Here is a 57,508-nt window from a genome sequence, read left to right as displayed (position 1 = left end):
ATAAATAAAAAGTGATAAGTTACGTACAACCAATAATTTAACAGTTTTTAACAATAATATTTTGATTGTTATTTTGACAAAAGAGTCTAAAAACTTTACATTTATAAAAAAATAACTCATGACAACCAATTTAACCAAAGCGACTTTTTTAGAAAAAGTATTCAATTTTGAGGAACATCAAGAATGGAAATTCGAGGGAAATAAACCTGCAATCATCGATTTTTATGCAGATTGGTGTGGACCTTGCAAAATGTTGTCACCCATTTTAGAGCAGCTTTTAGAAGAATATAAAGGAACCATAGATATTTATAAAATTGATACTGAAGTTGAGCAAGAATTGGCTGCTGCATTCGGAATTAGAAGTATACCAACCATGTTATTTTGCCCAATGAATGAGGCGCCTCAAATGGCAAGTGGTGCTTTACCAAAAGCAGAATTAGAGCGCGTTATTGCAGATGTTTTAAAAACCGAAAAGCCTCTTTAACTCTTATTAAACCTGCAAAATATCAAAAGATTCTGCAGGTTTTTTATTTTTTAACTTCAATTACTTTTTTGAAGAATTGAAACTTACAAGGTTTTTGAGACCTTGGAGTAAAACAATACATAAGATTTTTATACATAAGAAATTTATGTATATATTTGTTTTTGAAAATTCATTCAAAAATGGGAAATCAGAAATTATATAAAGGCTCTTTACAAACCATTATTTTGCAATTATTGGCAAGTAATGAAAAAATGTATGGCTATGAAATTACGCAAAAAGTAAAAGAATTGACCAAAGGTGAATTGAATATTACTGAAGGCGCTTTGTATCCTGCATTGCATAAATTAGAAGCTGATGGTTTACTAGATGTAGAGGTTGCAAATGTGGGAAATAGACTCAGAAAATACTACAAATTGACAGAACGTGGAACCAAAGAAACTGTCAGTAAATTAGAAGAAATGCAAGATTTTTTAAAAACGATGCAACAATTGGTTAACCCAAAATTTAGTTTGGAATAAAATTGAAAACTATAGAACTTTCAAAAGAACAAATACAATCCATCGAAAATCGTTTAGAAAAAAACGGATTGAAATACTGGGATATCAGAATTGAAATTCTTGATCATTTGGTTTCGGACATTGAAAGTCGACTGGAAAATGGGGAATCTTATAAAAGTGCTTTGAATAATGGTTTTTTTCCGTTGCATTTATATGGAAATTTAGAGGCTTTGAACCGAAGTAAACTTTTAGCAATTAATAAAATAGTTAGAAAACAATATTTTAAAAGAGTACAACAAATGTTAACTAATCCAAGTGATTTATTGGTGATTTGTTTGTCTTTTTTTGGTTATTTTTTGCTGTATAAATTTTCTAGCCTTCTAGTTTTTAAAACCACTACAATGCTAATTTTACTTATTCCTTTAATTATTGGTTTGGTTTTGTATTTCAAAGAGTTTTTGCAAAAGAAAAAATCAGGATATTTAGTTTACAGTAGCTTTTACATCTTTTTCTCTTTTTTAATGCTAAACTCATTTTTACAGTTTGTAAGACCTGATGGAATCATTCCTGTTTCCAAAGAAACTCAGCTATTTATTTGGTTTTTAATTACTTGTGTAAATAGTATTTTTACTTTTGCAGGAATTTTAATTCACCTGAAAACCGTAAAAAAGTTAAAAATTATAAAAAGAAAATTATTGCTAGAATGAAAATCACCCAAAATCAAATAGACGAATTATACCAATTTACACGCAAACATTTTGTGTATCATTATGATGTGCAAACAGAATTAGTAGATCATTTAGCCAATGATATTGAGGCAATTTGGATTGAAAATCCGCAGTTGTCTTTTGAACAAGCTAGAGATCAATCCTTTAAAAAATTTGGAATTTTTGGTTTTATGGATGTCATTGAAGCCAAACAAAAACAGATGAATAAACGTTATTCAAAAATTTACTGGCGTTTTTTTAAAGAATGGTTTACAATTCCTAAAATTGTTTTAACAGTATCTTTATTTGCAGCTTTTATATTCATTTTAAAAAACACCATTGGAATTTATATTGCTCTAGGAATTTGTTTCATTTATATTATTTATGATATTTTCTTTTTAGCAAGAGCTAGAAAAAGAAATCAAAAGAAAATAGAAAATCAAGAAAAAGTTTTTTTATTAGAAGCAATGATTAGAGATTCAAGATCTAATTTTACGGGAATAAATCTCTTAAATCTTTTAAATATGACGTTTATTTTTAGACGTCATTTCAATGATTTAGCTTTTCATTGGATTTTGTTATTGGCGCTTTTTTTTACAATTGCAGTAATTTCAATTTACATCAACAATAAGGTAATTCCCAAAAAAGCAGAAGAACTTCTCCAAGAAACCTATCCTGAATATAAAATGGTAAAAAGTTTGTAACAAATTCCACAATAAAACTACTTATCAATCAACTAACTAAATTTTTTACAATGATTGCACACTTTTTAAAGTTAGAATGGAAACAATATTTTCGTTCTTCTTATTGGCAAAAAAGTATTTTCCTAAATATTTTGTTGGCATTTTTTGCTTTGTATTTCATGGCAAGTTTCCTAATTATTGGAATTGGAGGGTATTTTATTTTAAAAGAACAATTTCCTGATCAAGATCCTTTATTTTTAGTAAATGGCTTTTTATTGTATTTTATTATTGGCGATTTAATTTTCAGATATATCATGCAAAAATTGCCTGTAATGAACATTAAACCCTTGCTATTATTGCCAATTCCAAAAAACACAATTGTACATTTTATTTTGGTAAAATCGTCATTTTCGTTTTTTAATATTTTTTCACTTTTTTTCTTTATTCCTTTTTCAGTGGTTTTAATCAAAGAAGGATATGGTACTTCTGGTGTTTTAGGATGGTTATTCAGCATGATTTTACTTACACAAATGGCCAATTATTTCAACTTTCTAATCAATAAAAACAACCAAGTTTTAGTAGGATTGATTGTATTGCTTTTTGCAGGATATTTAATTCATTATTTTGATGTTTTCAATTTGGCTGGTTTTGTGGGTGAAGGTTTTGATGCAGTCTATCAAAATCCAATTTATGTACTTATTTTCTTGGTTTTATTGCTGTTTTTATATCAGTTAAACTACAAACAATTGCGCAATGAAGTGTATTTAGATGCGCTTATTTCTGCAAAAGTAAAAGAAGCAAGTTCTGTTGATTTATCTTTTACAAATAGATTTGGAGATATTGCGCCTTTTATTAAAAACGATTTGCGCTTGATGATGCGAAACAAACGAACAAAATCATCACTATGGATGCTGTTAATGGGCTTATTTTATGGATTGATTTTTTACACTCAACCTATATATCTTAAAATGGAATTCATGTTTGTATTTGTAGGAATTTTTTCAACAGGAATTTTCTTAATGAATTTTGGGCAATTTATTCCTGCTTGGGACAGCAGTTATTACAAAATGTTGATGAGCCAAAATATCAAATACGAACGTTATTTAAAATCCAAATTTATGATTATGACCATTAGTGTAGTGATTCTTTTCGTACTTGGAATTCCGTATGTATATTTTGGGTGGAAAATTTTAGCAGTTCATTTTGCAGCCATGATTTATAATATTGGTGTAAATACACACGTCATTATGTTTGGAGGATCTTTCAACCGAAAAAAAATAAATTTAGATGAAAAAGCGGCTTTCAATTATCAAGGCACAGGAGCTGTACAGTGGTTGATTGGCATTCCATTAATGATTTTTCCAATGGCACTTTTTGGTTTGATGAATTGGTTAATCAATTTTGAGTCTGCTGTAATTACCTTGCTTATTTTAGGTTTTGCAGGCATTGCTTTTCATCAGCAAATAATGAATTTTATTACTAAAAAATACCAAGAATCAAAATACAAAATGATTCATGCTTTTAATCAAGAAAACTAAAAAACAATGATACAAACTACACAATTATCAAAAAAATACGGACCAACAGAAGTTTTAAATATCCATTCTTTAGAAATTCCAACAGGACAAAGTTTTGGTTTAGTAGGCAATAATGGCGCAGGAAAAACGACTTTTTTCAATATTTTATTAGATTTAGTGAGGCCTACAACAGGCGCCATCATAAATCACGATTTACAAGTGAACACAAGTGAAGATTGGAAAAATTTTACAGGATCATTTATTGATGAATCTTTTTTAATTGGATATTTAACTCCTGAAGAATATTTCGAATTTGTTGGCGATTTACGTGGAATGAACAAAGCTGATGTAGATAGTTTCATTGTAAAATTCGACGAATTTTTCAACGGTGAAATTATTGGAAGAAAAAAATATTTGCGCGATTTAAGCAAAGGAAATCAGAAAAAAGTGGGCATTATTGCAGCAATGATGGGAAATCCTAAAGTAATTATTTTAGATGAACCTTTTGCAAATTTAGATCCAACAACGCAAATCCGATTGAAAAAAATCATAAAAGAATTGTCCGAAAACAACCAAATAACAGTATTAATTTCCAGTCACGATTTAACGCATATCACAGAAGTTTGCGAAAGAATTGTAGTTCTAGAAAAAGGAAATTTGGTAAAAGATATCCAAACTTCTGCAGAAACTTTGCAAGAGTTAGAAAGCTATTTTGCGGTTTAAGTAGAGAATTCTCATTTTATTACTATTTTTACGCTCTTATTGATACTATTTTGCAATAAAAATAGTTATCAGTAAGAGTTTTTGATTTAAAAATAGAACTTTATCTCTTTGAAAAACGAAAAAAAAATACTTGTTTTTACTTTCTTTTTGGTACTTGCAATCGCTTGCGGAACCAAGAAAAACACTTTTGTTAGTAGAAACTATCAAGCATTAACAACCAAATACAATGTGTTGTTTAATGGTCATGAAGCGTTAAACGCAGGTATTCAAGAAATTAATACAAATTACAAAGACGATTGGTTTCAAAGATTGCCAATTGAACCAATCGAATTCGAAGAAAAACGAGCAGATATTACTGAGTTTGGTTTAGGAGCAGGTTTTGATTCTAAAGAAGATGATACCAAAAAAACACTCACAACTTTTGATAAGGCCGAAGAAAAAGCCGTAAAAGCTATTCAAGTTCATAAAATGAATATTGATGGTCTGGAACGAAATAGACAAATTGATGATGCGTATTTGTTGCTTGGAAAATCACGCTATTATCAACAACGATTTATTCCTGCTATTGAAGCTTTCAACTATGTAATTGCGAATTATCCTGATGCAAATTTAATTGCCGATACTAAAATTTGGCGCGCAAAATCAGAAATTAGAGTTGATAATGAAGAGAGAGCAATTGAAACACTGAAACTTTTATTAGTTGTAAGAGACACTTTAGAAGCAAATTTGCCTGATGAAACCAAAGAAAATGGGTACACAACCTTGGCAATGGCTTATATTAAAAGCGATAGCATTCAAAAAGCCAAAGAATCTTTGTTATTAGCAACAAGAACCTTAAAAAACAAAGATCAAGCAGCAAGAAATCTTTTTATTTTAGGACAATTATTTGCTGAAGAAAACAAAAAAGATTCAGCTGCAATGCAATTTAAAAAGCTCATCAATTTTAACAATGCTCCTGAAAGATATAAAATTCATGCAGAAATAGAATTGGCAAAAAATGCGATCAACGATTCTATGGCTGCAATTTCTTTTGAAAGAATACAAAAACTCATCAAAAACCGAGATAATAGGCCATATTTGGATGCGTTGTATTATCAAAAAGGAGTTTTAAATGAACAAAAAGACAGTACTCAGTTAGCAATTTCAGATTATAATAGCTCTTTGAGAGCGCCAAATGGCGATGAAAAACAACGCACTTTCACCTATGAAAAATTAGGAAATTTACACTTCAAAAACTCAGAATATCAATATGCAAGCGCTTATTTTGATAGTGTTTTACAAATTTCAAAAGACACGTTAGATTTGCGCATTAGACGTATCAAAAGAAAACAAAAAAGTTTGGTTTCGTTGATTCAATACGAAAATTTGGTAACAAATAGCGACAGTATTTTGCGATTAGCAGCGTTATCAAAAGATGATCAAAAGGCATTTTTTGAAAAGTATATAGAAAAAATTAAAAAAGATGATGAAGCAGCTGCACAATTGCGTTTAAATCAATTGGCTTTTGGTAATAATAACACTTCTTTAGCATCTGCTAATCAAGGAAAATGGTATTTTTACAACACGCAATCAACTAGTTTTGGCGCAACAGAATTCAGAAAAATTTGGGGAAATAGAAAGTTAGAAGATGATTGGAGATGGGCTGAAAAATCAAAAAATGCCATTCAAGAAAAAGAAATTACCCAAGTAAATCAGAAAAACGAACGCTATGATTTGGATTCCTATATCAATAAAATTCCAACCGAAAAAGTGGTTATTGATAGTTTGTTTTTTGATAGAAACCAAGCGTTGTATGAATTGGGATTGATTTATAAAGAACAGTTCAACAACCCAACTTTAGCAAAATCAAGATTAGAAAGAGTGGCTTCTTTGAATCCAAATGAAGAGTTGGTTTTACCCATCAATTGGCATTTGTATCAACTAGAAACAACGTTGCAAAATCCAGAAAAAGCTGCAGTATATAAAAACGTTATCATTTCTAAATTTCCTGACACAAAATTTGCACAATTGTTGTTAAATCCTGATGCAAAAATTCAGGATGAAGTTGCTGAAAATGAAGTGGAAACAAAATATAAAGAAGTGTATTACGCTTACAAAGAATCAAAATATGATGAAGTAATTTCAGCTATTGACGTGATATTACCTACAATTTCAAATGCTGATTTGTTACCAAAATTCGAATTGTTGAAAGCCTATGCAATTGGAAAATCTAAAGATAAAGAAACCTACAAAAAAGCGTTGGAATTTGTTTCCGTAAATTATGGAACAACAGATGAAGGAAAAAAAGCACAAGCTGTTCTAAATCAATTAGAAAAGAAATTGAAAGATTAAAAATTCAACGAAAAAACAGACTTCAAAAAGTATGGAAAGAAACGTTATTGCAAAAAGCACAACAATTATTGGTGACATAAAAGCAATTGGAGATTTTAGAATTGACGGAATTTTAGAGGGTTCTTTAAAAACAAACGGAAGAGTAATTATTGCTGCTGAAGCCATTGTAAAAGGAGATGTTGAAGCATCTAATGCTGATATTGAAGGCGAATTTTCAGGAAATTTAAAAGTAGAAAAAATTTTAACCGTCAAAACAATCGCAAAGATTTCTGGTGATGTTGTTGTTGGAAAATTATCTATTGAACCTGGTGCAACATTTAATGCATCTTGTATCATGACAGGTACTGCAAAAGTTCAAAAAAAGGAGAATGAAAAAACAAAATTACTCAAAAAAACCTTTAAATAAAGCACTACAACTTTCTGGAGCAGGACTTCAAATGGGATTGACCATTTACTTGGGGTTTTTACTAGGAAAATGGCTAGATGATAAATTTCAACTTACTTTTTTAACAGAAACAATTACTCTTTTAGCCATTTTTTTAGCGATGTTTTCACTTATCAAACAAGCCAATAAAATCAATGATTAAGCAACTTTTTTTTCAATTTTTGATTTTTTTAGCACTGTTTTTACTAGGATTTCATTTGCATGAATTCATCCTTGAAAAGCTTCATCTACAAACGGCTTTTTCACTTAAAAAAGTCTACCTATTTCACCTAGGGTTTTCATTACTAATTTGTATCAATTTTATTATTTTTTCAACTGTTGATAAAATTTTTCAACAACTTGGTTTTATCTACTTAGTGGCAATTTTTTTAAAAATAGTTGTATTTTGTATTATCTTCTACAACCCTATATTTAATAAGGAAAATTTAGATTTTGCATCTAGAATTTCGTTGTTTATACCAATGATTATTTTTTTATTAACAGAGGCTTTTTTTGTAGCTAAAATTTTGAATAAAAAAGGATAGTCAATAAATGTAAAAAAAAGGTTTGTTTTTTTGAATTATTACTTACCTTTGCGCCGAATTTAGAAAGCGTATTTTTACAATGAAGATTGCACAAAAATCAATCAAATTTCTTTTTATAGCTATTATAGCTCTTTTTACATCAACAGGTTTTGCAACTGTTTCTGATAAAAAGCACGATGATCAAAACGATGGAGGTCGTGTAAATACGAAAGAAGAAGTAGAGGCATATATTTTGCACCACATTAAAGATTCTCACGATTTTTCATTGTTCTCATATACGAATGATGCAGGAGAAAGAAAACATATTGGTTTTCCTTTACCAATAATTTTATGGACAAGTGAAGGTTTGGTTACTTTTATGTCATCAGAGTTTCATCACAATGATGATGGACATGTAATTGTTGAAAAAGGTGGATTGAAATTTGCGAAAATTCACTCAAAAATTTACGAATTAGAAAAAGGAGCTTCTTCAGTAACTTTTGATGAAACGCATCACGCAACAAATGCACACAAAGTGTTGGATTTTTCAATCACTAAAAGTGTTGTAGGTGTTTTATTAATTGGATTTTTATTATTGTTTTGGTTTTCAAGTTTGGCAAGACAATACAAAACTCAAAAAATTCCAACAGGTTTTGCAAGAGTTTTAGAGCCTTTAGTAATTTATGTTCGTGATGAGATTGCTAGACCAAATATTGGTGAAAAACATTACAGAAGATTCACAGGTTATTTGTTAACAGTTTTCTTTTTCATTTGGTTTTTAAATTTGGCAGGTTTAACTCCTTTAGGATTTAACGTAACTGGTCAATTGGCAGTTACAGCTTGTTTGGCAATTTTTACATTGATTATTTACTCTGTAAGCGGAACAAAAGGGTACTGGATGCACATGATTTGGATGCCAGGAGTTCCTGTTTTAATTCGTCCAGTATTGGCAATTATTGAATTGGCAGGTGCATTGTTAATCAAACCATTTTCATTATTAGTGCGTTTATTCGCAAATATTTCAGCAGGTCACATTGTGGTAATGAGCTTAATTGCAATTATGTTCACTTTAAAAGAATCTTTAGGGGTTGTTGGTGCAACAGGATTGTCGTTAGTATTATCATTTTTTATAACATTAATTGAGGTTTTAGTAGCGTTTTTACAAGCGTATATCTTTACAATGCTTTCAGCATTATTTATTGGTATGGCTGTAGAAGATCATGCTGAGCATCATTAATACAAGTTTGTTTAATTTCATATAAATACATTTATTATGTACAATTTAATTGGAGCAGGATTAATCGTAATCGGAGCAGGTATTGGTTTAGGTCAAATTGGTGGTAAAGCAATGGAAGGTATTGCTCGTCAACCAGAAGCAACTGGAAAAATCCAAACAGCAATGATTATTATCGCTGCATTATTAGAAGGTTTAGCATTTGGTGCATTATTCTTAGGAAAATAATCCAACTCAAAACAAAAAATAGCGTTCTGTAACGGTTGGTTACAGAACCTGTTTTTAAAATTAAACACAAAAAATTAAAAAAATAAAAAGTTTATAAAATGGAAACTTTATTAAACGATTTTTCACCAGGATTATTTGCAGTAGTAACTATTTTGTTATTGGCTTTAATTGCTTTGATGGTAAAATTTGCATGGAAACCAATTTTAAATTCTTTGGAAGAAAGAGAATCAGGAATTGAAAATGCCTTAGCAGCTGCAGAAAATGCGCGTAAGGAAATGCAAAACCTGCAAGCAGATAATGAGAAATTAATCAAAGAAGCAAGAGCAGAAAGAGATGCAATGATGAAAGAAGCAAGAGACATCAGAGATAAAATGATTGCTGATGCTAAAGAAGATGCAAAACTAGTAACTGCTGGTTTAATTGAAAAAGCTCAAGCTTCTATAGAACATGAAAAGCAATCAGCGTTGGCTGAAATCAAAAAAAATGTTGCTGAATTATCTATCGGAATTGCAGAATCTATTCTTAAAAAAGAATTGTCTTCTAAAAAAGATCAACTTGAATTAGTTGAAGGATTGTTAAAAGACGTTACGCTAAACTAATTAGAGCATGAAAGATTCTAGAGCAGCATTACGTTATGCAAAAGCAATATTAGATTTAGCGAAAGATTCAAAAATTGAATCAAAAGTAAATGAAGATATGCTTTTAGTTGCTTCAACAATTGTTGAAAATCACGATTTAGAAGTAATGCTAAAAAGCCCTATTATCAAGGCAAAAGCAAAACAAAATGTGTTAAACACACTATTTGAAAATAAAGTAAATGAACTTACTTTAGGTGTTTTTCATTTGTTGGTAGATAACAAACGTTTAGATATTTTGTATCCTGTTGCAAAACAATACACGATTATTTATGATTATCTAAAAAGTATAGAAATTGCAAAAGTTACAACTGCAGTGCCTATTTCAAAAGAATTGGAAGACCAAGTATTGGCTAAGATTTTAAAACTTACAGGACATGAAGCTTCTATAGAAAATCATGTAAATCCAGCTATTTTAGGAGGATTTATATTACGTGTTGGAGATTTACAATACGATGCAAGTATTTCAAATCATTTAAATAAATTAAAAAAGGAATTTGACAATAGTCATTATATTCCAAAAATATAAGTAAAGTTAAAAGGTAAATGTTAAAAGCAAAAGGTAATTTTACTTTAAACTTTTAATTTCTAATATCTAATATTAAAATAGATGGCAAGTATTAAACCAGCTGAAGTATCAGCAATTTTAAAAGAACAACTAACAAACTTTAAAGTGCAAGCTTCTTTAAATGAAGTTGGATCTGTTTTACAAGTAGGAGATGGTATTGCTCGTGTTTACGGGCTTTCAAATGTTCAATATGGAGAACTTGTTGAGTTCGAAAACGGATTGGAAGGAATCGTTTTAAACCTTGAAGAAGACAATGCAGGTGTCGTTTTATTAGGAGCTTCAACATCTATTAAAGAAGGTTCTATTGTAAAACGTACTGAAAGAATCGCATCTTTAAAAGTTGGTGAAGGAATTGTTGGAAGAGTTGTAGATACTTTAGGAAATCCAATTGATGGTAAAGGACCTATTTCAGGAAAAACCTACGAAATGCCTTTAGAAAGAAGAGCTCCTGGAGTTATCTTTAGAGAACCAGTAACTGAACCTTTACAAACAGGAATCAAGTCTATTGATGCTATGATTCCAGTAGGAAGAGGTCAACGTGAGTTGATTATTGGTGACCGTCAAACAGGAAAATCTACTGTAGCTATTGATACAATTTTAAATCAAAAAGAATTTTTTGATGCTGGAAAACCAGTATATTGTATCTATGTTGCCATTGGTCAAAAAGCATCAACAGTTGCTGCTATTGCAAATATGTTAGAAGAAAAAGGTGCTTTAGCTTATACTACAATTGTAGCTGCAAATGCATCAGATCCTGCAGCAATGCAAGTATATGCGCCATTTGCTGGAGCTGCTATTGGAGAATATTTCAGAGATTCAGGAAGACCAGCTTTAATCATTTATGATGATTTATCAAAACAAGCTGTTGCTTACCGTGAAATTTCATTATTGTTAAGAAGACCACCAGGGCGTGAGGCATATCCTGGTGACGTATTCTACTTACACTCAAGATTATTAGAACGTGCTGCAAAAATTATCAATGATGATAAAATTGCTGCTGATATGAATGATTTACCAGAATCTATCAAAGGAATCGTAAAAGGTGGAGGTTCATTAACAGCTTTACCAATCATCGAAACTCAAGCAGGTGACGTATCAGCATACATCCCAACAAACGTAATTTCGATTACTGACGGACAGATTTTCTTAGATGGTGATTTATTCAACTCAGGAGTTCGTCCTGCAATTAACGTAGGTATTTCTGTATCGCGTGTTGGAGGAAATGCACAGATTAAATCTATGAAAAAAGTATCAGGAACATTAAAATTAGACCAAGCTCAATATCGTGAATTAGAAGCGTTTGCAAAATTTGGTTCTGATTTAGATGCTGCTACAATGAGTGTGATTTCAAAAGGACAACGTAATGTGGAAATTTTAAAACAAGCTCAAAACGATCCGTATGCAGTTGAAGATCAAATTGCAATTATTTATGCAGGATCAAAAAACTTGTTGAAAGATGTACCAGTAAATAAAGTGAAAAAGTTTGAAAGAGATTATATTGATTATTTAAATGCAAAACATAGAGATGTGTTAGATGTTTTAAAATCAGGAAATTTATCAAACGAAGCAATTGCAACTTTAGAAGCTGCTGCAAAAGAAATTTCAAAACATTTTGCATAAAATAGACGTTAGCTTTCAGCTTTTGGACAGTAGTGCTAAAAACTAAAAACTAATAACTAACAACTTAGAAATGGCAAATTTAAAAGAAATACGTAACAGAATTACCTCTATCAAATCTACTATGCAGATTACATCTGCCATGAAGATGGTTTCTGCTGCAAAGTTAAAAAAGGCGCAAGATGCAATTGTTGCGATGAGACCATATTCATCGAAATTAACAGAACTATTGCAAAATTTAAGCGCAACTTTAGATGGCGATTCAGGAGGTGCTTTTGCTTCTCAAAGAGAAGTTTCTAAAGTGCTATTAGTAGTAGTTACATCAAACAGAGGTTTGTGTGGAGGTTTTAATTCATCTATCACTAAAGAAACCGTTAAAACAATCAAAGAAAAATATAACAATGTTTCTGTTGATTTGTTAACTATCGGAAAAAAAGGGGGAGATGTTTTAGGAAAATCATACAATATCATTGAAAGAAGAAATGATATTTTTGATGATTTAACGTTCAGCAATGTTGCAATCATTGCTGAAAAGTTGATGGAACTGTATGTTGATGGTAGTTATGACAAAATTGAATTGGTGTACAATCAATTTAAAAATGCAGCTACACAAATTCCTCAAGTTGAACAATATTTGCCGATAAAACCAGTAGAAGTTTCAGCAACTACAACTTCAAATTCTGATTATATTTTTGAACCATCAAAAGAAGAAATCGTTGAAGCGTTGATTCCGAAAGCGTTAAAAACACAATTATACAAAGCATTGAGAGATAGTTTTGCTTCTGAACACGGAGCAAGAATGACAGCAATGCACAAAGCAACAGACAACGCTAAAGACTTGCGTGATGAATTGTTGTTAACGTATAACAAAGCAAGACAAGCTGCCATTACAAACGAAATTTTAGAAATTGTTGGTGGTGCAGAAGCATTGAACAGCTAATCATACAAAAACAATACGAAAAGCGAACCAATTTGGTTCGCTTTTTTTTTGGCATACAATTTGAAACTTATGTTTTATAACCTTAAATAATTGGCTTATGAGAACTTTAAAACTACTTTTTGTATTTGTTAGCGCAAGTTTGTTTTTTAATGCCTGTACAACGTATTATCAAGATTCTTTTGATAATTATCAGCCAAGTTTAGAGGAAGTTGTTTCTAACTTCGATGTTTGGTACGTAGATATTCATAGGACTTCTGGAAATGGAGACATTCCATTTGTTTCAAGAGCATTTACTTTGTCGTTTTTAAACGGAGTGATGTATGCTAATAACAATATTGTAAACATTGGCAGAACTGGAAATGGACTAGGAATTAGAGTCGGAAATTACAACACTTTTAATGGACTTTTAGAGACTTTTCACACCATAGATGGTTACAATGATTTTGAAGTTTTTGTTCGTTCCAATAACGAAATTCAATTGTATAATCGCAGAGAAAATGTTACTTATTTTTTAGTTGGATATTTGATTAATAATTTTGATTATGATAAATTATTCTATGAAAACATCGAATATTTTTTACAAGAATATAAAGCTTGGGAAAAAATAAATACAACTGGAGGAACTCCAAATGCTTTTGATAATGAAAATTATCTGCAATTTACTCCAGAAAATATAACAACATTTTATAGTTCTCAAGATTCATTTGGCACAAATATTGACAATGTATTATGGGATTTTGAAGGAAGTTATCAAGTATTTGATGTTGCAGGTTTTCAAAACCTGAAAATTTTAACATTAAATTATGGAGGTGGAGATATTGAAGAGTTCGAATTAACCGTTACAAATGATAGTAACATTCGTCTTTTTCATATCGATTCAAATACAAGATACGATTTCAAAGGCAGAGGATTTACACAATATCTAAAAAGTGAAAAATCTGTTAAAGATGCTCCAGAAACTGTAAGAAATGATGACAGAAAACGAACAAAAGTAAACAGAGAAATAAAAGAAAGAAGATTTTTAAAATAAAGTTTGGTTAGTTGATTTTTGGTTGGCTATTGCTCAAATAGCCAATTGAAAGAGAAACCGTTCAGTAATGAACGGTTTTTTCTTTGTTAATAATTGATGAAAAAATCAATCGTAAAAAATCAATTCTTAATTGCTAGTTTTTATACTTTTAGAATACTAATATAAAGCAAGCAATTTAATGAAAACAGCACTTATTACAGGAGCAACATCAGGCATTGGAAAAGCAACAGCAGAGTTATTTGCAAAAAATAAAATCAGACTGATACTTTGCGGAAGAAGAGGAAAAAGATTGGCACAACTAAAAGAATTTTTAAGCGATTTTACAGAAGTAATCACCTTAAAATTTGATGTTTCTAAAAGAAAAGAAGTTGCTGAAGCCATACAATCATTGCCAGAAAATTTTAAGAAAATCGATATTCTCATCAATAATGCAGGCAATGCTCATGGTTTGGCAACAATTCAAGATGGTGAGATAGATGATTGGGATGCCATGTTAGATATCAATGTAAAAGGATTGCTGTATGTAACCAAAGCAATTATTCCACAAATGATTGCTCAAAATGACGGTTTTATTGTAAATATTGGATCAACTGCAGGAAAAGAAGTTTATAAAAACGGAAACGTATATTGTGCTTCAAAATTTGCGGTAAATGCCATCAACAAATCAATGCGTTTGGATTTGAATGATTATAACATTCGTGTTTCTGCCATTCATCCTGGGTTGGTTGAAACCGAATTTTCTGAAGTTCGTTTTAAAGGCGATACAGAAAGAGCAAAAAATGTTTATGCGGGTTTTAAACCGTTACAAGCCACAGATATTGCAGATATTATTCATTTTGTTATTTCAAGACCTTATCATGTAAATATTGAAGATTTGGTTGTTTTTCCAACTGCACAAGCGAGTGCAACAATGATACATAAAGAGAATTTTTAATTTTTTTTTATTTCTATTATTTATTATGGCGCATTTTAAATCATTTGAAAATTTACAGGTATATAAAGAGGCTGTTGTATTTTGTGATGAAATTTGGAAAGTTATAATAAATACTTCGTTATCTAAAGATTATAAACTTAGAGAGCAAATAAATGGTTCTTCAGGTTCAATCATGGATAATATAGCTGAAGGATTTGGAAGAGGAGGAAATAAGGAGTTTATTATGTTTTTAAGCTATGTAAGAGGCTCTTGCTGTGAAAGTAAAGCACAACTTTTGAGAGCGTTTAATAGAAATCATATCTCAAAAGATCTTTTTATGAAGCTAGATTTAGATGCAAATAATTTGATTGACCAATTGTCTAAGTTTATAAATTATCTAAAAACCTCTGAAAAAAAAGGATCAAAATATGATTAACCAATCCTTAAATAATACTAATAAAAAATAATCAATCCTCAAGTGATTAATAAACGCCTTTTAATCAAAAATCTAATTGCTCACAATGATGAGAATAGTTTTTATGATAAAAAGGAAAAATTATCGTTAGAAAATAAAGAGGGAAAAGCAAAGTTTTTAAAGCACATTTGCGCGTTATCAAACTCTAATCCAGAGAATAATTCGTTTATTGTTGTGGGTGTTTCTGATGCTGAAAATACGATTGTTGGCGTAGATTTTTTTGATGATAGCAAAATCCAAAATCTGGTGAATGCTTATTTGGTAAATCCCCCAAAAATTCAATATGAAAACGTACCTTTTCCAAGATTGCAAAGACATAAAGTGGTTGGTTTAGTTACAATTCATCCCAATAATCAAGTTACTTCATTACTAAAAAATGCTTGGAAATATCAAAAAGGAACCATTTTTTACAGAAGAGGAAGCAATTCCATGCCTTTTTCAGGAACTACTTTTGAACTGAAAAATACTAACAAAGATATAGTTGCAGCTATTGAAAAAAGTGCGACAAATAATATTGAATTGACTTTAAATGGCGTGTTTGATTTCATCAATAATCATAAGCCAGAATATCATCCACAATACAAAGTTTTTAATGAACAGTTTGTGTTGTGTTGGGCAGGTGAACGAAAAAAAATCAACGGAAAAGAATATTTTTCAAGAGTAGATATTGAGCTGATTAATGAACAAGTTCGTTTGTTTTTTTCTGCCTTGGATGAAGTTCAAATTAGTTATAACAATCGTTCATTTATCATCACTGAATATATTTTATTAGGCATCAATAAAAAAGAAGCGCATTTTCCTTTAGAAAAAACCATCATCAATTTTAAAGACAATGGAAAACACGATATTGTCACCGAATTTTTATTTGAAGTTCCAAAATATGATGAAGTCATTATCAAACACATTTATGATAATTGCAATGCAATTATTCAAAAAATTGAACATCAAAAACCCTTGTCTGTGTTAGATCATGAAGATGTTTTGCGATTGCCAACCAATTATTTATTGTGCTATTTGAATGGTTTTTTAGATGCAGCATCACAACTAAAAAAAGCAAAAGAGTACATTAAAAATATTGATGATAAAACGACTTATATCAAGTTTAAAGAGGCTATGAGAGTAATTCGTAAAGTGAAATACAATTAGATAAAATCTAAAGAATTGAATTTTTGTTGTAAAATTTGTTCATCATTTACAGCTAACCAATTTTGTAAAATACTGGCATAAATCGTTCTAAAATCGACAGTATATTTCAAATCTCCATTCGAATCTAAATCAGACAAACTTGCCAATTCATTGTAAAAACCTTGTTTTTTTAATTGATTTCCAATGATAAAAATATTGCTTGCAGCTCCATGATCTGTTCCATTTCCAGCATTTTCTTTTACACGTCTTCCAAATTCGGAAAAAGTAACAATCAACGTATCATTGAAAGTTCCCTGTTTTTTTAAGTCATTTACAAAAGCTTCTATACTTGTTGCATAAATATCCAACAATCTTTTTTGTGAATTTAATTGATTTGCGTGTGTATCAAATCCGCCAAGAGAAGAGAAAAATACGCGAGTTTCCAAGCCAGAATTGATCAATTTTGCCGTTGTTTTTAGTTGATTTGCAAATTGATTACTTGGATAATCTGCGTTGTTTGAAGCAATTTTATTTTTCTCAAAAATGTATTTTGAGGATGATTTTGCATCAATCATGGTTTTGTATAAATAGCCCAAATTATGCTCACTCAAATGTTCGTCATTGTAATGATTCAAAACATTTTTAAAATATGGGTCTTCTGATAATTTGAATAAATTCGTTGGATTTTGAGTTGCAATTCCGTTAATATTTTCACCTTTCATCAACAAAGACAAGCTATCATCAATTTCAATGGCATTGTAAGCATTTGATCCATAAGTATCCAAATACCTTCCAACCCAACCAGTTTGCCAATATTGATTGGAATTACTGGCTGTTTGCCAAATATCTGTAGCTCTAAAATGTGAACGATCAGGATTTGGATACCCAACATTGTTGATAACAGTTAAGTTTCCTTGATCGTATAACTTTTTTAACGGTAATAAACTGGAATGAAATCCTAAAGAATCAGAAACTTCAATCAAATCGTTTTTTTGTAAGGCTATTTTAGGTCTGCTTCTGTAATAATCGTCATTTGTAAAAGGAACAATAGTATTTAATCCATCATTTCCTCCTGCTAATTGTATCATTACCAATCGCTTATAGCCAAAATTATTTGGATTAGAATTTTCAAAAGCTTTTAAAAATCCAGGAATAAAAAATAAGCTACTTGCGAGCGCAGATTGCTTTAAAAAATCTCTTCTTTTCATATGTGCAAATTATATTTTTTATCGGTCACATATGCAATCGACTTTTTATTTAATGGTGTTTGCTTGCGCAAACTTTTTTTTATTGTCGATTTCATATTAACAAATTTGATATTCTGGGATTGACATTAATTGAATGCAAAATTCTTTTTTAGAACTTTTTATAAGATGACTCAAATAGGTTTCTGTGCCTTCATTGGGAGCAGTGATTAAAAAAAGTGATTTCATCTCATCAAAAGAGGTATTTTTAAAACTTTCTTCAAAAAAATCCCAGTCAACAGTTACTTTCGCAAAGTCTTTTTGATTTTTGTTTGATTCGTGATATTTTTCAAATGAATCCTCAAATTCACCTTTTTCTTTGATTGAAATTTCGGCATTTGAAAGTAAGATTGAAGGCAATTTCAACCGTAAAATGATGGTATTGCTGTCAATCCAATTTTTTCCACCTTTCCAACCTGCAACATTTGGAGGATCTAAAAGCACTTGCCCTAGTAAACGTTGAATTTTTTGAACATCTTTTGTAATCTGAAACGAAAAAGGAACCAATTTTTGCATTCCTACCAAAAGTTCAATGGGCGATTTAATTTTAGTTCCAATATGTTCTTCATCATAAAACCAATCTTTTAAAAATAAGAATTTCATCAGTTTTTGGATGTTGTAATCTTTGTAAAAAACATTAGTTAATTCGTCCAAATGCTTTTCATTTACTTGGTCATTTACAAAATAACGATATATTTTTTCGCAAACAAAACGAGCACACTTTTTTTGTTTTAAAATAATATCAATAATATCATCTCCTGAAAAATTCCCAGTTTCGCCAAAAAATGTTTTTAAATCATCATCATGATGATATTTTGTTATTACAAATTCACCGTTAAATTTGTAATTATAACCTGTAAAAGCTCTGGCACTTTCTTTCACATCTTTTTCTGAATAATTTCCAACACCCAATGTAAAAAGTTCCATGAGTTCTCTTGCAAAATTTTCATTCGGTTGTTTTTTTCTATTTTGTCTAGAGTTTAGGTAATTCAACATGGCAGGTTCTTTAGAAATTTCTTTTACAAAATCGCCAAAATTGCCAAGTGCATTTTTTCTAAGTGTGTTGTTATATTGCTGTACAAAAAAGATATTTTGATTTTTACACACAAAATGATTTGCCCAAAAAAGGGTCATTTTTTCTCTTAAAAGTAACTCAGAATTTGCCAAGCGTTCCATCCAAAGCTTGTTATAATCTCTGATTTTTTGGTTGCTTTTTCGTTGAAATTCCATTGAATTAGCTCTGTCTTTCATGTATTCTTGAGTGTAAATTGAAAGATCAGAAAGGTCTATTTCTAAAGGAAGAAAACTGTTCGTAGTAAATAAAAATTCAACAACTTTTTTTCTATTTTTTTTTGATAAATCATTGGCAAGTTGAGGAGTAATTCCAAATCCTGCTCGTAAAAATAAATGCTGAAGTTGTTTTGTTTTCATGTTGCTTAGACTATAAAAACGGTAAAACGTTTAAATCATCCATAAAAGTATGGATGATTTAATTTTTTATACAAAGCAACGCAGTTATAAATCAAATTTTATTCCTTGTGCTAAAGGTAATTCAGTTGTATAATTGATGGTATTTGTTTGTCTTCTCATGTACACTTTCCATGCATCAGAGCCAGATTCACGACCTCCACCAGTTTCCTTTTCACCTCCAAAAGCACCACCAATTTCAGCCCCAGAAGTTCCAATATTTACATTTGCAATACCACAATCTGAACCATTTACTGATAAAAATGCCTCAGCTTCACGTAAATTATTGGTCATAATTGCAGATGATAAACCTTGTGCAACTCCATTTTGAATATGAATTGCGTTCATTACATCTCCTGAATATTTTATCAAATATAAAATTGGTGCAAACGTTTCATGTTGCACAATGGCAAATGAATTGTTAGCTATTGCAATTGCAGGTTTTACATAGCAACCACTTTTATAACCATTTCCTGATAAAACACCACCTTCAACAACCAATTTTCCTCCTTCTTCCACTACTTTTTGAAGTGCATTTTCATACATTTTTACAGCATGAATATCAATTAAAGGGCCTACATGATTTTTTTCATCCAACGGATTTCCAATACGCAATTGTTGATATGCTTTTGTCAAGGCTTCTGTGACTTTGTCAAAAATGGATTCATGAATAATTAACCTTCTAGTTGATGTACAACGTTGACCAGCTGTTCCTACAGCCCCAAAAACAGCTCCAATAACTGTCATTTTGATGTCAGCATCAGGTGTAACAATGATGGCATTATTTCCCCCTAATTCTAACAATGATTTTCCTAAACGTCCTGCAACTTCTTTTGCAACAATTTTTCCCATTCTGGTACTTCCTGTAGCAGAAATCAACGGAATTCTAGCATCTTTTGTCAAGAATTCACCAACTTTATAATCTCCATTAATCAAACATGAAATTCCCTCAGGCAAATTGTTTTCGGCTAAAACTTCTGCAATGATTTGTTGACAAGCAATACCACACAAAGGTGTTTTTTCTGATGGTTTCCAAACACAAACATCTCCACAAATCCATGCCAATGCTGTGTTCCAAGCCCAAACAGCCACAGGAAAATTGAAAGCAGAAATGATTCCAACAACTCCTAAAGGATGATATTGTTCATACATTCTATGTCCTGGACGTTCAGAATGCATGGTAAGTCCATGCAATTGTCGCGATAAACCAACTGCAAAGTCACAGATATCAATCATTTCTTGCACTTCTCCCAAACCTTCTTGATACGATTTTCCCATTTCATAAGAAACTAATTTTCCTAAAGCTTCTTTTTTTACTCGTAATTTTTGTCCGAATTGACGCACAATTTCTCCTCTAAATGGTGCAGGTTTGTTTCTCCAAAATGCAAAAGCTTCAGAAGCTGTCATCATTACTTTTTCATAACCTTCTTTGGTAGTAATGCTTACTTTTCCAATCAATAAACCATCAACTGGAGAATAACTTTCAATAGTTTCATTACTAGCAAAAGAATTTTTACCTGTTGATGTTCCATTATTGATTGCTTTTAAGCCAAGTTCTTGTAGCATTTCTGTTAAGTCAAAATCTGTCATTTTGTGTTTCAATTTATGTTGATTACTTTTAAGTCCGAAATTACAAAAACTTTTACAGATAAATAAATTTAACAAAAACAATAATTATTGTTTAAAAACAAACATAAAAATGAAAAATTCAATTTTTTTAATTCTTTTTAGTCTTTTTTTAATGAGCTGTAGCTCTACTTCTAAAGAAGAAAAAATCAATGATTTTGCAATTATCATTCATGGTGGTGCAGGCACTATTTTGAAAAAAAACATGACTGATGAAAAAGAAGCTGCTTACAAAGCAAAATTGGAAGAAGCTATCAAAGTGGGTTACAACATCCTAAAAAACGGAGGAACTTCTACAGAAGCTGTATTAAAAACCATTCAAGTGATGGAAGAATCACCATTATTCAATGCAGGAAAAGGAGCTGTTTTTACAAATGCAGGAACCAATGAATTGGACGCTTCTTTTATGGATGGAAAAACCTTAAATGCAGGAGCTGTTGCTGGTGTAAAAGACGTAAAAAGTCCGATTGAATTGGCAATTAAAATCATGACAGATTCCGAACACGTAATGCTTTCAGGAGAAGGAGCATCAGCATTTGCCAAAGAGAAGGGATTGGAAATTGTTGATCCAAGTTATTTTTACACAGAAAATCGTTATCAATCGTTGCAAAAAATTATCAATCAAGAAAAAACACAACTAGATCATGACGCTAAAAAAGCCTCTTTTTACGATCCAAATATCAAAGACAGCAAATTTGGAACAGTTGGTTGTGTTGCCCTAGATAAAAATGGAAATATTGCTGCAGGAACATCTACTGGTGGAATGACCAATAAACGTTGGGGACGAATTGGAGACGCACCAATTATTGGTTCAGGAACTTATGCAAATAATAATACTTGTGGAGTTTCTTCTACAGGTTGGGGCGAATATTTTATTCGAAGTCAAGTTGCATATGATATTTCTGCACAAATGGAATATCAGAAAAAATCGTTGAAAGAAGCCACCAAAGATGTGATACAAAATAAACTCACAAAATTGGGTGGAACAGGAGGAATTGTAGCTTTAGATAAAAACGGAAATATGTCTTTTGAATTCAATACTGAAGGAATGTATAGGGCTTCTATGGATGAAAAAGGCAAATTGATTATCAAAATTTACAAGGAATAATCCAACCAATTTTCAGGTAAATACGATAAATTCACTTCAACAATTTCTGATTTTATTTTTTTGTGAATTCCGAATCGTGATATTTTTGGAACGGACAACTGAATATTATTTTTACGATTTATCAATTCTAGAACTTCAGGAATGGTTCTTTTTGCGCATAAAACCAAACTATTCATCATAGAGTTTGATTCTACAGATAAATCATATAAATCCACAAAAAATGTAGGTTCATTATTCTGATAAATAACAAATTGCGATTCTTTTTTATCAATAATTTCATACACTTTTTTCTCACCTAGTAAAGTTCTATATGTGTTTAAATGCAGTTTCAAGTCGTTATAAATTTTCAAGTTATAAATATTTTGGTTTCAATTATGTACGTAATTTTTAATAAGAAGGTTTTAATTTGACGTTGCATTTTTAAACGTTTCAATTTCAATCTATTTTTAAAAATTTTAAAATTGAAGAAATCACAAAAATATTTGTAAAATTTATTAAAAATATAATAAAATTATGGTTAACTAAGAATATAATAAAAAATTAAAATTTATCAGAATGTAAAGTTTATGAAAACCCTATATTTTTAATACTTATTTTTGTAAATTATGACCAAAGGTTTGTTTGATATAAAATCTGAAGCGCAGTTTAAAACTGCCGCATTTGAAGTTTTTAAACATCAGTTTGAAAACAATAAAACCTATCGTTCATTTTGTGATTTGTTAAATATTCATCCTGCAGATATTCAGTCAATTGAACAAATTCCGTTTTTGCCAATTCAGTTTTTTAAAAGTCGTAAAATACTTTCCTCTAAAGATGAAATTCAAGAAATTTTTACAAGTTCTGGAACTACAGGAAGTATAACAAGCCAGCATTTTGTTACGGATATCAAATTGTATCATGAAAGTTATTTGAAAGGTTTTGCTCACTTTTATGGAGACATCAAAGACTATGTTGTGTTGGCATTGTTACCCAATTATTTAGAAAGAAATGGTTCTTCTTTGGTATTTATGGTGAATGATTTAATTGAAAAATCGAATCAATCTGAAAGTGGATTTTACTTACATAATTTAGATGATTTAGCCCAAAAAATCAATTCATTAGATGCAAAAGGACAAAAAATTTTGTTGATTGGCGTTTCATTTGCTTTGTTAGATTTGATAGAAAAACATCAATTTTCACTGAAAAATACTATTGTCATGGAAACAGGAGGAATGAAAGGAAGAAGAAAAGAATTGGTGAGAGCTGAACTTCACGAGGTGTTAAAAAAAGGGTTTGGTGTTTCTGAAATTCACTCTGAATATGGTATGACAGAATTGTTAAGTCAAGCATATTCTAAAGGAAATGGAATATTTAAAGCACCACCTTGGATGAAAATTCTGATACGTGATACCGAAGATGCTTTAACGATTTTACCAAATCAAAAAACAGGAGGAATCAACGTTATTGACTTGGCGAATTACAATTCGTGTTCTTTTATTGCTACTCAAGATTTAGGAAAAATCTATGAAAATGGCACATTTGAAATTATTGGACGTTTTGACAATGCTGATATAAGAGGATGTAATTTGATGGTTTTGTAATTTGTTTAAAATTATTTCGACAAAAGATTCAAATTCTATCGTATGAAATATTTTTATTTCCTTTTTTTCTTTTCAATTTCAATCAGTCTTTTTTCTCAAAATTATAACTTAAAAAATGGATTAATCGCAGAAGGTTATGATGTAGTTGCTTATTTTGAAAATAAAGCTATAAGAGGAAATAAACTATTTACAACCGATTTTGATGGCGTAAAGCTTCAATTTTCCACCAAAGAAAACCTAGCTATTTTTAAGAAAAATCCAACAAAATACATTCCTCAATATGGTGGATTTTGCGCTTATGCAATTGGTAAAAACGGAGAAAAAGTAAGTATCAATCCAAAAACTTTTGAAATTAGAGAAGGAAAATTATACTTGTTTTACAACTCTTGGGGAACAAATACACTAGAAATGTGGCAAAAAGAAGACCCAAATAAACTACAGCAAAAAGCAGATGAAAATTGGAAAAAGATTGTTAAAAATTAGTTGTAAAAACTACTATTTCTCAAATTCCGTTTTCATCAATCTGTCCCAAAACGTAAAATACAATCCATAATTATAGTTGAATTTTCTGTGATGATTGTCATGATGAGTGGCTCCTATAAACCATTTCTGAAACCATTTTCCGAATTTTCCTGAAGGATAAATTTCAACTCCTGCATGATTGATGGTGGCTGAAATTGTCATGATTAAAAGCACAAATAGAAACGCATAAATATGTATTGGCAAAATGACAATTATAATGGGTAAAAATGCCGCTTGAAAAATTGTTTCTAAAGGATGAAATGAAAATGAAGTAAGCACAGAAGTATGAATGCTTTTATGATGAATTAAATGCATGTATTTATACACTTTTGGTAAATGCATCCATCTGTGAAACCAATAATAATAAGCGTCTTGTAAAAACAAAAACAAAAAAATGCTGAATGGAATGTAAAAAAAAGAAGCTGTTGAAAAATCAGTATAAATCGCTGTAAAACCATTGATATAAAGAAAATACATCAACAAACCTGTAGCAGCAAAAATAAGTCCGCTAATAAAAGACCAAAATATTTCTTTTTGTAATTGTGATTTTTTTAGCGATTTTTTATGCAAAAATCGATCTTGGAATGCCTTTTTTAAAAACTTAAAAAACATTAAGTGATATAATCCAGAAACAACCAAATAACGCACAAAAATTATCACTGTAAGTGTTACAAAAAGTGAACTTACCGTCTGAAAATTTGTAAAATCAATATTTGGCAGTTGTTTTTCCACTATTCAAAACGTATCAAAAAATAGCTTTTTTTACCTCTTTGCAACAACACGTATTTTTCTGCAATTAAATCAGAAGTTGTAATCATAAAATCTTCAGCAACTTTTTCTTTATTCACAGCAATGCCATTTTCTTTTAAGGCTCTTTTTGCTTCGCCATTTGATGCTAAAAAATTTGTTTTCCCTGATAAAGCATCCACCATTGTAAGTCCGTCTTTTAAGATTTCTGATGAAATTACAGCTTGTGGAATTCCGTCAAAAACATCCAAAAATGTTTGTTCATCCAAAGATTTTAATGCTGTTGCAGTTGAGTTTCCAAATAAAATTTCGGAAGCAGCAATGGCATTTTCATAAGCTTCTTTTCCATGAACTAAGAGAGTAACTTCTTCTCCCAAACGTTTTTGTAAAATTCTTGTATGAGGCGCTTTTGCATGTTCAATAATTAAATCTTCAATCGTTTTTTGATCTAAAAACGTAAATATTTTGATGTATTTTTCAGCATCTTCATCAGAAGTATTCAACCAATATTGGTAAAATTTGTAAGGAGACGTTCTTTTTGCATCCAACCAAACATTGCCTCCCTCTGATTTTCCAAATTTTGAACCATCAGATTTTGTGATTAAAGGACAAGTAATTGCATAACCTTTTCCACCTCCAATTCTACGAATCAATTCAGTTCCTGTAGTAATATTTCCCCATTGATCAGAACCACCCATTTGAAGTGTAGTTTGATTTTTTTGAAATAAATGTAAAAAATCATAGCCCTGTACCAATTGATAGGTAAATTCGGTAAAAGACATACCTTCTTTAGATTCTGAACTAATTCTATTTTTTACAGAATCTTTAGACATCATGTAATTTACAGTGATGTGTTTGCCAACATCGCGAATAAAATCTAGGAATGAAAATTCTTTCATCCAATCGTAATTATTCACCAAAATTGCGGCATTTTTTGCGTCGCTTGTAAAATCTAAAAAGTGTGATAATTGATTTTTCACACATTCTTGATTGTGTCTTAGTGTTTTTTCATCTAGTAAATTTCGCTCAGAAGATTTTCCTGAAGGATCACCAATCATACCTGTTGCACCACCAACCAAAGCAATCGGTCTGTGTCCACAACGTTGATAATGAGCAAGTAACATAATTGGAACCAAGTTTCCAATGTGTAAAGAATCCGCAGTTGGATCAAAACCAACATATGCACTTCTCATTTCTTCTAATAAATGTTCTTCAGTTCCAGGCATGCTATCATGCAACATTCCACGCCATTGCAATTCCTCAATAAAATTCTTCATGATGTTCAATTTATCAAGTTGCAAATATACCTTTATCAGCTAAAATATACTAAATTCGTATCATGATTTTAGTTACAGGAGGCACAGGTTTGGTAGGATCGCATTTGTTGTATCATTTGAGTTTACAAAATGAATCAATAAGAGCGATTTATAGATCCGCATCGTCAATTGAAAAGGTAAAAAATGTGTTTTTATCTTATACAAATGATGCTACTTTTTTTGAAAAAATTGAATGGTTTCAGGCTGATATTACAGATGTCCCTTCCATGATTCCTGCATTTTTTGGTGTAAAACACGTGTATCATTGTGCTGCTTTTATTTCTTTCAATCCGAAAGATTATATAGAAATGCGCAAAATAAATATTCATGGTACTGCAATCATGGTAAACTTGGCGATTGATGCAAAAGTTGAAAAATTTTGTTTTGTGAGTTCTATTGCAGCAGTTGGAGAATCGATCACAAACGATTTGATAACTGAAGAAAATGAATGGAATAAAGAGTTGGATAACAGTGGATATTCTATTACCAAATTTGGTGCAGAAATGGAAGTTTGGCGCGCAAGTCAAGAAGGTGTAAAAGTAGTTATTGTAAATCCTGGAGTTATTTTAGGAAATGGTTTTTGGGATTCAGGATCAGGAAAATTATTTCATCAAGTTTACAACGGATTTGATTTTTATACAGAAGGAATCACAGGTTTTGTTGCCGTAAAAGATGTTGTAAAAGTCATGATTTTATTGATGAAATCGGATGTTAGCAATGAACGATTTATTTTGGTTTCTGAAAACAAATCGTTCAAAGAAATTTTGTTTGCAATTGCAGCAGCTTTTGGCAAAAAAAGACTCTCAAAAAAAGTAACTTCTTGGCAAACTGAAATTTTTTGGAGATTGGCTTGGCTGATTTCAAAAATTACGGGAAAAGAACCTTTGTTGAGCAAATATTCAGCTAGATCAGCACATTCAATTTCAAGATATTCTTCAGAAAAAATTCAGAATATTCTGAATTATGAGTTTGAAAGTATTGAAAAAACGATTCAAGAAATTACAACAAAATATCCAAAAAAGTAAACGTTATTGAATTGGCGCTAACTCCAATTTTTTAACACTATCCATCAACTTTGCATTGGTTTTTATCTTTTTGATAGAATCTTTTCTGATGGAATCTAAACGTGTTTTTTGAGCAGCATACAAGGCTTTTTTAGCCTCTAAACTTTGGGTGGCTTTTTCTATAATTTTTTGATAATCATCTATTTTAGAAATGTAATACAAGTTGCTTCTTTGAAAACGAAGACTGTCAATTTTAAAACGCTCATAAACCAACGCCATATAGTTTACTTCATTTTCTTGAAACTTGTTTTTGATAAATTTTGATGAAGAAGCAATCATCATTTCTTCAATCAACAAACTCATTGTATCCTTAGGAATTAAGTCTTTTGGCTTTTCTAAAATGGTGTTACTTGTGCAAGAAACTAAAAAAAACAGTGTTAATAAATAATAGAAATTCTTCATTTTATCGATTAAAAGTAAGACGTTTTCCACGAATATTTTCGTTGAATTTTCCGTTTTCGTAAACCAAATTTCCATTTACAAATGTATGAGTTATGGTATGTGAAAATGTAGTTCCTTCAAAAGGAGACCAGCCACATTTGTATAAGATGTTATCTTTTGAAACGGTTTGTGGTTTGTTTGGATCAATCAAAACGATATCCGCAAAATAGCCTTCTTTGATAAAACCGCGTTTTTCTATTTGAAATAATTTTGCTGGATTATGACTCATTTTTTCAACCGCTTTTTCAATTGAAATGACACCATCTTTCACTTTTTCTAAAATTGCCATTACAGCATGTTGCACTAAAGGACCACCACTTGGCGCTTTAGAATACACATTATTTTTTTCTTCTAAAGTGTGTGGAGCGTGGTCTGTTGCTAACACATCAATTCTGTCATCCAACAAAGCTTTCCACAAACCTTGCCTGTCTTTTTCTGTTTTTACAGCAGGATTCCATTTGATAAAAGTACCTTTTTCATCATAATCAGCATCATTAAACCACAAATGATGAATGCAAACTTCGGCTGTAATTTGCTTTTCTTCTAACGGAATATCATTTCTAAAAAGGTGCGTTTCTTTTTCAGTTGAAACATGAAAAATATGCAAACGTGCCCCTGTTTTTTTTGCCAATTCAATGGCTTTTGACGAAGAAATATAACAAGATTCTTCGCTTCTAATAATTGGATGATATTTTATAGGAATATTTTCTCCAAATTTTTCTGTATAGATTGCCGTATTTTTTCTGATGGTTGCTTCATCTTCACAATGAACAGAGATAATCATTTTGGTAGATGAAAAGATTTTTTCTAAAACTTCAACATTATCTACCAACATATTTCCTGTAGATGAACCTAAAAATAATTTGATTCCTGCAACTTTTTTTGGATCAGTTTTTAGTAATTCTTCCAAATTATCATTGGTTCCACCAAACATAAATGAATAATTTACGTATGATGTTTTCGATGCGATTTCAAATTTATCCTCTAATAATTTTTGAGTGGTTGCATTCGGAACTGTATTTGGTTGCTCAATAAAAGTGGTAATTCCTCCTGCAGCAGCAGCTCTACTTTCGGTTGCAATGGTTGCTTTATGAGTTAGTCCTGGCTCTCTAAAATGCACTTGGTCATCAATAAATCCAGGAATTAAATAACTTCCTTTAGCGTCAATAATTTGAGTGTTTTTATCACTTTCAATATTGGATGCAATTTGCTTTATAAGCTCGTTTTCAATTAAAACATCACCTAAAAAAGTGTTGTTTTCGTTAACAATGGTAGCGTTTTTAATTAAAATTGTAGTCATTTTAAAATCTTATTTTGGCAATCCTCTTAATCGCATTTTTAAAACTCCAAATAGCGCTTCATACACAATATTTCCACTCATTTTTGAAGTTCCTAAAGTGCGGTCTGTAAAAATAACAGATACTTCTTTAATAGAAAATCGGTGCTTCCAAGCAATAAATTTCATTTCTATTTGAAAGGCATATCCTATAAACTTAATTTTATCTAATTGTATGGTTTCTAGTACTTTTCTTTTCCAACAAACAAAACCTGCAGTGGTATCATGTATGGGAATTCCTGTAATAAAACGCACATATTTTGAGGCTAAATACGACAACAAAACTCGTTTCATTGGCCAATTTACCACATTTACACCTTGCGAATATCTAGAGCCGATAGCAACATCAGCACCATCGTTATAACACGCTTTGTATAGCCTATTTAAATCTTTTGGATCGTGAGAAAAATCAGCATCCATTTCAATAATGTAGTCATATTTGCGTGCAATTGCCCATTTAAATCCATGAATGTATGCAGTTCCTAAACCATTTTTTTTCATACGGACTTCTAAAAAAAGTCGGTTTGAAAAATCATTCATTAAATTTTTTACAATTTCAGCAGTTCCATCAGGTGAATTATCATCCACAATCAAAATATCAAACGCTTTTTTTTGACTGAAAACAGCTTTAACTATCGCTTCAATATTTTCTTTTTCGTTGTAAGTTGGAATGATTACAAGGGCATCTGACATAAATAAATTTTCATGTGAAAAGTGAACAAATATACATTATTTAATTACTAATTTTGTCTTAAAATCATTAAAACAAATTCAATTGCAAGCAATAGAACGAATGCCTTTATCAAACAATTGGTTGACCTTTGTTTTGTTGTTATTGTTTTTCTCGTTATTTCTATTAACAATTATTGATGTTGCTAGGTTTAAAGAAGTGGCCTCCAAGCTTTTTAAAGTTAGTTTTTTAGAGAGAACTATCGATGAAAACTATAGCGTTTTAAGTGGTTTTCATGTTTTATTTTCACTTTTTTCGGTTACAGTATTTTCATTGCTTTTTTTTGATTTCAAAGTATTTTATGATGGAGTAAATGCGATGAGTTTTCAAGAATTTTGGGAGGTTTTTCAGGTAGTTTTTATCTATTTTTTATTAAAAAATAGTATTGAAAATAGTTTGATTTATTTATTCATGTTAAGAAATACACTATTGTATTTTGTGGTTTCAAAGGCTAATTACTTTTTTGCAATCTCTTGCTACATTTTTGTTCTGCTGTTATTAAAAGAGTATGCAAATTTACAATCGCCAGTTATTTATAACGTTGCAGGGTTTCTGTTTTTTATAAGCTTTATTTTACATTTTTTAAACAACAAAAACCTGATATTAAATCACTTGTTTTATTTTATTTTGTACATTTGCACGTTCGAAATAGCACCGCTATTGATACTGTTTAAATTGATGTTTTAAAGATAAAATAGACGCATATGAAAGTGAAAACGATTTTAGTATCACAACCTGATCCAAAAGGCGACGCATCACCGTATTTTGAGCTTACCGAAAAGCATAAAGTAAAAGTAGATTTCAGACCATTTATCCATGTAGAAGGAATCTCTGTGAAAGATGTTCGTGCTCAAAAAATCGATTTAAAAAACTTTACCGCAATTATTTTAACAAGCAGAAATGCTGTTGATCATTTGTTTAGAATTGCTGAAGAAATGCGTTTTAAAATGCCAGATGACATGAAATATTTTTGTCAATCTGAAGCTGTAGCTTACTATTTACAAAAGTATGTAGTTTACAGAAAACGTAAAATTTATGTCGGCACTAAAGATTTTCCAGAGTTAATTAAGTTGATAAAGAAACATAAAAATGAAAAGTTTTTATTGCCATCATCAGACAAATTAAAACCAAGTATTCCAGTAGAGTTGAACAATTCTGGAGTAAATTGGACTAGAGCAGATTTGTATAAAACTGTAACTAGTGATTTGTCGGATTTAGAAAATGTATTCTATGACATTTTGGTGTTTTTTAGCCCATCAGGAATAGAATCATTGTTCCACAATTTTCCAAATTTCAAACAAAATGATACCCGAATTGCAGCATTCGGAAAAACAACTATTGATGCTGTTAAAGAAGCAGGTTTGGTTTGTAATATTGAAGCACCAACCAAAGAAACGCCTTCTATGACAATGGCTTTGGAAAAATATATAAAAGAAGTAAATAAAAAATAAAAAGTACAATAGTTAGCGGAACCGAACAGAAATGTTCGGTTTTTTTATTTTCTCAAGCAAACAAAGTAGCAAAAGCCTCTTCAATTTTGCCTACCAAAATCAATTTGATTCCGTGATTTTTTGATGTGATTTTATTGTATTTTGAAGCAACAAATGTTTTGTAACCCAATTTCTCAGCTTCTGAAATTCGTTGATCAATTTTTGATACAGGGCGTATTTCTCCAGCCAAACCAACTTCAGCAGCAAAACACACATTTGGATTGATGGCAATGTCTTGATTGGATGATAAAATAGCTGCAACAACTGCCAAATCAATTGCTGGATCATCAACATTGATACCTCCTGTAATATTTAAAAAAACGTCTTTTGCACCCAATTTAAAACCAGCTCTTTTTTCTAAAACAGCCAAAATCATGTGCAATCTTTTTAAATTATAGCCAGTTGTAGAACGTTGTGGAGTTCCATAAACTGCTGTTGAAACCAACGCCTGAATTTCAATCATCAAAGGACGAATTCCCTCTAAAGTTGATGCAATTGCTGTTCCACTTAAATCCGCATCTTTTTTGGAAATTAAAATTTCTGACGGATTTGAAATTTCGCGCAAACCATCAGAAAGCATTTCATAAATTCCTAATTCGGAAGTGGAACCAAATCTGTTTTTTTGAGAGCGTAAAATTCTGTAAGTATGATTTCTGTCGCCTTCAAATTGCAACACAACATCAACCATATGTTCTAAAATTTTAGGTCCTGCAATATTTCCTTCTTTGTTAATGTGACCAATTAACAACACTGGAGTGGCAGTTTCTTTGGCAAATTTTATCAATTCTGCAGCAGTTTCTCTAATTTGAGAAATGCTTCCAGGAGAAGCTTCAATCGTATTTGTATGAAGGGTTTGAATAGAATCTATCACCAAAACTTCTGGTTCAGTTTCTTCGATATTTTTAAAAATTTGTTGGGTATTTGTTTCGGTTAAAATCAAACAATTGGAGTTGATAGCTTCCAATCTTTCTGCTCTCATTTTTATTTGAGATTGACTTTCTTCCCCAGAAACATACAATACTTTTTGTGAAATATTCAGGGCGATTTGCAATAACAATGTCGATTTTCCGATACCAGGTTCACCACCCAATAAAATCACAGATCCTTTTACCAAACCACCACCCAAAACCGTGTCTAGTTCAGCGTTGTTGGTTACAATTCTTTCCTCAGGATTTAGGATAATTTCAGCAATTCTGAGTGGTTTATTGATACTTTGTTTTGCAGTTGTTGATTGTTTCCACTCGCGTTTTTCTTCTTTTTGAATCACTTCTTCAACAATCGTATTCCATTCTTTACAAGCGCCACATTGTCCCACCCATTTTGCGTGTTGTGTGCCACAATTTTGACAAAAAAAGGATGTTTTTAATTTAGACATTTTGGGAATTCAAAGTTTGAAACAAATCTAGCAGATTTTACTGAATTTATTTTACTTTATTGAAAATAGGCAACAATAAAAAAGACAATCCTCCAAAAATAACAATCATGGCAGTTTGTGCAGACCACATGATCCATCCAAAAGCGTTACCTGTAACTTCATCAACACCAAACAAAGCCAAAGCACTTGCAACTGCAACAGGGTATAATCCTAATCCGCCATTGGTTGCAGCGATTGAAAATCCGCCAGCAATAAATCCAATTAAAACGCCACCAAATGGAATTTCAAGACCATCAACTGCAGGAATTGTAGCCCAAAACATGGCAATGTACATCAACCAAATAAAAAATGTGTGAAATATAAAAGCCCATTTTTTTTCCATTTTAAAGATACTTGTTAAACCTTCTTTTAATCCGAAAAGAAAAGATTTTATTTTAAAAGCAAAATTTGAAGTGCTCTTTTTGATAATTCTATAAAAAACAAAAACGACCAAAATCAATAAAAAAAGTGAGCTAACTAATTTTAAAGGATTAAAATCTTTAATGATTAAATTCCAAATGAAATCAAACTGAATAAATAGCGCTATTAAAATGACAAGAAAAAGCATCAATAAATCAGCCAATCTTTCAGCAACAATAGTTCCAAAACCTTTTTCAAAAGGGATTTTTTCATAGTTTGCCATCACAGCAGCTCTAGAAACTTCACCTGCTCTTGGCAAAATAAGATTTACTAAATAAGCCACTAAAACCGCTAAAAATGAATTCACAAACTTTGGTTTGAATCCCATAGGTTCTAGCAAAAATTTCCATCTGTAGGCTCTAGAAATATGACTTAAAATTCCAAATAACAATCCTAATAAAACCCAAGGATAATTGGCATTTTTAAAATAAGCTGCTAATTTTTCTGGAGATACAATAGTTAATGAATACCAAACTAAAAAACCTCCCAAAGCGAGAGGTAATGTGATTTTTAAAATTTTTTGTAACTTCAAAATTAAGTGAGCGTATTGTCTTTTTCGTTTGGAAAAACCAAAGCAGGTTTAAATTTTTTAGCTTCTTCTAACTCCATAAATGCATATACTATTAAAATAAGTACATCACCCACTGCAACCAATCTTGATGCAGCTCCATTTAAAGTAATTTCTCCACTTCCTCTTGGGCCAGGAATTGCATAGGTTTCTAAACGGTTTCCGTTGTTATTATTTACAATTTGAACACGTTCGCCTTCAATAATATTTGCAGCATCCATCAAATCTTCATCAATGGTAATGCTTCCGATATAATTTAAATCAGCACCTGTAACTTTTACACGATGGATTTTAGATTTTACTACTTGTACTAACATGCAGCAAAAATAGTATTTTTTTAGTTATTAATTTTTTAATTGAATGTTATCAATCAATCGAATATTTCCTGCAAAAACAGCAATAAAAGCACGGTATTTCTTATCAAATTCTTTGATATTTATCGATTTTAATGATTTTTCATCAGCAATTGTAAAATATTCTAATTGTAAAATAGGATGATTTTTAAACTGATTTTCAACCCATTCAGAAATTTCTTCAATAGTTTCTTCTTGAAATTTCTTTTTCACATTTTTCAAAACTTTGTAAATTAATGGAGCAGCATTTCTTTGCTCAGAGGTTAAGCGTGCGTTTCTTGAACTCATAGCCAAACCATCTTTTTCTCTAAAAATAGCACAACCTTTAATTGAAATGGGAAGTTTATTTTTTGCTACTAATTTTTTTATAATTTGCAACTGTTGAAAATCTTTTTCACCAAAATAAGCATTTTTGGGGCTAACAATTTCGAAAAGTTCTTTGACAATTGTTCCAACTCCATCAAAATGTCCAGCTCTAAATTTTCCTTCCATTTCGTGTTCTAAACCATCAAAGTCAAACTTATCTGAAACTATATTTTCATGATAAATTTCTTTCACAGCTGGAGCAAAAAGCACATCACAAGAAACACTTTTAAGCAACTCTATGTCTTTTTCAAGAGTTTTTGGATAATTATCTAAGTCTTCTTGGTTATTAAATTGCGTTGGATTTACAAAAATACTGGCAACAACAATGTCATTTTTTTTCTTTGCTTGCTCAATTAAATATAAATGACCTTTGTGCAAAGCGCCCATTGTTGGTACAAAACCAATTTTTTTATTGTTTTTTTTAGATGTTTCTAAAAACGATTTTAATTGGTCTCGTTTTTTAAATATTTCCATACCAAAATTGTGCTAAATGTGTGCAAACTTAGCATTTTAACACGATATTTGAAGATAAATTTGTAATTTTGCCAATCTCATAAAAGAGTTTGATTTAATGAAGGACAAGAGAATATTGTTTGTATCATCAGAAGTTGTTCCGTATTTACCAGAGACCGAGCTTTCTTCAACCTCATTTAACGCAGCAAAAAACGCCCATTCTAAAGGGGTACAAACCCGAATTTTTATGCCTAGATTCGGAGTTATCAATGAAAGAAGACATCAATTACATGAAGTAATTCGCTTATCAGGTATGAATCTTGTGGTGAATGATGTTGATATGCCATTGATTATTAAAGTTGCATCTATCCCAAAAGAAAGAATGCAGGTTTATTTTATTGACAATGAAGAATATTTTAAAAGAAAAGCTGTTTTTACAGATGAAGATGATCAACTTTTTCCTGATAATGACGAAAGAGCGATTTTTTTTGCAAAAGGAGTTGTAGAAACTGTAAAAAAATTGAATTGGGCACCAGATATTATACACGTTCATGGCTGGATGGCATCAATGTTACCCATTTATTTGAAAGAATATTACAAAGAAGAGCCTCTTTTTACAGAAAGTAAAATTGTAACGTCACTTTATAACGGAGGTTTTGAAGGTAATTTGTGTGAAGATTTTGCAAAAAAAGTTTTTTTTGATATTAAAGACAAAAAAAAGGTTGCACATTTGGAGACGCCAAATTATGTAAACATTTTAAAATGTGCTATTGAAAATTCAGATGCTGTTGTTCATGGAAGTGAGACAATTCCAACAGAATTGTCTGAGTTTTTAAAAACGCAAAAGGTTCCTGTTTTAGGGTATGAACTTGAAAACCAAAGAGACGCGTATTTAGAGTTTTATACTGATTTAGTATCAGGAAGTTAATTATTTTGAAAGTGAAGAAAAATATAATAAGAGTTAGTTACGTTGCTATTGTAGTTGGTTTTTTAAGTTTGATTGTTTCTTGTGAAAAAGATTTTACAGATATTGGATCGAATGTTATTACCAACACAAAGTTTGACACAGATGGTGTTTTTGTTGATATTGAAGCAGAAAACAGCCCTTTAGAAAAAGTTCAATCTGATAATATTTCTAGGCAATTAAGTCAATATTTATTGGGAGTTTATGCCAATCCAAATTACGAAAAATTAGAAGCCTCTATTATCGCTCAAATTTCAATTGCCAATGATTTGAGAGTTATCAATGAAACTTTTGGAGCTGATACAACTGTAGTTACAACAATTGACACAGTTTTTATAAAATTACCCTTTCAAGTTCGTTTGGCAAATTCTACGGATAAAAGTTATCAATTAGATTCTGTTTTTGGTGATGCATCAAAATCATTTAGCTTAAATGTTTTCAGGTCAAACACCTATATCAACACATTTAATCCTGCAGACCCAACAAAAATTAATAGTTATTTTTCTAATGCTACTTTTCAAAAAACGGGCTCTGAATTAAATGCTCAGTTAAATTTTCCTTTCAAACCATCAAAAGCAGATACTCTTTTAGTAATTAAAAGAAGGCTTTCAAATAATGAAGTTTACAGGAGAGATACCTTAAGATATACAACATCAACTGCAAGTACAATTCCAATTCCTTTTGCAAGAATTCCATTAAAAAAAGATGTTTTTAAAGCTCTTTTTTTAGACAAATATGGTTCAGGAGAATTTGCTTCACAGCAAGCATTTAATGATTATTTTAGAGGAATTATTTTAGAAGCAACCGGAAATGAAGGCTCTTTAACGTCTTTTAGTTTTGATAACGCAAACACCAATTTAAGACCTTCTATTGAAGTTTATTATACAAATACAATCGTAAAATCTGGATCAACAATTGTTGATACCATTCCTAAAAACGATAGTTTTTCAATGAATGGTTTTAAAATCAATAAATTTAAAATGGATGATAGAATATATCCATCAAACAACGAAATTAAAATTCAAGGAACTGCAGGAAGTGAAGCTACCATCAATCTTTTCGGGGCTGATTTGAATAATAACGGAATTGCAGATAAAATTGAAGAACTTCGAGCAAATAATTGGTTGATTAATGATGCAACTTTAACTTTTTACATCAACCAAGCTGTTGATACTTCATTTGCGCCTGATAGATTGTATCTTTACAAAAGCGATAAATCTTCAGGGACTGAAGTTACAACTCAAATCAAAGATGCATTATCAGAAGCCTCTTTTGGAGGAATTAGTGGATTTTTAGTAAGAGATTCAAATGGAAGAAAAGAAAAATATCAATTTAAGATAACGGATTATATTTCTGATTTATTAAATGGTAGAAGTACATATTCACCAACGTTAAAAATAAAAACACACAATCCAACTGATTCACCAAATTCTGAATTAGATTCAATCTTTAGAAATTTTAGTTGGAATCCTAAAGCTGTTACGCTTTATAATCATTCCCCCGCAAATGGTGCTAAAAAAGCAACATTAAAAATATCATATTCAGTAAGAAAAAATTAACTTAAAAAGAAAATTACTATGTGTGGAATTTCAGCTTATATAGGCTATAGAGAAGCGTATCCAATTGTTATTAATGGTCTAAAGAGATTAGAATATAGAGGTTATGATAGTGCAGGGGTGATGATATATGATGGTAAAAAAATGCAACTTTCTAAAACTAAAGGCAAGGTTTCTGATTTAGAGGCAATTATCAACTCGAATCCTGAAAAAAAAGTTGGTAAAATTGGAATGGGTCATACGCGATGGGCAACTCATGGAATTCCGAATGATGTTAACTCACATCCACATCCTTCGCAATCTGGAAATTTGGTCTTAGTTCATAATGGAATTATTGAAAATTATGATACTATCAAGAAAGAGCTTATCAGAAGAGGATATACTTTTAAAAGTGACACTGATACTGAAGTTTTAGTAAATTTAATTGAAGAGGTTAAAAAAAATGAAGATTGTAAGTTAGGTAAAGCCGTACAACTTGCTTTGACAAATGTTGTTGGTGCTTATGCAATTGCTGTTTTTGACAAAGACAAACCCAATGAGTTGATTGTTGCAAGGTTAGGAAGCCCTATTGCCATTGGAGTTGGTGAAGAAAATAATGAGTTTTTTGTTGCTTCGGATGCGTCTCCATTTTTAGAATATACAAAAAATGCCATTTATTTAGAAGATGAAGAAATGGCAATTATTAGACTTGGAAGACCTGCAAAAGTTCATAAAATATTTGATGATTCTTTGGTTGATCCAATGATACAAGAGTTGCAATTGAGTTTAGAGCAAATTGAAAAAGGAGGTTATGACCACTTTATGCTTAAAGAAATTCATGAGCAGCCAAAAGCAATTACTGATACTTTTAGAGGAAGAATGCTCGCAGATGAAAACATCATCAAAATGTCAAGTGTTCAAGATAATTTAGATAAATTTTTAAATGCAAATAGAATCATCATTGTTGGTTGTGGTACTTCATGGCACGCAGGTTTAGTTGGTGAATACCTTTTTGAAGATTTAGCAAGAATTCCTGTAGAAGTAGAATACGCATCAGAATTTAGATATAGAAATCCAATTATTACAGATAAAGATGTTGTAATAGCCATTTCACAATCAGGTGAAACTGCTGATACACTAGCAGCTATTAAATTAGCGAAATCAAAAGGCGCTTTTGTATATGGTGTTTGTAACGTTGTTGGTTCATCAATTGCAAGAGAAACTCACGCAGGCGCTTATACGCATGCAGGCCCTGAAATTGGTGTTGCATCAACTAAAGCATTTACAACTCAAATTACAGTTTTAACCTTAATTGCTTTAAAACTAGGTCAAGCAAATAAGTCATTGTCTGATGAGAGATTTAAAAACTACATTCAAAAAATGCAGTTGATTCCTTCTCAAATACAAAAGTTATTAAATATTGATAGTAAAGTAAAAGAAATTGCGGCCATTTATAAAGATGCCAAAAATTGTTTGTATTTAGGTAGAGGTTTCAATTTTCCTGTTGCTTTAGAAGGTGCTTTAAAGCTAAAAGAGATTTCTTACATTCATGCAGAAGGATATCCAGCTGCAGAAATGAAACATGGGCCAATTGCTTTGATTGATGAAAACATGCCGATTTTTGTAATTGCAACTAATAAAGGTCATTATGATAAAGTTGTAAGTAACATTCAAGAAATTAAATCGAGAGCTGGTAAAATTATTGCTGTTGTTACAGAAGGAGATGTTACTGTAAAAGAAATTGCAGATCACGTAATTGAAATTCCTGAAACAGAAGAAGCATTAACGCCATTATTAACAACAATTCCTTTCCAATTATTGTCATACCATATTGCAGTAATGTTAGGTAAAAATGTTGATCAGCCAAGAAATTTAGCGAAATCAGTTACAGTAGAATAATTGTTATAAGCATATTAAAAAATCCAGCTTTAAGCTGGATTTTTTAGTTTACTCTTCAACCATAATTGAAATCGGTAAACTATAAGTAACTGTTACTGGCATTCCTCTTTGTCTTCCGGGTTTCATTTCTGGTAAAGAAGTTATAATTCTAGTAACTTCTTTTTCTAATAAAGGATGAGGAGCTCTAGCGTTTACGGTTCCAACTTTTCCTTTATTGTTGATTTTAAAAACTACATAAATTTTCTTTTTCCCTGGAGCCAAACCTAATTCTTGTGTCAACGCAGGATCGAAATTTTTACCAAAAAATGCAGTTACTTTATCAGAAAAACATTTTTTAAGTTCGGCGTTATTTCCTTTACAACCAGGAAAAACAGGAACATCTTCAATCAACACAAAAGGAATATCTTCAATTATTTCTTCTCTTTCACGTACTTCTACTATTTCTGTATTGGATTTGAAGACAGCTGTTTTCTCATCAGTCTCTGTAGATTCTATAATTGATTCTTCAATTTTTAAATCATCTTCAACAACTTTAATTTGTTCCATAACAACAGGAGCAGTTGGTGGTGGTGGAGGCAATTCTTGTTGCATAACAATAGGAATGTCTTCTTTCATTTCTTCTTTCATGGTTACAATGCCTAATCTGCTGCTGCTATCTGAGTCATAAGTCTTATATTCCATCATAAAATTGATAATTACCAAAGTCAATACCAATCCAATTTGAAAGAAAATTTTGCTGTAGTTTTCTATGACAGCTCTTGGATTTTTTTTAATATCAATCATACCTAATTTTATTTAATTGTTATAATTAGTCAGCAATTTTACAATTGCTATTTATCTGTTACAATCAAGTTTTTAATTAAAAAAACACTTGTAAGTAACTGTTATAAAATTAGATTGATTTACGGTCTTAAAATATGATTTTCATCATATTTTATCATGAATTTTAACGTGATTTCCACCATTCCAAGATGTCAAAATATCGGTAGCAACTTGGGCTCCACTTCCTGCGGCAATAGCAAATTGGCTTCGAAAACCAGCAATGGTTCCGCAACAATATAAGCCTTTTTTGATGAGGTGATTTTCGTTTTTCAGTTGAATTCTTTCCTTTTCAGTAGCTGATTTTTCATGTGGAATTATAAACTCATCCAAACCATCAATAGTAAACGGTTTTGCATAGTTTAAAGCAATCACTACAATGAATGATTGATATTGGTTTTTGTTGGTTTTGATGTGATAAGTTTCATCAACTTGCTCAATCGAAATAACTTTTTCATTCTCAATTTGATTCACATTTGGATACAAATTTTTCAACTGTTCTTTCCCTTGAATTAAGATATCTTTTCCAAGTGTATTAGGCTGTAGTCCTAAAACATTATTAAAAAGTGCAGTTTCTAAATGAGATGCTCTTTGATGCATTACAATTCCAATTCGCTTATGTTGAGCAAAAGGTTTGTTATTTGCGGAACCTAAAACTAGGGCACATTGCATTCCAGAAACGCCACCACCAATAATCAAAGCATCAAAAATCATTTATAAAAACAGTCCTTTTATATTATGAGCAAACAATTTTACGGCAATAGCAAGTAAAACAACACCAAATATTTTTCTGATAATTTGGATGCCAGAAGGACCTATTAAACGTTCAATTTTAGACGATGTTTTTAGCACAATATAAATCACTATTACATTAAAAAAAACCGCAACAATGATATTTTCTAATTCAAATTCGGCTCTTAATGAAAGTAATGTAGTTAAACTTCCAGGACCTGCAATTAAAGGAAAAGCTAAAGGAAAAACAGTTGCAGTTAGGTTTTGAGAGCTTCCATCGTCTTTGTATAAAGTGATTCCTAAAATCATTTCAAGTGCAATAAAAAACAAAATAAATGATCCAGCAACTGCAAACGAATAGACATCAATTCCTATTAATTTCAATAAACTTTGACCTAAAAAAAGAAAGAAAATCATAATAAATGCAGCAATTACAGAGGCTTTTTCTGATTGAATATGCCCCGCTTTTTTGCGTAAATCAATAATGATTGGAATATTTCCAACAATATCAATCACCGCAAATAAAACCATAAATGCTGTAAAGATTTCTTTGAAGTTAAAGTTCATGATGAATTATTTAATTTTCATGCAAAATTAGACAACTAAGTTTAGGAAAGTGTAAAAAAATTGAAAAAAATACTCCTATTTTTGCAACATGTTTCAATTAGGAAAAACAATCGTTTCAGAAGAAATTCTTGAAAAAGACTTTGTTTGCAATCTTTCAGCTTGCAAAGGAGCTTGCTGTATAGATGGCGAAGCAGGCGCACCTTTAGATGAAGAAGAAACCAAAATACTTACAGAAATTTATCCAAAAGTAAAACCTTATTTAAGAAAAAAAGGTATTGAAGCCATTGAAAAACAAGGTGCATTTGTAACCAATGAATGGGGAGAATTTGAAACTCCTTTGATTGATGGAAAAGATTGCGCATATGTAATTTTTGATAAAAACAAAACTGCTCTTTGCGCCATTGAAGAGGCATATAATCAAGGTGATGTAACTTGGAAAAAACCTGTATCTTGTCATTTATATCCAATAAGAGTCAAAGATTATAGCGAATTTGCAGCTGTTAATTACCATAAATGGGAAATTTGTGATGATGCATGCACTTTAGGAAAAGAATTGCAAGTGCCTGTTTATAAATTTGTTAAACAAGCATTAGTCCGAAAATTTGGGCAAAACTGGTATGATGAATTGGAAAAAGTGGCTGAGAAATATAAAAGTTAGTTAACCATTAAATTTTAAATATAGCATCAAATACTTGATGTTTTTTTATGGTACATTCTTTGGTTTAACAAAGTTTTAACATTTTAAAACTTTGTATCATGAAAAATCTAAAAAAAGTACCCACAAAACAACTCGAAAAATTTTCAACTATTTTCACACAATTAGGACTGGTATTGGTTCTGTTTATCGTCTTTGTAACATTAGAATATGAATCTGAGCAAAAAGTTCTTGGAGTCAAAGATTTGAATTTTCAAGAAATTGTAAAAATTACACCAAATGAGATATTTGAATTCGTAAGAGAACCCAAACAGTCGCCAAAGAATGTTAAACCCGCAAATGATGTTTTTTTAACTGATGAAAAATTGAATAAAGTTGATAACAATACTGTTGAGACGGTTTTTGACTTTCCTAAGGAAAAAGAATCAAATCAATTAGACATAAATACTTTAGTTACTTTAGATGAGCCAAAAGATGAAGAACCAGAAATAGTACCTTTTATTAACATAGAGTTTGCCCCCATTTTTAAAGGCTGTGAAGGCTTATCAAAAGAAGAAAACAAAAAATGTTTTGATAAGAAAATGAATCAATTTGTACAAAAGAATTTTGATTCACAAATAGCAACAGATATTGGTTTGCGTTCAGGGAAATATAAAATTTACACGCAATTTGTAATTGACAATAAAGGAAATGTTGTTGATATTCAAATTAGAGCTCCACACGCAAAACTTACTAAAGAAACTCAAGATTTAATTGAAAAACTTCCAAAATTTACACCCGGAAAACAAAGAGAGAAACCCGTAAAAGTGAAATATACGTTGCCAATTTCTTTTCAAGTAGATTAAAAAATAAACCCAACTTTTAAGTTGGGTTTTTTAAAATTCCGTACTTTTGATATTATGGATATCAATCAATATTTAGACGCTACTTATTTAAAAACTCCTCAACAAGCAGGAATTTCTGAAGAAGAAAATTTACAAAATGTAACAACTCTTTTAAATGAGGCTGTTCAGTTTGGGTATAAATTGGTAATGATTCGCGCCAATTATATTCCATTGGCAAAAGATTTTTTAAAACAACATCATTCTAATTCACTCATTGGTACTGTGATTGGTTTTCATGAAGGAAACTATTCCTTACAAACCAAATTAGCGGAAGCAAAACACGCTATTAATTTAGGTGCAGATGAATTAGATTTTGTCATCAACTATGAAGCTTTTAAAAAAGGGAATATCAATTTGATAAAAGAGGAAGTTTTACAAGGCACAAAAATCTGCTTAGAGAATCAAAAAGTAGTAAAATGGATTATTGAAGTTGCTGCTTTAACTTCGGATGAAATTTGTGCAATTTCAAAACTAATCAAAGAAATTGTTTTAGAGAATTTTGGAATGGAAGCTACAAAAAAAGTCTTCGTAAAATCATCTACAGGATTTTTTAAAACCGAACATAATTTGCCAAATGGTGCTACTTTTGAAACGATGAAATTGATGATTGAAAACGCAAAACCATTGCAAATAAAAGCTGCAGGTGGAGTTCGTGATTATGAAACTGCTGTAAAAATGATTACTTTAGGAGTTGACAGAATTGGTACTTCATCATCCAAAGAAATTTGTACAAACGCAATATCTTCAAAAAATTCAGGTTATTAATATGGACTATTTTGTACACGAAACTGCTGTCATTGATGCCAATTGTAGTATCGGAAAAAATACTAAAATTTGGCATTTTAGTCATATAATGTCGCATTCAATTATTGGTGAAAATTGTAATATTGGCCAGAATGTGGTAATTTCTCCAGAAGTAATTTTGGGGAATAATGTAAAAGTGCAAAACAACGTTTCTATTTACACAGGAGTTGTTTGTGAAGATGATGTTTTTTTAGGACCTTCTATGGTTTTTACCAATGTTATCAACCCAAGAAGTGCCATCAACAGAAAAAATGAATATCAAAAAACATTAGTGAAAAAAGGCGCTACAATTGGCGCAAATGCCACAATAGTGTGTGGAAATAACATTGGCGAATTTGCTTTTATTGGAGCAGGAGCAGTTGTTACAAAAGAAGTTTTGCCTTATGCTTTGGTGGTTGGAAATCCTTCAAAACAAATTGGTTGGGTTAGTGAATTTGGTCAAACACTAACTTTTAATGACGAAGGTTTTGCAACTTGTAAAGAAAGTGGCGAAAAATATCAACTACTTAAAAATACTGTTACCAAAGTTCTATAAATCACTTTTTAAGGTGCAGGATTTGGAATTAACGTGTGAACAGCATTTATTTCATTCAATATTTCTTCAGATAAATCAACATAAATGGAGTTGATATTTTCTTTCAATTGATCCATTTTTGTAGCGCCAATAATGTTACTCGTAACAAAAGGCAATTGATTGATAAAAGCCAAAGACAATTCCGAAAGTGTCAATCCATGTTTTTTGGCAATTTCTAAATACATAGCAACCGCTCTCTCTGAACCTTCATTTCTATATCTAGCAATAAATCTTGGGAATAAAGTTCCTCTTGCACCTTCTGGCAAATTCCCATCCAAATATTTTCCTGATAAAACGCCTTGTGCTAAAGGAGAATAAGCTAACAATCCTACATTTTCTCGTAGACAAACTTCGCTCAAACCAACTTCAAATCCTCTGTGAATCAAAGAATATGAATTTTGAATGGTTACAGGTCTTGGCAAATTGTGTTGCTCAGCAGTTTGCACATATTTCATAGTTCCCCAAGGGGTTTCGTTTGATAAACCAAACTGTCTTATTTTTCCTTGTTTGATGAAATCGTGCAAAGTTTCAATGATTTCTAAGTGATTTTCAGCTTCTTTGGTAGCTGTTTTATATGGATAATCTCTTACGCCAAAACAGTTTACACCACGATTTGGCCAGTGCAATTGATACAAATCAATATAATCTGTTTGCAAACGTTGTAAACTTTTTTCAATGGCATCAATAATGTTGTTTTTCGTCAATCCACCATTTCTGATGTGTGCAGTATAATCTCCTCCACCAGCAATTTTACTTGCCAAAACTACTTTATCTCTATTTCCAGTTTTTTGAAACCATGTTCCAATAATTTTTTCTGTATGTCCATAGGTTTGTGCATTTGCAGGTACTGGATACAACTCAGCAACATCAAAAAAATTGACACCTTTTTCCAATGCAGAATCCATTTGTTCATGACCTTCAGCTTCGGTATTTTGATTTCCCCAAGTCATGGTTCCTAAACATATTTTTGAAACTTTGATATCCGTATTTGGTAAGGTTGTGTATTTCATTTTTTTGATGATTTTTTTAAAGAGTGCAAAAATAAGGCTTATTTCACAGCAATTAAAGGCACAAAAAAAAGTTCTCTTTAACGAGAACTTTTTTAACAAAAATTTTAAGAATTCTTAGTTTAGAATTGCATCAATTCCTGGCAATGATTTTCCTTCTAACATTTCTAACATAGCACCTCCACCTGTAGAAACGTAACTTACTTTGTCTTCAAATCCGAATTGTTTTACAGCGGCCACAGAATCTCCACCACCAACTAAAGAAAACGCTCCGTTTTTAGTTGCTTTGTCAATTGAATGACCCAAAGCAATGGTACCTGCGGCGAATTTTTCCATTTCAAAAACGCCTAAAGGTCCGTTCCATAAAATCGTTTTGCATTGGTTTACAACAGCATCAAATAGTTCAAGAGATTTTGGTCCAGCATCCACACCTTCCCAACCATCAGGAATATTATTGATGTCGCAAATTTGTGTATTTGCATCATTACTAAATTTATCAGCAGCTACAACATCCACAGGAATGTGAACAGTAACACCTTTTTCTTTGGCTTTTTTCAAAATTTCCAATGCCAACTCCATTTTATCATCTTCACAAATCGAATTTCCGATTTTTCCACCATGTGCTTTTATAAAGGTAAAACTCATCCCTCCACCTAAAATTAAATGGTCAACTTTGTCTAAAATATTTTCAATTACGGTAATTTTAGAGGATACTTTTGCACCACCTAAAATCGCTAAAACTGGTCTTTCGGAATTGTTCAAAACCTTATCAATGCTTTCAATTTCTCTCACCAACAACTCTCCAAAACATTTTTTACCCTCAAAAAACTGAGCAATAATGGTTGTTGAAGCATGTGCTCTGTGTGCAGTTCCAAAAGCATCATTTACATAAATATCTCCCAATTTCGATAATTTTTCTGCAAATGCAACATCACCTTTTTCTTCTTCAGCATAAAAACGAAGATTTTCTAACAATAAAATTTGACCATTTTTCAATTCAGCAGCAGCTTTTTCAGCTTTTTCACCAATACAATCGTCCACAAAATTTACAGTACAACCAATAATTTTGGTGATGTCTTTTACAATATGACGCAATGAAAATTCATCTTGAACGCCTTTTGGTCTTCCTAAATGCGACATCAAAACACAACTTCCTCCATCTTCTAAAATTTTGATGATGGTTGATTTTGCTGCTTCAATTCTTGTTGCATCAGTTACTTCGAATTTGTTGTTCAATGGCACATTGAAATCAACACGAATAATTGCTTTTTTATCTTTAAAATTAAAATCTTGTAATGTTTTCATATTTGTAAGTTGTATTTTTAATTGGTCAAATATGCGATTGCGTTTTCAATTAATGGTGTTTGCTAATGCAAACTCTTTGTTAATCGCAATTTCATTATGAATGTATTTTCAACAAAAATACTTATTTCTTTACGTTTTATGAAATTGATTTCTTAAAAATTAAGATAACGTTTGCGTAAATTATCTCTTATATTTGTGCATGCTTTTCAATCAGATTATAGGTCAAGACCACATCAAAAAACATTTGCAAACGGCTGCAGAAAATGGCAGAATTCCTCATGCACAACTTTTTATTGGAAAAGAAGGTTCAGGAACATTGCCAATGGCACTTGCTTATGCGCAGTTTTTGTTGTCTCATTTTTCTGAAAATCCAGAAATTAGTGCTTTAAAATGCGAAAAATTACAACATCCAGATTTGCATTTTTCATTTCCTGTAACTACCAATGATGTTGTAAAAAGTCATCCTACAAGCAATGCTTTTTTAGAAGATTGGCGTCAATTTATGGAAACACAACCTTATGGAAGTTTATTCAATTGGCTGCAACATATTGGTGTTGAAAACAAACAAGGATTGATAAATGTGGAGGAATCAGAAGAAATTGTAAAAAAATTACAGTTAAAATCTTATGAAGGTGGATTTAAAGTGATGATTATTTGGATGGCTGAAAAAATGCATACTTCTGCTGCAAATAAATTGCTAAAACTGATTGAAGAACCACCTCAAAAAACAATTTTCTTACTTATTGTTGAAGATGAGGAACAGCTTTTAAGCACCATAAAATCACGTTGTCAAGCATTGCATTTTCCTGGATTGAGTGAACGAGACATTGCCAATTCATTGGTAGTAAATTATCAATTGAGTGAAAACGAAGCATCAAATATTGCACATCAAGCTGAAGGAAATTATAACAAAGCCTTGCAATTAATGCAAAATGATTCTAGTGATTTGGTTTTTGAAGAATGGTTTGTGGCTTGGGTTCGTACGGCATTTCGCGCCAAAGGAAATGTAACAGTTGTGCAGCAATTGATTGCTTGGTCTGATACCATTTCAAAAACTGGTCGCGAAACTCAAAAACGATTTTTAGAATATTGTTTGCAGTTTTTCAGGCAAGCGTTGTTGTTCAATTACAAATCAGAACAATTGGTATTTATCGAAACAAAAACCGATTTTAATCTGTCGAAATTTGCTCCATTTGTGCACTCAAATAATATTTTAGACATCGAAAAGGAAATTTCAGATGCCATGTATCACATTGAAAGAAATGGGAATGCAAAAATTATTTTGTTAGATTTATCTATAAAACTAACCCGTTTTTTACATAAAAAAGAACCTACAGTTTAGTTTGCAAAAGCTGTTAATCTAGCAACATATTTTCCAATAACGTCAAACTCTAAGTTCACAACGTCATTCAATTGCAAAGTTTTAAAAGTGGTGTGTTCTTTTGTATACGGAATAATTGCCACACTAAACTCATTTTCTTTGGAGTTGATTACTGTTAAACTCACACCATTAACCGTAATTGAGCCTTTTTCAATAGTCACATTATTTTTATTTCTTGGATATTGAAATGTAAACCAAGTGCTTCCGTTTTCATCCGAAATTTTAGTGCAAATTCCTGTTCCATCAACATGACCTTGAACGATATGACCATCCAATCTATCACCCAATTTCATAGCGCGTTCTAAATTTACGATATCATTAATTTTTAGACGACCAATGTTTGTTTTATCAAGCGTTTCTTTGATGGCAGTAACTGTATATTCATCATTTTTGATGTCAACAACCGTTAAACAAACGCCATTATGAGCCACACTTTGGTCTACTTTTAGTTCGTTTGTGATGCTACTTTTAATAGTTACATGCAAATTTCCTTGCTCTTTTACGCAGTTTGTAACAACTCCAATCGTTTCAATAATTCCTGTAAACATATCCGTAAATTTTGGTTACTTTTGTAGCTGCAAAAATAGCAATATTACAAGAGTTACTATGGATAAATCTGATAAAATAATTGTAGGAATTTCAATAGGAGATTTGAACGGAATTGGCATTGAAGTGATTTTAAAAACCTTCGATGACAAACGCATGTTAGAATTTTGTACACCAGTTATTTTTGGCGCGACTAAAGCCATTTCGTATCACAAAAAAGTATTAGAAAACGAAACACAAGTCCACGGAATTACAGATATCAGTCAAGCAAATGCAGCAAAAATAAATGTATTAAACATTTGGAAAGATGAAGTTGATATCGAAATAGGAAAACCAACTGCAATTTCAGGAGAATATGCTTTGAAATCTTTAGAAAGCGCCGTAAATCATTTGAAAGAAAATAAGATTGATGTATTAATTACAGCACCAATAAATAAAGAAAATATTCAATCTGATGCATTTCATTTTCCAGGTCATACAGAGTTTTTAGAGGAAAAATTAGGAGGAAAAAGTTTGATGATTTTAATGACAGATGAATTGAGAATTGGTTTAATTACAGGCCATATTCCCATTTCAAAAGTGGCTGAAACCATTACCCCAGAATTGATTACATCAAAAGTAGAAACCATGCACGCCTCTTTAATTAAAGATTTTGGCATCAATAAACCAAAAATTGCAGTGTTGGCATTGAATCCACATTGCGGAGATAAAGGAGTAATTGGCAAAGAAGATGATGAAATTATCAGACCAACAATTGCTGCAATTCAAGAAACTGGAAAGCTAGTTTTTGGGCCTTATGCAGCAGATGGTTTCTTCGGAAACGAAACTTACAAACAATTTGATGGTGTTTTGGCAACCTATCATGATCAAGGTTTGGCACCCTTCAAAGCACTTTCATTTGGAAAAGGAGTGAATTTTACAGCAGGATTAAGTCATATTAGAACTTCGCCAGATCATGGCACAGGCTATGATATTGCTGGGAAAAATCTTGCAAAATCATCATCATTTGAAGAAGCTTTGTTTACGGCAATACAACTATTTAGAAACCGAGAAGAACACAAAGAATTGACAAAAAATCAATTGCAGACTAAATAATCAACAAATGATTTCTTTTTTTTAGATAAAACCTTGTAGAATTACATTTTTTTGTATCTTTGCACGCTCAATTGATGATTGATAATGAAAGACTTGAAACAATTCAACATTCCATTTGTAGGATTAAGTGAAGGAAATCATGATTTCAATTACACTATTGACAACGAGTTCTTTGAATATTTTAATTTTGATGAGTTTGAAAGTGCCAATTTAGAAGTTACTATAAACTTTCTAAAAAAAACAACACTTTTTGAATTGGTTTTCAAAGTAAAAGGTACTGTTGAAGTTCCTTGCGATGTAACCACAGAAATGTATCATCAAAAAATTAAAGCGACATTGCCATTGGTAGTAAAATTTGGTCCTGAGTTTAATGACGACAATGAAGAAATTTTAATACTATCTTATGATGCATATCAACTAAATGTAGCACAATACATTTATGAAATGATTGTATTGGCTGTTCCAAATAAAAAAGTACATCCAAAAGTTTTGGACGGAACTATGGAATCAGAAACGCTAAAAAAATTGAAAGAATTAGAAATAAAAGAAGAAAACACTGCTGAAGAAGTAGACCCAAGGTGGGATAAATTAAAGAATTTACTAACAGAAAAAAAGAGATAAAATGGCACATCCTAAGAGAAAGATTTCTAAAACCAGAAGAGATAAAAGGAGAACACATTATAAAGCAGCAAATCAACAAATTGCAACAGACCCAACTACTGGTGAAGCTCATTTGTACCACAGAGCACATTGGCACGAAGGAAAATTATACTACAGAGGTCAAGTTGTTTTAGAATCTGCTGCTGCAGAAGCATAAAACGCTTTTAAAAATATATCATAAAACCCTCAAAAATGAGGGTTTTTTTGCGTTTTTTACTTAAAATCACCTCAAAATTGGTTCATTTTAACCCAAAAGTGTGATAATTTTCACTACTTTTGACTTTCTAATCATTAGTTCAATAACAAATAACTATGAGTAAAATCACTGCAGCAATTACAGCAGTAGGAAAATACGTACCTGAATATGTATTAACAAACAAAGAGCTAGAGACTTTTGTTGATACAAATGACGAATGGATTACTACAAGAACAGGAATCAAAGAACGAAGAATTTTGAAAGGCGAAGGTTTAGGAACGTCTTTCATGGCAATTAAAGCCGCACAAGATTTATTACAAAAATCAAATACCAATCCTGAAGAAATTGATTTGGTAATCGTGGCAACTGCTACTCCAGATTTAATGGTTGCTTCAACAGCTGTCTATACAGCAACAGAAATTGGCGCTATAAATGCATTTGCTTACGATTTACAAGCAGCATGTTCTAGTTTTTTATACGGAATGTCAACTGCAGCAAGTTATATAGAATCAGGCAGATACAAAAAAGTATTGGTAATTGGTGCAGATAAAATGTCATCAATTATTGATTATACTGACAGAGCAACTTGTATAATTTTTGGAGATGGAGCAGGAGCAGCTTTGTTTGAACCAAATACAGATGGCTTTGGTTTAAAAGATGAATTCTTGAGAAGTGATGGAGTAGGAAGAGAATTTTTAAAGATTGATGCAGGTGGATCAATTTTGCCACCTTCTTTACAAACTGTAAAAAATGGACAACATTTTGTACATCAAGAAGGAAAAACAGTTTTCAAATATGCAGTATCAAATATGGCTGAGGTTTCTGAAAAGATGTTGACAAGAAATAATCTTACCAAAGATGACATTCAATGGTTAGTGCCTCATCAAGCAAATAAAAGAATTATTGAAGCTACTGCAAATAGAGTTGGTGTTGAACCTGAAAAAGTAATGGTAAACATTCACAAATACGGAAATACAACTTCAGCAACATTACCTTTATTATTAGCAGATTACGAAAATCAATTAAAAAAAGGAGACAATTTAATTTTTGCAGCCTTTGGTGGAGGTTTCACTTGGGGAGCCATTTACTTAACTTGGGCTTATAACTCATAAATAATATAACAACTAAACAATCATAATTATGGATATTAAAGAAATTCAAAATCTCATAAAATTTGTAGCAAAATCTGGTGCAAGTGAGGTAAAGTTAGAAATGGAGGATGTAAAAATCACTATAAAAACAGGACCAGGTTATACAGAAACCACTTATGTTCAAGCTGCTCCTGTAGCACAAGTAGCTCCTCAAGTTGTTGCTACTCCAGTTTCTCAACCAATCACTGAAACAGCTGCTCCAGTTACAAAAACAGCTGAAAACATATCAAATTATATCACTGTAAAATCTCCTATTATTGGAACTTTTTATAGAAAACCATCTCCAGATAAGCCAAACTTTGTAGAAGTAGGTTCAGAAATCAATGCAGGAGACGTACTTTGTGTGATTGAAGCAATGAAATTATTTAATGAAATAGAATCTGAAGTGTCTGGTAAAATTGTTAAAATTTTAGTAGATAACGCATCACCAGTAGAATTTGATCAACCATTATTTTTGGTTGACCCATCCTAATTGAAGTTAGAAATTGAGATGTATCAACAATTTTATGAAACATCAAACAGCTAAAAGTTTAACAATCTAATATCAAATAAAGATGTTCAAAAAAATATTAGTTGCCAACAGAGGAGAAATTGCCTTACGAGTTATTAGAACTTGTAAAGAAATGGGAATCAAAACAGTAGCTGTTTATTCTACAGCAGATGCTGAAAGTTTGCACGTACGTTTTGCAGATGAAGCAGTGTGTATTGGACCGCCAGCAAGTAGTGAATCTTATTTAAAAATGTCGAATATTATTGCAGCTGCAGAAATTACGAATGCTGATGCAATTCACCCAGGATATGGTTTTTTATCAGAAAATGCTAAGTTTTCTAATTTATGTGAAGAGCATAAAATAAAATTCATTGGTGCAACTGGCAGAATGATTGATCAAATGGGTGATAAAGCCAATGCAAAAGCAACTATGAAAGCTGCAGGTGTACCTTGCGTTCCTGGTTCTGATGGAATTATTGCTGATTTTGAACAATGTAAAAAAGTAGCTTTAGAAACTGGATATCCTGTAATGTTAAAAGCTTCAGCAGGTGGTGGTGGTAAAGGAATGCGTGCTGTTTGGAAACCTGAAGATTTAAAAAATGCATGGGATTCTGCTAGGCAAGAAAGTAAAGCTGCTTTTGGAAATGACGATATGTATATGGAAAAACTTATTGAAGAGCCAAGACATATTGAAATTCAAATTGTAGGAGATGCTTACGGAAAAGCCTGTCATTTATCAGAAAGAGATTGCTCTGTACAAAGACGTCATCAAAAATTGACAGAAGAAACACCTTCTCCATTTATGACAGATGAATTGAGAGAAGCAATGGGAAATGCTGCTGTAAAAGCAGCTGAGTATATCAATTATGAAGGTGCAGGTACAATAGAATTTTTGGTTGATAAACACAGAAATTTCTATTTTATGGAGATGAATACGCGTATTCAAGTAGAGCACCCAATTACTGAAGAAGTAATTAATTATGATTTGATTAGAGAGCAAATTTTAGTTGCAGCAGGCGTGCCTATTTCTGGCAAAAACTACTATCCACAAATGCATTCTATCGAATGTAGAATCAATGCTGAAGATCCTTACAACGGATTTAGACCAGCTCCTGGAAGAGTAACTACGTTTCATGCGCCAGGAGGTCATGGAGTTAGAATGGATACTCACGTATATGCAGGTTACATGATTCCGCCAAACTACGATTCTATGATTGCAAAGTTGATTGTAACTGCGCAAACAAGAGAAGAAGCCATCAATAAAATGAAAAGAGCGTTGGATGAATTTGTGATTGAGGGTATTAAAACAACCATTCCATTTCACAGACAATTGATGGATCATCCTGATTATGTTGCTGGTAATTATACCACAAAATTTATGGAAAATTTCGAAATGAAATAATGAATTCCATTTGATAAAATAGTAAAAAGAGAATACTTCAAAAAAGTGTTCTCTTTTTTTAATCTTTAAAACTTTAATTATCGATATGAAAATAGACGGAATTGATAAAATAATTATCAAAAGATTGGTAAATGATGCACGAACTCCTATTTTAACTATTGCAAGAGAAGTTGGAATTTCTGGTGCTGCTATTCACCAGCGATTGCGAAAATTGGAAAAATCTAATTTGATTGAAGGTTATAAATTGGTAATTAATCCGAAGGCTTTAGGATATACTACAACAGCTTTTGTAGGTATTTTTTTAGACGCATCCAATCTATATTCTTCTGCAATTAAGAGATTGAAAGAAATTCCTGAAATTGTAGAAAGTCACTATACAACTGGAAATTATGCAATTTTTATTAAGATAATGTGTAAAAATAACGAAGATTTAATGCATCTTTTAAATAAAGATATTCAGAATATTAAAGGGGTTTCAAGAACAGAAACTTTTATTTCTTTAGATCAACAAATTGATAGGCAAATTACTAACTAAAAAAACCTTAACTGTAATGTTAAGGTTTTCGTACTGAAGGCGGGACTTGAACCCGCACGAACATTACTGCTCACTGGATTTTAAGTCCAGCGTGTCTACCAATTCCACCACTTCAGCATTGGTATTTTTCTAGAACAGAGCGAAAGACGGGATTTGAACCCGCGACCCTCACCTTGGCAAGGTGATGCTCTACCCCTGAGCTACTTTCGCAGACTTTTAAATAAAGCAAATAAGCTTTTACTTATTTTGCTCCCCCTCTTGGGCTCGAACCAAGGACCCTCTGATTAACAGTCAGATGCTCTAACCAACTGAGCTAAGGAGGAGTTTGCTTCACCGTTTTGTGATTAGCGAGTGCAAATATATACCTTTTTGAAATATAGGCAAAAATATTTTTTGTTTTTTTAATAAAAGTTTAAGTATTAATAAAGAAGAAAAAAATACGGTTTCTTCTTAAAAATTGTATTTTTGTGCCCATTATTTAGCTATCTAAAAAGCATACAACAGTTTATGGATAAATTCTCGTTTTTAAACGCAGCACACATAGGCTTTATCGCCGATTTATATGACCAATATCTATTGAATCCAGATGCTATTGAGCCAAGCTGGAGAAGCTTTTTTCAAGGATACGATTTGGCAAACGAACAGTATTCGTTTAAAGATTATGAGCCTTCTTTAAAAAATCAAGAAGCTACAATTGAAATTCCGCAAGAAGTAAAAAAGGAATTTTTAGTAGTTGATTTGATAAATGGATATCGAACAAGAGGACATTTGTTTACAAAAACAAATCCTGTAAGAGAAAGAAGACAATATCATCCTTCATTAGCAATTGAAACTTTTGGTTTATCTTCAGAAGATCTTCAAAAAGAATTTTCTGCAGGTGAAGTTTTAGGTCTTGGAAAAACAACACTAGCAACAATTATTCAACATTTACAAAGCATTTATTGTGACTCAATTGGAGTTGAATATATGTATATGCGAAATCCTGAAAAAATTAAATGGTGGCAAACACGATTGAATGAAAATGACAACCATCCAAAGTATTCTATTGATGCTAAAAAATACATTCTATCAAAACTGAATCAAGCCGTAACTTTCGAAAACTTTTTACAAACCAAATATGTTGGTCAAAAACGTTTTTCTCTAGAAGGTGGTGAAGCTTTAATTCCCGGAATCAGTGTTTTGTTAAGAGATGCTGCTGAAAAGTTTGGAGTAAAAGAGTGTGTTTTAGGGATGGCCCATAGGGGTCGTTTAAATACACTTGTCAATATTTTTAAAAAGCCTGTTAGAGATTTATTCAGCGAATTTGAAGGAAAAGACTTCGAAGAAGAAGATATTGATGGCGACGTAAAATACCATTTGGGAATTACCTTGAGTAAAACGTTTAGAAATGGAAGTGAAATTACCATGAATTTGGTTCCCAATCCATCTCATTTAGAAACGGTTGCTGCAGTTGCTGAAGGAATTACACGTGCTAAAATCGATAAAAAATACAACGGAGATTCAAGCAAAATATTACCAATTATCATTCACGGTGATGCTGCAATTGCAGGACAAGGAATTGCTTATGAAGTTGTTCAAATGGCAAAATTGAATGGCTATAAAACCGGAGGAACAGTTCATGTGGTTGTAAATAATCAAATTGGTTTTACTACGAATTATTTAGATGCTCGTTCAAGTACTTATTGTACAGATGTTGGAAAAGTAACCTTATCGCCAGTTTTACACGTAAATGCGGATGATATTGAAGCCGTTTGTCATGCCATGGAAATGGCACTTGAATTTAGAATGCGCTTTAAAGCAGATGTTTTTATAGATTTATTAGGATACAGAAAATACGGACACAATGAAGGTGATGAACCTCGTTTTACACAACCTAAATTATACAAAGCAATTGCCAAACATAAAAATCCAAAAGATATTTATGCTGAAAAATTGATTGCTGAAGGATCTATTAATAAATCGTATTTAGACGAAATTACTGAAGAATTTAAAGAAATGCTTAATCGCGAATTTGATTTAGCAAAAGAAGATAAAAATTCGAAAGTAATTGAATTTATGCAATCTACTTGGGAAGGTTTTGAGCGTCAACACCTAGATGCTATGCTAAAACCTGTTGACACCACATACGAAGAAGAAAAGCTTAAAAATATTGCAAAAGTTGTTTCTACTGTTCCTGAAGGCGCAAAATTTGTAAACAAAGCTGTTCGTATTTTAGAAGGAAGAGCCAGTATGGTTTTTGAAACCAATCAATTAGATTGGGGAATGGCCGAAAATTTAGCCTACGGAAGTTTGATGGAAGAAGGTTTCAATGTGCGTATTTCAGGTCAAGACGTTGAAAGAGGAACATTTTCTCACAGACATGCTATTTTACGTGATGAGGTAACTGAAGAAAGAATCAATTTATTAAATACAAATCCTAATAATAAAGGGCAAATGACGATTTACAATTCGTTATTGTCAGAATACGGAGTATTAGGTTTTGATTATGGATATGCAATGGCGCATCCAAATACGTTGACTATTTGGGAAGCTCAATTTGGAGATTTTTCAAACGGAGCTCAAATTATGTTTGATCAATACATTTCTGCTGCTGAAGATAAATGGAAAGTACAAAACGGAATTGTAGTGTTGCTTCCTCATGGTTATGAAGGTCAAGGTTCTGAGCATTCATCTGCCAGAATTGAGCGCTATTTACAATTGTGCGCAGAAGATAATATGACTGTTGCAAACTGTACAACTCCAAGTAATTTTTATCACTTGTTGCGTCGTCAAATGAAACGCAATTATCGCAAACCATTGATTGTTTTTACACCAAAAAGTTTGTTGCGTCATCCAAAAGTAGTAAACACCATTCAAGAATTAGCAAATGGCGAGTTCCAAGAAGTTATTGATGATACACTAGCACCAGAAAATGTAACAAAATTAGTTTTCTGTTCAGGTAAATTCTATTATGATTTATTAGAAGAAAGAGAAAACTTAGGAAGAGAAGACATTGCATTAGTTCGAATTGAACAATTATTTCCATTACATAAAGAAAAAATTCAAAAAGTAATTGATAGATATCCACACATTCAAGAATATATTTGGGCACAAGAAGAGCCTAGAAATATGGGTGCTTGGAGTTTTATGTTACAGCGTTTTGAATTGGTAAATTTAAATGTTCGCTCTTTAAATTATTACGCAGTTCCTGCAGCAGGTTCAAGTACACGATTTAAGAAAAGACACAAAGCAGTTATTGACAGTGTTTTTAGTGATTCAAAAGGCTAAAAAATAAATTAATATAAATAGAAAATTAATCAATTGCTGATGAAAAATCAGCCAAATAAAAATAAGAACTGATGATTTTAGAAATGAAAGTTCCTTCTCCAGGAGAATCAATTACAGAAGTAGAAATTGCAACTTGGTTA

The 57,508-nt window shown here is 31.3% G+C and carries 62 protein-coding genes and 3 tRNA genes (1 of these 65 only partly in view); 43 read left to right on the top strand and 22 right to left on the bottom strand.

The features are described from left to right. Positions 1 to 118: 118 nt before the first annotated feature. The 20 genes from trxA to WHA43_RS08275 all read left to right on the top strand — a co-directional run bounded on the left by trxA (position 119) and on the right by WHA43_RS08275 (position 16,676). Complete coding sequence (gene trxA, locus WHA43_RS08370; RefSeq protein WP_105046611.1) at positions 119 to 484, top strand: thioredoxin; 366 nt, start codon at positions 119 to 121, stop codon at positions 482 to 484. Between the two features lie 179 nt (positions 485 to 663). Continuing rightward, entirely contained in the window at positions 664 to 1,002 is a 339-nt protein-coding gene (locus WHA43_RS08365; RefSeq protein ID WP_105047348.1) for a PadR family transcriptional regulator, read from the top strand. Positions 1,003 to 1,004: 2 nt separating this feature from the next. Next, positions 1,005 to 1,688, top strand: a complete 684-nt coding sequence (locus WHA43_RS08360; RefSeq protein WP_105046610.1) for a hypothetical protein — start codon at positions 1,005 to 1,007, stop codon at positions 1,686 to 1,688. Continuing rightward, a complete protein-coding gene (locus WHA43_RS08355) occupies positions 1,685 to 2,392 on the top strand; it encodes a hypothetical protein (protein ID WP_105046609.1) in 708 nt (235 codons plus the stop codon). Before WHA43_RS08360 ends, WHA43_RS08355 begins: the two co-directional genes overlap by 4 nt. 50 nt (positions 2,393 to 2,442) lie before the next feature. After that, entirely contained in the window at positions 2,443 to 3,909 is a 1,467-nt protein-coding gene (locus tag WHA43_RS08350) for a DUF5687 family protein (RefSeq protein WP_105046608.1), read from the top strand. 6 nt (positions 3,910 to 3,915) lie between these two features. Then, on the top strand, positions 3,916 to 4,611 hold the full coding sequence (locus WHA43_RS08345; protein WP_105046607.1) for an ABC transporter ATP-binding protein: 696 nt from the start codon (positions 3,916 to 3,918) through the stop codon (positions 4,609 to 4,611). A gap of 108 nt (positions 4,612 to 4,719) precedes the next feature. After that, a complete protein-coding gene (locus tag WHA43_RS08340; protein ID WP_105046606.1) occupies positions 4,720 to 6,942 on the top strand; it encodes a tetratricopeptide repeat protein in 2,223 nt (740 codons plus the stop codon). Positions 6,943 to 6,973: 31 nt separating this feature from the next. Then, a complete protein-coding gene (locus tag WHA43_RS08335; protein WP_105046605.1) occupies positions 6,974 to 7,348 on the top strand; it encodes a bactofilin family protein in 375 nt (124 codons plus the stop codon). Beyond that, positions 7,311 to 7,529, top strand: a complete 219-nt coding sequence (locus tag WHA43_RS08330; RefSeq protein WP_105046604.1) for an AtpZ/AtpI family protein — start codon at positions 7,311 to 7,313, stop codon at positions 7,527 to 7,529. Before WHA43_RS08335 ends, WHA43_RS08330 begins: the two co-directional genes overlap by 38 nt. Further along, the gene (locus WHA43_RS08325) at positions 7,522 to 7,911 is read left to right on the top strand and encodes a DUF6168 family protein (RefSeq protein WP_105046603.1); all 390 of its coding nucleotides are present in this window, start codon (positions 7,522 to 7,524) and stop codon (positions 7,909 to 7,911) included. Before WHA43_RS08330 ends, WHA43_RS08325 begins: the two co-directional genes overlap by 8 nt. 79 nt (positions 7,912 to 7,990) lie before the next feature. Further along, on the top strand, positions 7,991 to 9,127 hold the full coding sequence (gene atpB, locus WHA43_RS08320; protein WP_105046602.1) for a F0F1 ATP synthase subunit A: 1,137 nt from the start codon (positions 7,991 to 7,993) through the stop codon (positions 9,125 to 9,127). Positions 9,128 to 9,163: 36 nt separating this feature from the next. Continuing rightward, complete coding sequence (atpE, locus tag WHA43_RS08315; RefSeq protein WP_013993139.1) at positions 9,164 to 9,352, top strand: ATP synthase F0 subunit C; 189 nt, start codon at positions 9,164 to 9,166, stop codon at positions 9,350 to 9,352. 98 nt (positions 9,353 to 9,450) lie between these two features. Then, a complete protein-coding gene (locus WHA43_RS08310) occupies positions 9,451 to 9,951 on the top strand; it encodes a F0F1 ATP synthase subunit B (RefSeq protein WP_105046601.1) in 501 nt (166 codons plus the stop codon). A 7-nt stretch (positions 9,952 to 9,958) separates the two neighbouring features. Then, positions 9,959 to 10,516: an ATP synthase F1 subunit delta gene (atpH, locus tag WHA43_RS08305; RefSeq protein WP_105046600.1), complete on the top strand. Its 558-nt coding sequence runs from the start codon at positions 9,959 to 9,961 to the stop codon at positions 10,514 to 10,516. Between the two features lie 81 nt (positions 10,517 to 10,597). After that, positions 10,598 to 12,175 carry a F0F1 ATP synthase subunit alpha gene (gene atpA / locus WHA43_RS08300; RefSeq protein WP_105046599.1) on the top strand — a complete coding sequence of 526 codons (1,578 nt, stop codon included), beginning with the start codon at positions 10,598 to 10,600 and terminating at the stop codon, positions 12,173 to 12,175. Positions 12,176 to 12,245: 70 nt separating this feature from the next. After that, positions 12,246 to 13,112 carry an ATP synthase F1 subunit gamma gene (atpG, locus tag WHA43_RS08295; RefSeq protein WP_105046598.1) on the top strand — a complete coding sequence of 289 codons (867 nt, stop codon included), beginning with the start codon at positions 12,246 to 12,248 and terminating at the stop codon, positions 13,110 to 13,112. 97 nt (positions 13,113 to 13,209) lie between these two features. Next, positions 13,210 to 14,142 (top strand): hypothetical protein, encoded by a 933-nt coding sequence (locus WHA43_RS08290; protein ID WP_105046597.1) that lies wholly within the window; start codon positions 13,210 to 13,212, stop codon positions 14,140 to 14,142. A 178-nt stretch (positions 14,143 to 14,320) separates the two neighbouring features. Further along, entirely contained in the window at positions 14,321 to 15,076 is a 756-nt protein-coding gene (locus WHA43_RS08285) for an SDR family NAD(P)-dependent oxidoreductase (protein ID WP_105046596.1), read from the top strand. Between the two features lie 25 nt (positions 15,077 to 15,101). Further along, entirely contained in the window at positions 15,102 to 15,491 is a 390-nt protein-coding gene (locus WHA43_RS08280; protein WP_105046595.1) for a four helix bundle protein, read from the top strand. Positions 15,492 to 15,533: 42 nt separating this feature from the next. After that, positions 15,534 to 16,676 (top strand): ATP-binding protein, encoded by a 1,143-nt coding sequence (locus WHA43_RS08275; RefSeq protein WP_105046594.1) that lies wholly within the window; start codon positions 15,534 to 15,536, stop codon positions 16,674 to 16,676. Here the strand turns inward: WHA43_RS08275 and WHA43_RS08270 are convergent. From WHA43_RS08270 to WHA43_RS08260, 3 genes are all read right to left on the bottom strand, one after another. Continuing rightward, entirely contained in the window at positions 16,673 to 17,863 is a 1,191-nt protein-coding gene (locus WHA43_RS08270; protein WP_105046593.1) for a DUF1501 domain-containing protein, read from the bottom strand. The two genes, WHA43_RS08275 and WHA43_RS08270, sit on opposite strands and share 4 nt — an antisense overlap. A 96-nt stretch (positions 17,864 to 17,959) precedes the next feature. Next, positions 17,960 to 19,330, bottom strand: a complete 1,371-nt coding sequence (locus WHA43_RS08265) for a DUF1800 domain-containing protein (protein WP_105046592.1) — start codon at positions 19,328 to 19,330, stop codon at positions 17,960 to 17,962. Between the two features lie 84 nt (positions 19,331 to 19,414). Continuing rightward, a complete protein-coding gene (locus WHA43_RS08260; RefSeq protein ID WP_105047347.1) occupies positions 19,415 to 20,956 on the bottom strand; it encodes an aldehyde dehydrogenase family protein in 1,542 nt (513 codons plus the stop codon). 109 nt (positions 20,957 to 21,065) lie between these two features. Between WHA43_RS08260 and WHA43_RS08255 the strand changes: the two genes are divergently transcribed. Continuing rightward, positions 21,066 to 22,100, top strand: coding sequence for an isoaspartyl peptidase/L-asparaginase family protein (locus WHA43_RS08255; protein ID WP_105046591.1), 1,035 nt, complete (start codon positions 21,066 to 21,068; stop codon positions 22,098 to 22,100). Here the strand turns inward: WHA43_RS08255 and WHA43_RS08250 are convergent. Then, positions 22,088 to 22,450 (bottom strand): hypothetical protein, encoded by a 363-nt coding sequence (locus WHA43_RS08250; protein ID WP_226742870.1) that lies wholly within the window; start codon positions 22,448 to 22,450, stop codon positions 22,088 to 22,090. The two genes, WHA43_RS08255 and WHA43_RS08250, sit on opposite strands and share 13 nt — an antisense overlap. 255 nt (positions 22,451 to 22,705) lie before the next feature. Between WHA43_RS08250 and WHA43_RS08245 the strand changes: the two genes are divergently transcribed. Then, positions 22,706 to 23,680, top strand: a complete 975-nt coding sequence (locus WHA43_RS08245; protein WP_105046590.1) for an acyl transferase — start codon at positions 22,706 to 22,708, stop codon at positions 23,678 to 23,680. Positions 23,681 to 23,722: 42 nt separating this feature from the next. After that, a complete protein-coding gene (locus WHA43_RS08240) occupies positions 23,723 to 24,163 on the top strand; it encodes a YHS domain-containing (seleno)protein (protein WP_105046589.1) in 441 nt (146 codons plus the stop codon). Positions 24,164 to 24,175: 12 nt separating this feature from the next. On the opposite strand, the gene WHA43_RS08235 is transcribed toward WHA43_RS08240, so the two are convergent. Both WHA43_RS08235 and tyrS read right to left on the bottom strand, forming a co-directional pair. Further along, complete coding sequence (locus WHA43_RS08235) at positions 24,176 to 24,934, bottom strand: sterol desaturase family protein (RefSeq protein WP_226742869.1); 759 nt, start codon at positions 24,932 to 24,934, stop codon at positions 24,176 to 24,178. Beyond that, positions 24,934 to 26,226: a tyrosine--tRNA ligase gene (gene tyrS, locus WHA43_RS08230; protein WP_105046588.1), complete on the bottom strand. Its 1,293-nt coding sequence runs from the start codon at positions 26,224 to 26,226 to the stop codon at positions 24,934 to 24,936. The genes WHA43_RS08235 and tyrS overlap by 1 nt, the downstream gene beginning before the upstream one ends. Positions 26,227 to 26,288: 62 nt before the next feature. Here tyrS and WHA43_RS08225 point away from each other — a divergent pair, with 62 nt between their 5' ends. Beyond that, the gene (locus WHA43_RS08225) at positions 26,289 to 27,290 is read left to right on the top strand and encodes an NAD-dependent epimerase/dehydratase family protein (protein ID WP_105046587.1); all 1,002 of its coding nucleotides are present in this window, start codon (positions 26,289 to 26,291) and stop codon (positions 27,288 to 27,290) included. Between the two features lie 3 nt (positions 27,291 to 27,293). On the opposite strand, the gene WHA43_RS08220 is transcribed toward WHA43_RS08225, so the two are convergent. Genes WHA43_RS08220 through WHA43_RS08210 form a run of 3 tightly spaced genes read right to left on the bottom strand, consistent with a single transcriptional unit; the run spans position 27,294 to position 29,799 of the window. Beyond that, positions 27,294 to 27,731, bottom strand: a complete 438-nt coding sequence (locus tag WHA43_RS08220; protein WP_105046586.1) for a DUF4296 domain-containing protein — start codon at positions 27,729 to 27,731, stop codon at positions 27,294 to 27,296. Between the two features lies 1 nt (position 27,732). Beyond that, the gene (locus tag WHA43_RS08215) at positions 27,733 to 29,070 is read right to left on the bottom strand and encodes a dihydroorotase (RefSeq protein WP_105046585.1); all 1,338 of its coding nucleotides are present in this window, start codon (positions 29,068 to 29,070) and stop codon (positions 27,733 to 27,735) included. Positions 29,071 to 29,079: 9 nt separating this feature from the next. Beyond that, positions 29,080 to 29,799 (bottom strand): polyprenol monophosphomannose synthase, encoded by a 720-nt coding sequence (locus WHA43_RS08210; RefSeq protein ID WP_105046584.1) that lies wholly within the window; start codon positions 29,797 to 29,799, stop codon positions 29,080 to 29,082. Positions 29,800 to 29,899: 100 nt separating this feature from the next. On the opposite strand from WHA43_RS08210, the gene WHA43_RS12955 reads away from it, so the two are divergent. Then, the gene (locus tag WHA43_RS12955; protein ID WP_105046583.1) at positions 29,900 to 30,523 is read left to right on the top strand and encodes a DUF4271 domain-containing protein; all 624 of its coding nucleotides are present in this window, start codon (positions 29,900 to 29,902) and stop codon (positions 30,521 to 30,523) included. Positions 30,524 to 30,540: 17 nt separating this feature from the next. Further along, positions 30,541 to 31,287, top strand: a complete 747-nt coding sequence (locus WHA43_RS08205) for a uroporphyrinogen-III synthase (protein ID WP_105046582.1) — start codon at positions 30,541 to 30,543, stop codon at positions 31,285 to 31,287. Positions 31,288 to 31,339: 52 nt separating this feature from the next. On the opposite strand, the gene radA is transcribed toward WHA43_RS08205, so the two are convergent. Genes radA through panC form a run of 4 tightly spaced genes read right to left on the bottom strand, consistent with a single transcriptional unit; the run spans position 31,340 to position 34,921 of the window. Further along, a complete protein-coding gene (gene radA / locus WHA43_RS08200) occupies positions 31,340 to 32,701 on the bottom strand; it encodes a DNA repair protein RadA (protein ID WP_105046581.1) in 1,362 nt (453 codons plus the stop codon). 46 nt (positions 32,702 to 32,747) lie between these two features. Next, the gene (locus WHA43_RS08195) at positions 32,748 to 33,692 is read right to left on the bottom strand and encodes a lysylphosphatidylglycerol synthase transmembrane domain-containing protein (RefSeq protein WP_105046580.1); all 945 of its coding nucleotides are present in this window, start codon (positions 33,690 to 33,692) and stop codon (positions 32,748 to 32,750) included. 2 nt (positions 33,693 to 33,694) lie between these two features. Beyond that, the gene (panD, locus tag WHA43_RS08190) at positions 33,695 to 34,045 is read right to left on the bottom strand and encodes an aspartate 1-decarboxylase (RefSeq protein WP_105046579.1); all 351 of its coding nucleotides are present in this window, start codon (positions 34,043 to 34,045) and stop codon (positions 33,695 to 33,697) included. Between the two features lie 27 nt (positions 34,046 to 34,072). Continuing rightward, positions 34,073 to 34,921: a pantoate--beta-alanine ligase gene (gene panC / locus WHA43_RS08185; RefSeq protein WP_105046578.1), complete on the bottom strand. Its 849-nt coding sequence runs from the start codon at positions 34,919 to 34,921 to the stop codon at positions 34,073 to 34,075. A gap of 97 nt (positions 34,922 to 35,018) precedes the next feature. On the opposite strand from panC, the gene WHA43_RS08180 reads away from it, so the two are divergent. From WHA43_RS08180 to glmS, 3 genes are read left to right on the top strand one after another with little or no spacing between them, the layout of a single operon-like run. Continuing rightward, positions 35,019 to 35,828 (top strand): glycogen/starch synthase, encoded by an 810-nt coding sequence (locus WHA43_RS08180; RefSeq protein WP_105046577.1) that lies wholly within the window; start codon positions 35,019 to 35,021, stop codon positions 35,826 to 35,828. 11 nt (positions 35,829 to 35,839) lie between these two features. Then, positions 35,840 to 37,423, top strand: coding sequence for a DUF4270 domain-containing protein (locus WHA43_RS08175; protein WP_105047344.1), 1,584 nt, complete (start codon positions 35,840 to 35,842; stop codon positions 37,421 to 37,423). A gap of 18 nt (positions 37,424 to 37,441) precedes the next feature. Further along, positions 37,442 to 39,298, top strand: coding sequence for a glutamine--fructose-6-phosphate transaminase (isomerizing) (gene glmS, locus WHA43_RS08170; RefSeq protein ID WP_105046576.1), 1,857 nt, complete (start codon positions 37,442 to 37,444; stop codon positions 39,296 to 39,298). Between the two features lie 48 nt (positions 39,299 to 39,346). On the opposite strand, the gene WHA43_RS08165 is transcribed toward glmS, so the two are convergent. The 3 genes from WHA43_RS08165 to WHA43_RS08155 all read right to left on the bottom strand — a co-directional run bounded on the left by WHA43_RS08165 (position 39,347) and on the right by WHA43_RS08155 (position 41,416). Continuing rightward, the gene (locus tag WHA43_RS08165; RefSeq protein ID WP_262903985.1) at positions 39,347 to 40,081 is read right to left on the bottom strand and encodes an energy transducer TonB; all 735 of its coding nucleotides are present in this window, start codon (positions 40,079 to 40,081) and stop codon (positions 39,347 to 39,349) included. A 144-nt stretch (positions 40,082 to 40,225) separates the two neighbouring features. After that, positions 40,226 to 40,831 carry an FAD-dependent oxidoreductase gene (locus WHA43_RS08160; protein WP_105046575.1) on the bottom strand — a complete coding sequence of 202 codons (606 nt, stop codon included), beginning with the start codon at positions 40,829 to 40,831 and terminating at the stop codon, positions 40,226 to 40,228. After that, on the bottom strand, positions 40,832 to 41,416 hold the full coding sequence (locus WHA43_RS08155) for a MarC family protein (RefSeq protein WP_105046574.1): 585 nt from the start codon (positions 41,414 to 41,416) through the stop codon (positions 40,832 to 40,834). Between the two features lie 88 nt (positions 41,417 to 41,504). On the opposite strand from WHA43_RS08155, the gene WHA43_RS08150 reads away from it, so the two are divergent. From WHA43_RS08150 to WHA43_RS08135, 4 genes are all read left to right on the top strand, one after another. After that, positions 41,505 to 42,074 (top strand): DUF3109 family protein, encoded by a 570-nt coding sequence (locus WHA43_RS08150; protein WP_105046573.1) that lies wholly within the window; start codon positions 41,505 to 41,507, stop codon positions 42,072 to 42,074. A gap of 98 nt (positions 42,075 to 42,172) precedes the next feature. Beyond that, the gene (locus tag WHA43_RS08145) at positions 42,173 to 42,916 is read left to right on the top strand and encodes an energy transducer TonB (protein WP_105046572.1); all 744 of its coding nucleotides are present in this window, start codon (positions 42,173 to 42,175) and stop codon (positions 42,914 to 42,916) included. A 54-nt stretch (positions 42,917 to 42,970) separates the two neighbouring features. Then, positions 42,971 to 43,720: a deoxyribose-phosphate aldolase gene (gene deoC, locus WHA43_RS08140; RefSeq protein ID WP_105047342.1), complete on the top strand. Its 750-nt coding sequence runs from the start codon at positions 42,971 to 42,973 to the stop codon at positions 43,718 to 43,720. Between the two features lies 1 nt (position 43,721). Then, positions 43,722 to 44,294 (top strand): acyltransferase, encoded by a 573-nt coding sequence (locus tag WHA43_RS08135; protein WP_105046571.1) that lies wholly within the window; start codon positions 43,722 to 43,724, stop codon positions 44,292 to 44,294. Positions 44,295 to 44,302: 8 nt separating this feature from the next. Here the strand turns inward: WHA43_RS08135 and WHA43_RS08130 are convergent, their stop codons facing one another. Together WHA43_RS08130 and WHA43_RS08125 are read right to left on the bottom strand one after the other, a co-directional pair. Further along, positions 44,303 to 45,343 (bottom strand): NADP(H)-dependent aldo-keto reductase, encoded by a 1,041-nt coding sequence (locus WHA43_RS08130; RefSeq protein ID WP_105046570.1) that lies wholly within the window; start codon positions 45,341 to 45,343, stop codon positions 44,303 to 44,305. Between the two features lie 114 nt (positions 45,344 to 45,457). Next, on the bottom strand, positions 45,458 to 46,645 hold the full coding sequence (locus WHA43_RS08125) for a phosphoglycerate kinase (protein ID WP_105046569.1): 1,188 nt from the start codon (positions 46,643 to 46,645) through the stop codon (positions 45,458 to 45,460). A 199-nt stretch (positions 46,646 to 46,844) separates the two neighbouring features. On the opposite strand from WHA43_RS08125, the gene WHA43_RS08120 reads away from it, so the two are divergent. Beyond that, on the top strand, positions 46,845 to 47,987 hold the full coding sequence (locus WHA43_RS08120) for an ATP-binding protein (protein WP_105046568.1): 1,143 nt from the start codon (positions 46,845 to 46,847) through the stop codon (positions 47,985 to 47,987). Here the strand turns inward: WHA43_RS08120 and WHA43_RS08115 are convergent. Further along, on the bottom strand, positions 47,984 to 48,574 hold the full coding sequence (locus tag WHA43_RS08115; protein WP_105046567.1) for a riboflavin synthase: 591 nt from the start codon (positions 48,572 to 48,574) through the stop codon (positions 47,984 to 47,986). The two genes, WHA43_RS08120 and WHA43_RS08115, sit on opposite strands and share 4 nt — an antisense overlap. A gap of 58 nt (positions 48,575 to 48,632) precedes the next feature. Here WHA43_RS08115 and pdxA point away from each other — a divergent pair, with 58 nt between their 5' ends. The 7 genes from pdxA (at position 48,633) to WHA43_RS08080 (ending at position 54,101) form a co-directional block, all read left to right on the top strand. Next, positions 48,633 to 49,667 carry a 4-hydroxythreonine-4-phosphate dehydrogenase PdxA gene (gene pdxA, locus WHA43_RS08110; protein ID WP_105046566.1) on the top strand — a complete coding sequence of 345 codons (1,035 nt, stop codon included), beginning with the start codon at positions 48,633 to 48,635 and terminating at the stop codon, positions 49,665 to 49,667. An 84-nt stretch (positions 49,668 to 49,751) separates the two neighbouring features. Then, complete coding sequence (locus WHA43_RS08105; RefSeq protein ID WP_105046565.1) at positions 49,752 to 50,288, top strand: YceD family protein; 537 nt, start codon at positions 49,752 to 49,754, stop codon at positions 50,286 to 50,288. A 1-nt stretch (position 50,289) separates the two neighbouring features. Next, a complete protein-coding gene (rpmF, locus tag WHA43_RS08100; RefSeq protein ID WP_105046564.1) occupies positions 50,290 to 50,484 on the top strand; it encodes a 50S ribosomal protein L32 in 195 nt (64 codons plus the stop codon). 155 nt (positions 50,485 to 50,639) lie between these two features. Next, positions 50,640 to 51,635, top strand: a complete 996-nt coding sequence (locus WHA43_RS08095) for a beta-ketoacyl-ACP synthase III (protein ID WP_105046563.1) — start codon at positions 50,640 to 50,642, stop codon at positions 51,633 to 51,635. A gap of 28 nt (positions 51,636 to 51,663) precedes the next feature. Then, positions 51,664 to 52,146 (top strand): acetyl-CoA carboxylase biotin carboxyl carrier protein, encoded by a 483-nt coding sequence (accB, locus tag WHA43_RS08090; protein ID WP_105046562.1) that lies wholly within the window; start codon positions 51,664 to 51,666, stop codon positions 52,144 to 52,146. Between the two features lie 82 nt (positions 52,147 to 52,228). Beyond that, a complete protein-coding gene (gene accC / locus WHA43_RS08085) occupies positions 52,229 to 53,566 on the top strand; it encodes an acetyl-CoA carboxylase biotin carboxylase subunit (protein WP_105046561.1) in 1,338 nt (445 codons plus the stop codon). Positions 53,567 to 53,651: 85 nt separating this feature from the next. After that, on the top strand, positions 53,652 to 54,101 hold the full coding sequence (locus tag WHA43_RS08080; RefSeq protein ID WP_105046560.1) for an Lrp/AsnC ligand binding domain-containing protein: 450 nt from the start codon (positions 53,652 to 53,654) through the stop codon (positions 54,099 to 54,101). Positions 54,102 to 54,132: 31 nt separating this feature from the next. Here the strand turns inward: WHA43_RS08080 and WHA43_RS08075 are convergent. The 3 genes from WHA43_RS08075 to WHA43_RS08065 form a co-directional block, all read right to left on the bottom strand. Beyond that, positions 54,133 to 54,218, bottom strand: a tRNA-Leu gene (locus tag WHA43_RS08075). Positions 54,219 to 54,239: 21 nt separating this feature from the next. Next, positions 54,240 to 54,311: transfer RNA gene (locus WHA43_RS08070), tRNA-Gly, on the bottom strand. Between the two features lie 39 nt (positions 54,312 to 54,350). Further along, a tRNA-Asn gene (locus tag WHA43_RS08065) sits at positions 54,351 to 54,424 on the bottom strand. A 184-nt stretch (positions 54,425 to 54,608) separates the two neighbouring features. Here WHA43_RS08065 and WHA43_RS08060 point away from each other — a divergent pair. Continuing rightward, positions 54,609 to 57,368, top strand: a complete 2,760-nt coding sequence (locus WHA43_RS08060; RefSeq protein WP_226742868.1) for a 2-oxoglutarate dehydrogenase E1 component — start codon at positions 54,609 to 54,611, stop codon at positions 57,366 to 57,368. 71 nt (positions 57,369 to 57,439) lie between these two features. Further along, positions 57,440 to 57,508, top strand: partial view of a 2-oxoglutarate dehydrogenase complex dihydrolipoyllysine-residue succinyltransferase gene (gene odhB, locus WHA43_RS08055; RefSeq protein WP_211290322.1) — the start only. It continues 1,149 nt past the right edge of the window; 69 of the gene's 1,218 nt are visible here — the first part of the coding sequence; the start codon lies at positions 57,440 to 57,442; its stop codon lies beyond the right edge, outside the window.

It is taken from the genome of Polaribacter gangjinensis (genome assembly GCF_038024125.1).
Classification (GTDB): Bacteria; Bacteroidota; Bacteroidia; order Flavobacteriales; family Flavobacteriaceae; genus Polaribacter; species Polaribacter gangjinensis.
The sequence above is the reverse complement of the archived record's forward strand: the minus strand, read 5'-3'. Positions and strand labels throughout refer to the sequence as shown.

Coding starts and splice junctions, on each gene's coding strand:
- atpB (WP_105046602.1), top strand. CDS start 7,991: ATGAAGATTGCACAAAAATCAATCAAATTTCTTTTTATAGCTATTATA.
- radA (WP_105046581.1), bottom strand. CDS start 32,701: ATGTCTAAATTAAAAACATCCTTTTTTTGTCAAAATTGTGGCACACAA.
- WHA43_RS08125 (WP_105046569.1), bottom strand. CDS start 46,645: ATGAAAACATTACAAGATTTTAATTTTAAAGATAAAAAAGCAATTATT.
- WHA43_RS08180 (WP_105046577.1), top strand. CDS start 35,019: ATGAAGGACAAGAGAATATTGTTTGTATCATCAGAAGTTGTTCCGTAT.
- WHA43_RS08270 (WP_105046593.1), bottom strand. CDS start 17,863: ATGAAAAGAAGAGATTTTTTAAAGCAATCTGCGCTCGCAAGTAGCTTA.
- pdxA (WP_105046566.1), top strand. CDS start 48,633: ATGGATAAATCTGATAAAATAATTGTAGGAATTTCAATAGGAGATTTG.
- WHA43_RS08335 (WP_105046605.1), top strand. CDS start 6,974: ATGGAAAGAAACGTTATTGCAAAAAGCACAACAATTATTGGTGACATA.
- WHA43_RS08255 (WP_105046591.1), top strand. CDS start 21,066: ATGAAAAATTCAATTTTTTTAATTCTTTTTAGTCTTTTTTTAATGAGC.
- WHA43_RS08105 (WP_105046565.1), top strand. CDS start 49,752: ATGAAAGACTTGAAACAATTCAACATTCCATTTGTAGGATTAAGTGAA.
- panC (WP_105046578.1), bottom strand. CDS start 34,921: ATGGAAATATTTAAAAAACGAGACCAATTAAAATCGTTTTTAGAAACA.
- tyrS (WP_105046588.1), bottom strand. CDS start 26,226: ATGAAGAATTTTATTGAGGAATTGCAATGGCGTGGAATGTTGCATGAT.
- WHA43_RS08210 (WP_105046584.1), bottom strand. CDS start 29,799: ATGTCAGATGCCCTTGTAATCATTCCAACTTACAACGAAAAAGAAAAT.
- accB (WP_105046562.1), top strand. CDS start 51,664: ATGGATATTAAAGAAATTCAAAATCTCATAAAATTTGTAGCAAAATCT.
- atpG (WP_105046598.1), top strand. CDS start 12,246: ATGGCAAATTTAAAAGAAATACGTAACAGAATTACCTCTATCAAATCT.
- WHA43_RS08225 (WP_105046587.1), top strand. CDS start 26,289: ATGATTTTAGTTACAGGAGGCACAGGTTTGGTAGGATCGCATTTGTTG.
- panD (WP_105046579.1), bottom strand. CDS start 34,045: ATGTTAGTACAAGTAGTAAAATCTAAAATCCATCGTGTAAAAGTTACA.
- WHA43_RS08350 (WP_105046608.1), top strand. CDS start 2,443: ATGATTGCACACTTTTTAAAGTTAGAATGGAAACAATATTTTCGTTCT.
- WHA43_RS08130 (WP_105046570.1), bottom strand. CDS start 45,343: ATGAAATACACAACCTTACCAAATACGGATATCAAAGTTTCAAAAATA.
- WHA43_RS08145 (WP_105046572.1), top strand. CDS start 42,173: ATGAAAAATCTAAAAAAAGTACCCACAAAACAACTCGAAAAATTTTCA.
- WHA43_RS08280 (WP_105046595.1), top strand. CDS start 15,102: ATGGCGCATTTTAAATCATTTGAAAATTTACAGGTATATAAAGAGGCT.
- WHA43_RS08115 (WP_105046567.1), bottom strand. CDS start 48,574: ATGTTTACAGGAATTATTGAAACGATTGGAGTTGTTACAAACTGCGTA.
- WHA43_RS08245 (WP_105046590.1), top strand. CDS start 22,706: ATGACCAAAGGTTTGTTTGATATAAAATCTGAAGCGCAGTTTAAAACT.
- rpmF (WP_105046564.1), top strand. CDS start 50,290: ATGGCACATCCTAAGAGAAAGATTTCTAAAACCAGAAGAGATAAAAGG.
- WHA43_RS08325 (WP_105046603.1), top strand. CDS start 7,522: ATGATTAAGCAACTTTTTTTTCAATTTTTGATTTTTTTAGCACTGTTT.
- deoC (WP_105047342.1), top strand. CDS start 42,971: ATGGATATCAATCAATATTTAGACGCTACTTATTTAAAAACTCCTCAA.
- WHA43_RS08120 (WP_105046568.1), top strand. CDS start 46,845: ATGCTTTTCAATCAGATTATAGGTCAAGACCACATCAAAAAACATTTG.
- WHA43_RS08285 (WP_105046596.1), top strand. CDS start 14,321: ATGAAAACAGCACTTATTACAGGAGCAACATCAGGCATTGGAAAAGCA.
- WHA43_RS08290 (WP_105046597.1), top strand. CDS start 13,210: ATGAGAACTTTAAAACTACTTTTTGTATTTGTTAGCGCAAGTTTGTTT.
- accC (WP_105046561.1), top strand. CDS start 52,229: ATGTTCAAAAAAATATTAGTTGCCAACAGAGGAGAAATTGCCTTACGA.
- WHA43_RS08345 (WP_105046607.1), top strand. CDS start 3,916: ATGATACAAACTACACAATTATCAAAAAAATACGGACCAACAGAAGTT.
- WHA43_RS08165 (WP_262903985.1), bottom strand. CDS start 40,081: ATGATTGATATTAAAAAAAATCCAAGAGCTGTCATAGAAAACTACAGC.
- WHA43_RS12955 (WP_105046583.1), top strand. CDS start 29,900: ATGCCTTTATCAAACAATTGGTTGACCTTTGTTTTGTTGTTATTGTTT.
- WHA43_RS08240 (WP_105046589.1), top strand. CDS start 23,723: ATGAAATATTTTTATTTCCTTTTTTTCTTTTCAATTTCAATCAGTCTT.
- WHA43_RS08310 (WP_105046601.1), top strand. CDS start 9,451: ATGGAAACTTTATTAAACGATTTTTCACCAGGATTATTTGCAGTAGTA.
- WHA43_RS08150 (WP_105046573.1), top strand. CDS start 41,505: ATGTTTCAATTAGGAAAAACAATCGTTTCAGAAGAAATTCTTGAAAAA.
- WHA43_RS08215 (WP_105046585.1), bottom strand. CDS start 29,070: ATGACTACAATTTTAATTAAAAACGCTACCATTGTTAACGAAAACAAC.
- WHA43_RS08220 (WP_105046586.1), bottom strand. CDS start 27,731: ATGAAGAATTTCTATTATTTATTAACACTGTTTTTTTTAGTTTCTTGC.
- WHA43_RS08365 (WP_105047348.1), top strand. CDS start 664: ATGGGAAATCAGAAATTATATAAAGGCTCTTTACAAACCATTATTTTG.
- WHA43_RS08095 (WP_105046563.1), top strand. CDS start 50,640: ATGAGTAAAATCACTGCAGCAATTACAGCAGTAGGAAAATACGTACCT.
- atpH (WP_105046600.1), top strand. CDS start 9,959: ATGAAAGATTCTAGAGCAGCATTACGTTATGCAAAAGCAATATTAGAT.
- trxA (WP_105046611.1), top strand. CDS start 119: ATGACAACCAATTTAACCAAAGCGACTTTTTTAGAAAAAGTATTCAAT.
- WHA43_RS08355 (WP_105046609.1), top strand. CDS start 1,685: ATGAAAATCACCCAAAATCAAATAGACGAATTATACCAATTTACACGC.
- WHA43_RS08060 (WP_226742868.1), top strand. CDS start 54,609: ATGGATAAATTCTCGTTTTTAAACGCAGCACACATAGGCTTTATCGCC.
- WHA43_RS08330 (WP_105046604.1), top strand. CDS start 7,311: ATGAAAAAACAAAATTACTCAAAAAAACCTTTAAATAAAGCACTACAA.
- WHA43_RS08160 (WP_105046575.1), bottom strand. CDS start 40,831: ATGATTTTTGATGCTTTGATTATTGGTGGTGGCGTTTCTGGAATGCAA.
- WHA43_RS08260 (WP_105047347.1), bottom strand. CDS start 20,956: ATGACAGATTTTGACTTAACAGAAATGCTACAAGAACTTGGCTTAAAA.
- atpE (WP_013993139.1), top strand. CDS start 9,164: ATGTACAATTTAATTGGAGCAGGATTAATCGTAATCGGAGCAGGTATT.
- atpA (WP_105046599.1), top strand. CDS start 10,598: ATGGCAAGTATTAAACCAGCTGAAGTATCAGCAATTTTAAAAGAACAA.
- WHA43_RS08265 (WP_105046592.1), bottom strand. CDS start 19,330: ATGAAAACAAAACAACTTCAGCATTTATTTTTACGAGCAGGATTTGGA.
- WHA43_RS08155 (WP_105046574.1), bottom strand. CDS start 41,416: ATGAACTTTAACTTCAAAGAAATCTTTACAGCATTTATGGTTTTATTT.
- WHA43_RS08080 (WP_105046560.1), top strand. CDS start 53,652: ATGAAAATAGACGGAATTGATAAAATAATTATCAAAAGATTGGTAAAT.
- WHA43_RS08205 (WP_105046582.1), top strand. CDS start 30,541: ATGAAAGTGAAAACGATTTTAGTATCACAACCTGATCCAAAAGGCGAC.
- WHA43_RS08135 (WP_105046571.1), top strand. CDS start 43,722: ATGGACTATTTTGTACACGAAACTGCTGTCATTGATGCCAATTGTAGT.
- glmS (WP_105046576.1), top strand. CDS start 37,442: ATGTGTGGAATTTCAGCTTATATAGGCTATAGAGAAGCGTATCCAATT.